Genomic DNA, 57,671 nt, shown 5'->3' with positions numbered 1-57,671 from the left:
ACGACTGATCGCCGCGCCTGCCGTGCGCCGCGTGAACTTTACCGGCTCGACCAACGTGGGCCGCATCATTGCCCAGCATTGCGCCAGGCACCTGAAACCGGTGCTGCTCGAACTGGGCGGCAAGAACCCGCTGCTGGTGCTGGACGACGCCGACCTCGATGAAGCGGTGGAAGCTGCAGCATTCAGCGCCTTCTTCAACCAGGGCCAGATCTGCATGTCCGCCGACCGCATCCTGGTCGACAACAAGGTCGCCAGCGCGTTCCTCGACAAGCTGGCTACCAAGACCGCGACACTCAAGGCGGCCCACGCCGATGCACCGCTGACCGGCATGATCGACGCCGCCGCGGCTACCCGCGTGGCCGCCATGCTCGATGATGCGCGCCAGCGCGGCGCTACCGTGACCCAGTCGTCCAGCGCGGTGGCAGGCAACCTGCTGCAACCGGCCATCGTCGATGGCGTCACGCCCGAAATGCGCGTGTACCAGGAAGAGTCGTTCGGCCCGATCGTCTCGATCCTGCGCTTCGACTCCGACGAGGAAGCCATCCGGCTGGCCAACGACAGCGAGTACGGCCTGTCATCGGCCGTGTTCAGCCGCGACATCGGCCGCGCCATGGCCGTGGCGCGCCAGATCGAATCGGGCATCTGCCACATCAACGGCCCCACCGTGCACGACGAGGCGCAGATGCCGTTCGGTGGCGTCAAAGGCAGCGGCTACGGGCGCTTTGGCGGCAAGGCGGCCATCGCCGAGTTCACGGAGCTGCGCTGGATCACCATCCAGACCACGCCCCGCCACTACCCGATCTGACAGGAGCTCCGCATGAATCAGTCTATCAATGCGGAGATGACCAGCGGAACAGTGAAACGGCGCCCGGTCAAACTGGGCAATCCCGAGATCGCAACCTGGCAGGACGACGGGTTGTGGCACGTGGACGCCGTCACGCCGCTGGACGCCTATCCGCCGCGCGTTACCGACCGCCTGGAATCGGGCGCCGCGCTGCATCCGGACCGCACCCTGGTTGCCCGCCGTGGGCTTGACGGCGAATGGATCCGTATCAGCTACGCGCAAATGCTGGACCGCGCGCGCCGCATCGGCCAGGCGCTGCTGGACCTGGGCCTGTCAGCCGAGCGGCCGCTGGTCATCCTGTCCGGTAACGACCTCGAACACTACCAGCTGGCGCTGGGCGCCATGTATGCCGGCGTGCCGTTCGCGCCGGTGTCGCCGTCGTATTCGCTGGTGGCCACCGACTTTAACAAGCTGGCAGACATGCTGGAGCGCCTGACGCCGGGCGCCATCTATGCCAGCGACGGCGCTGCGTTCAGCCGCGCCATCAACGCCGTACTGCCAGCGTTGCCGGACGACGTGCGGCTGGTGGCGGCGCAGGGCGAGGTGGCAGGACAGGCTGCGCTGAGTTTCGCCGCGCTGCTCGAGACCACGCCTGCTTCGGTGGCAGCGGCCCATGCGCAAGTGGGCGAACACACCATCGCCAAGTTCCTGTTCACGTCCGGCTCCACCAAGAAGCCGAAAGCAGTGATCACCACCCACGGCATGTTGTGCAGCAACCAGCAAATGCTGCTGCAAAGCTTCCCGTTCATGGGCGAGGACCCTCCGGTGCTGGTGGACTGGCTGCCGTGGAACCACACCTTCGGGGGCAGCCACAACGTCGGCATGGCGCTCTACAACGGCGGCACCTTGTACCTGGACGACGGCAAGCCGACGCCGCGCGACTTTGGCGCCACGCTGCGCAACCTGGCCGAGATTGCGCCCACCATGTACTTCAACATCCCCAAGGGCTTCGAGATGCTGACCGACGCCATGGAAACCGACGCCAGGCTGTCCGCCAACTTCTTCTCGCGCGTGAAGCTGTTCCTGTGCGCGGGCGCCGGCCTGTCGCAGGCGGCGTGGGACCGACTCGACCAGGCGGGGATTCGCCAGACCGGCGAATCGATCCGTATCATCACTGGCCTGGGCATGACCGAAACTTCGCCATCGTGCACGTTTGGCACCGGCGCCATCATCAAGGCCGGCTACGTCGGTGTGCCGGTGCCCGGCTGCAAAGTGAAGCTGGTGCCGGTGGGCGGCAAGCTGGAAGCGCGCTTCAAGGGTCCGCACGTGATGCCCGGCTACTGGCGCGCACCGGACCTGACGGCCGACGCCTTTGACGAGGAAGGCTATTACCGCACCGGCGACGCGCTGCGGTTCGCCGACCCGGAACGCCCGGAACTGGGATTCATGTTCGACGGCCGCATTGCCGAGGACTTCAAACTCGACACGGGCACGTTCGTCAGCGTAGGACCGCTGCGCGCGCGCGTGATCAGCGCAGCCACGCCGTACGTGCTCGACGCAGTGGTTACCGGCATCGACCGCAGCGCCATTGGCCTGCTGGTGTTCCCGCGCCTGGAGCACTGCCAGAACCTGGCCTGCCTGGGCGAAGGCGCTACTGCGGCCGAAGTGCTGGCCAGCGCGCCGGTACGCGAGTGGTTCCGGCAACTACTGCAAAAGCTGAACCAGGACGCCAGCGGCTCGTCGATGCGCATCGACCGCCTCCTGCTGCAAGCGGAGCCTCCCTCGATCGATCACCGCGAGCTCACCGACAAGGGCTCGATCAACCAGGCGGCGGTGCTCACCCGCCGCGCCGCCATCGTCAACGCCTTGTATGAAGGGTCGGATCCACAAGTTATCACCGCTGCATAAACCAACTAAAACGACGGAGACAATATGAAAATCATCAAACTGGCCACCATCAGCATGACGGTAGGCGTGGCAATGCTGACCATGAATGCGGCAAGCGCGCAGGACACCATCAAGGTCGGCGTGATCGCCGCGCTGACCGGCCCGTTCGCCAACATCGGCAAGCCGTTCGAAGATGGCATCAAGACCTATATGCAGCAGTACGGCAGTACCGTGGCCGGTAAAAAAATCGAGATCATCTACCGCGACGACGGCGGCAGCAACGCCGACCTGTCCAAGCGCGCGGCGCAGGAACTGATTTCGCGCGACAAGGTGCAGTTCCTGGTCGGCTTCTCGCTCACGCCAAGTGCGCTGGCGGTGGCGCCCATCGCCACCAAGGCCAAGATCCCGATGATCGTCATGAACGCGGTCACCACCGGCATCACGTCGAAGTCGCCGTACATGCTGCGCACCAGCATGACCATGCACCAGATGACCGAACCGTTCGGCACCTGGTCGGGCCAGAACAAGGTGGGCAAAGTGTATACGCTGGTGAGCGACTACAGCACCGGCCACGACGCCGAGGCCAAGTTCGTCAAGGGCTTTACCGCTGCCGGCGGCAAGGTGGTGGGCTCGGCCCGTTCCCCGCTCGCCAATCCCGACTACTCGCCGTTCATCCAGCGCATCAAGGATGAGAAGCCGGACGCGCTGTTCTTCTTCGCGCCCGGCTCCGAGGACGGCACTGCGCTGCTGAAAGCCTTCAGCGACAAGGGGCTGGACAAGGCCGGCATCAAGTTCCTGGGCGTGGGCGACATGACCAGCGACTCGCCAACGCTGGAAGCGCTGGGTGACCGCGCGCTGGGCGCCATCACGGTACTGAACTACTCGACCGCGCTGGACAACCCGGCCAACAAGGCCTTCCTGGCCGCCTACGCCGCCGCCCTGCCCAACCGCCCGCCGCCGACCTTTGTGACCGTGGCCGCCTACGACACCATGGCCATGATTTACGAGACTGCGCGCAAGCTCAAGGGCGACGTCAACGGTGACGCAGCGGTCAAGGTCATGAGCGGCATGAAGCTCGACAGCCCGCGCGGCCCCATCAGCATCGACCCAGCCACCCGCGACATCGTGCAGAATATGTACATCCGCGAAGTGCGCAAGGTGAACGGCAAGCTGCAAAACCAGCCTATCGGCACCTTGAAAGACGTACCGCCGCAGTAAATCCCCAGCAGTCGTCCACGCCAGGTCCGACGCAGCCACAGACGCTGCGCGGACCTGCTCGTCCCATTGTTTGACAAGAACCGAGGAGACACCATGCAACCCACGCTCAAACTATCCATTATCGCTCCCGGCCTGCTGCTGGCCGCCTGCTCCGGCAGCGGCTCCGGCCTGGGCGCAAGCACGCCCGCCGGGCCGGTCCTGCCGCAACTGGCCGCTGCCAGCGGCGCCACGCTGGCGTCGTGCACCGACCTGGCGACAAAAATCCGGCTGGCCAACACCACCATCACCGCCGCCAACGCCGTCGCCGCCGGTACGCTCGCCATCGCCGGCAAGCCGGTGCCGGCGCACTGCCAGGTCACCGGCCGCATGTTCGACCGCGTGAGCACCGTCGATGGTCAGCGCTACGCGATCGGTTTCGAGATGCGCCTGCCCACCAACTGGAACGGCCGCTTCTTCTACCAGGCCAACGGCGGCCTCGATGGTTCGGTGGGCACCGCCACCGGCCCGGTGGGCGGCGGCGGGCCGCTCGACAGCGCGCTCAACCAGGGCTTCGCCGTGATCAGCTCCGACGCCGGTCACAGTGCGCCCACGCCGTTCTTCGGCGCCGACCCGCAGGCACGGCTCGATTACGGCTACCAGGCCGTGGGCAAGCTCACACCGATGGCCAAGAGCCTGATCGAAACCGCCTACGGCAAAAAGCCGGACCGCTCTTACATCGGCGGCTGCTCCAACGGCGGGCGCCACGCGATGGTGGCTGCAGCGCGCTACGCCGACCAGTACGACGGCGTGTTGGTCGGCAATCCCGGCTACCGGCTGCCGCTGGCGGCAGTGGCCAATATCGCGGGCGGCAAGGCCTATGCAGGTCTGGCGACCACCGCCGGCGATCCGTCCACCGGTTTCACGGTCGCCGAACGCACGCTGGTGTCCAACGCGGTGCTGGCCAGGTGCGACGCGCTTGACGGCGCCACCGACGGTTTGGTGCAAAACACCCAGGCCTGCCAGGCCGCGTTCGACCTCAATCGCGACGTGGCCACCTGCACCGGCGCGCGCGACGGCAGCTGCCTGAACGCGGCGCAAAAGACCACCATCGGCGGCCTGTTCGCCGGCGCCACCACCGCCAGCGGCACCAGGATCTATGCCAGCTTCCCGTACGACGCGGGCCTGGCCACGAGCGACTGGGCCGGCTGGAAGTTCGGCAGCCCCGCCACGCGCGACGCCGGCGCCGTGGGCCTGGTATTCCAGGCGCCGCCGGAGAACGGCGCCACCTTCGACGGCGCCGCATTCGTGCGTGACGGCGACCTGGCCTCCATGCTGGCCAAGGTGGGCGCTACCAGCGGACTGTTTACGGAAAGCGCGCTGTCGTTCATGGTGCCGCCCAACCCGACCGACCTGTCCACGCTGAAAAATCGCGGCGCCAAGATGATGGTGTATCACGGCACCAGCGATCCTATCTTCTCCAGCGACGACAGCGCCGCCTGGTACGACGGCCTGCGTACCGCCAACGGCGGCGACGCATCCAACTTTGCGCGCTACTACCAGGTGGCAGGCATGAATCACTGCTCGGGCGGGCCTAGCATCGACCAGTTCGACATGCTCACGCCGCTGGTGAACTGGGTGGAAAAAGGCGTGGCGCCCGACAGCGTGACCGCCAGCGCGCGCGGCGCCGGCAATGCCGGCGGGGTGAACGCCAGCGTGCCGGCGGCATGGGCGCCAACCCGCACCCGGCCATTGTGCCCGTACCCGAAAACCGCCAAGTACAAGGGCAGCGGCAGCATCGAGGATGCGGCAAACTTCAGTTGCGCTTGACGGCTCGGTTAGCTGGCTAACAGATTGCCCCGGTGACTACGGTCTATGCTGGATGCTCCACTTTCGGTAAAGGAAACATCATGACCAAGCGTATCGGCAACAAGCACATCGCCCAGCACCGGGGCAAGGACGAACGGCGCCTGATCAAGGCCAGCAACATCGCGGCGGAAGCGGTCAAAAAGGAAGCGGCACGGCTCAAGTACCGCAACTCGGTGAAAAACCAGCCGCCGGTTTGAGCCGCAAGTTTGAGCCGCAACGCTGAGATTCGTCATTCCCGCGCAGGCGGGAATCCAGTTTTGCGCGAACATTGTTGGCCACCGCGATAGCCAGCAGTGCTCAACGACATTGGATTCCCGCCTTCGCAGGAATGAAGGTGGCAGTCGTTAACTCCCAGGCATACGCCTCAAATATGGCGCCGTTCTGCTTTGCTGGTTCTTCGCCAGCTCCCCCGGCAACCCCGCAAACACGATCGCCCCGCCCTCCTCGCCCGCACCCGGTCCCACGTCGATTACCCAGTCACTGGCCGCCAGCACCTGCATATTGTGCTCGACCAGCACTACCGTGTTCCCCGCATCGACCAGACCATGCAACTGCGTGAGCAGCAAATCGATATCGGACGGATGCAGCCCGGTGGTCGGTTCGTCGAGCACGTACAACGTATCGCCCCGGCTGGCGCGCTGCAATTCGGTCGCCAGCTTGATGCGCTGCGCCTCGCCGCCCGATAATTCGGTGGCCGGCTGGCCCAGTCGCAGGTAACCGAGTCCCACCGCGCGCAGCACGTCGAGCGCATGGCGCAACGGCGGCTGGTCGGCAAAGAAGTCCGCTGCCGCATCGACGGTGAGTTTCAATACCTCGGCGATATTGCGGTCGTTGTAGCGCACCGCCAGCGTTTCCGGGTTGTAGCGCGCTCCTCCGCATTCGGGGCACGGCGCATACACGCTCGGCAGGAACAGCAGTTCAACCATCACGAAACCTTCGCCGGCACAGTTGGGGCAACGGCCCTTGGCGACGTTGAACGAGAAGCGACCGGCATCGAACTTGCGTGCACGCGCCGCGCGGGTGGCCGCAAACAGCTTGCGCACATGGTCGAACAGGCCGGTGTAGGTGGCCAGGTTGGAGCGCGGGGTGCGGCCGATCGGCTTCTGATCGACCTGCACCAGGCGCCGCACGCCTTGCATGCCCTTCACGATACGACCCTTGAGTGGGCTTGCATCGGTGGCGTCGAGCATGGTATCGCCGCCTTCCGGCTCGGTATCGACAGTGTCCTGGCCCAGCTGCGCACGCACCAGCTGCACCAGCGCCTGGCTCACCAGGCTCGATTTGCCGGAGCCGGACACACCGCTCACGCACGTCATCACCCCTAGCGGAATATCGACATCGACGCCGCGCAGGTTGTTGCGCTCGATGCCGCGCAATTGCAGGGCGCCGGTTGCCGTGCGCGGCGCCCGGGGATCGCGTGCCATGCGCTCGAACAGGTAGCCGGCCGTACGCGATTCGGCCACGCCGCGCAGGCCTTCCGGCACGCCGCTGTAGAGCACCTTGCCGCCCTGCTCGCCCGCCTGCGGTCCCACGTCGACGATCCAGTCGGCGTGGCGGATCACGTCCAGCGCATGTTCCACCACGAACAGCGAATTACCGGCAGCCTTCAGCCGGTCGAGCGCGCGCAATAGCGCTTCGGTGTCGGCCGGGTGCAGGCCAGCGGACGGTTCGTCGAGCACATACACCACCCCGAACAGCGACGAACGGACGGCAGTGGCCAGCCGCAAACGCTGCAGTTCTCCCGGCGACAAGGTGGGCGTGCCACGCTCCATGCTCAGGTAGCCGAGGCCCAGGTCCAGCAACACGCCAAGGCGCGCCAGCAGGTCCTCGGCAATACGCTGGGTGACGATGGCTTTCTCCGGGTGCTTTGCCGCGTCCTTTGCCTTGACCGCGCGGCCTTCCGCGTACGGCAGCAGCAGTTCGGCCAGGCGTTTTAACGGCAGCCGGCCGATCTCGGTGATGTCGTGTCCGCAGAACGTTACCGAAAGCGACTCGGTCCGCAGCCGCTTGCCATGGCAGGTCGGGCAGTCCATGCCCACCAGGTACTGCGCCACGCGCCTTTTCATGATCGGGCTCTCGGTGCCGGCAAAGGTTTGCAGCACGTACTTGCGCGCGCCGGTAAACGTACCCTGGTAGCTCGGGGTGTCCTTGCGCTTCAAGGCGCGCTTCGTTTCTGCCGGCGTCAGGCCGCCGTACACGGGCACCGTGGGCTGCTCATCGGTAAACAGTATCCAGTCGCGCGCTTTTTTCGGCAGGTCGCGCCACGGCGTATCGACGTCGTACCCGAGCGTGACCAGGATATCGCGCAAGTTCTGGCCGTGCCAGGCCGTGGGCCAGGCAGCGACAGCACGCTCGCGGATGGTGAGGCTGTCGTCGGGCACCATCGACTGCTCGGTCGCTTCGTACACCCGGCCCAGGCCGTGGCACTGCGGGCACGCGCCCTGCGGCGTATTGGGCGAGAACGATTCGGCGTACAGCAGCTCCTGCCCCGCCGGGTAATCGCCAGCACGCGAGTACAACATGCGCATCGAATTCGACAACGTGGTCACGCTGCCCACCGACGAACGCGTGGTGGGCGCGCCGCGCTGCTGTTGCAGGGCCACGGCGGGTGGGAGGCCGTCGATGCTGTCCACCTCGGGCACGGCCATCTGGTGGAACAGCCGGCGCGCATACGGCGACACCGACTCCAGGTAGCGGCGCTGCGCTTCGGCGTACAGCGTGCCGAATGCGAGCGACGACTTGCCGGAGCCGGATACGCCGGTAAATACCACCAGCGCGTTACGCGGAATATCGACATCGACGTTTTTCAGATTATGTTCGCGCGCACCGCGCACGCGCACGTGACCGTTGTCGACGGCAGTGATACTTGGTTTGGACTTGGACATGGCAACACTTCAAGGAAGATATGCCTGACATTATCGGCCAGTGACCGGGCCGCTCTGGTTGGGCAGTGGGTCCCGGCGTACGGCAGCGAACATACGAGGTGGCATAAAGGCAAAAAGCACGCCCGTCCCGGATTCGCTTCACTTTTCGGGATGGCGTGCTAACCTGAAGTTTCTAGAGCGCTTATCATGGCCTCCAGAGCAAGGCGCAGCGACGAAGACGGTACGGCTGTACGGCGAGGCGCTGCAACGCAGCTATGGAGGCTTTGTCAAGCGCTCCTACCAAGGGAGGAGATATGCCAGCTTCACACGACACTTATGTTCGCCGGCAGGGCTTGAAGAAGACTTACGATATCGAGTACACGGCGCTGCGCTACAAGATTTCACTGGGCGGTAAAGTCCTCAAGGACTACCGCCTGCCGCTGCAAGTGGGAGTGATCACCGATGCCGACGCCGTCTGGCACAAGGCGGTCACCGATGTCGAGCACTTGCGCGGCATGAGGGAGAGCTAGTCAGCTCAGGCGGCAAGTCCCAGCCATACACCGGCCAGCGAAATGGCTGCGCCAGCGGCGCGCAGCCAGTTGCCACGCGCCTGTACCGCGCGTGCCAGTCCCAGGCCCGACGCGTGCAAAGCTGCGCTGGCCGCCACGAAACCGAGGCCGTACAGCAGGCCGCTGCCCATGGCGGGCATTTCCACGCCGTGCGCGTAACCGTGGCACAGCGCGAACACGCCTACCGCCAGCGCCGCCGGCGCCGTCTTGAGTTTCACGGCAAAGCCGACCAGGAGACCGAGCAGCAGCACCGATGTGACGATGCCCGCTTCGGCCATCGGCAAGACGAAGCCACTGGCGCCAAGCACACCGCCCATGGCCAGGAAGCCGACAAAACTGGCCGGCAGCAGCCACTGCGCGCGACCGCCGAGTTGCGCTGCCCACAGGCCCACGGCTACCATGGCCAGGATGTGATCGAGGCCGGTCAGCGGGTGCATCAGGCCGGCGACGGCGCCTTCGGCATGGCCCGGATGCGCCATGGCGCTGCCGCTGGCGGCCAGCGCCATGATGAAGAACAGTTTGCGTTTCGAATTCATGGTTTCCCCTTTTGATTGAATAAATTGTTCAGTTCCACTTGGTCCCGGTACGTTCCGACAGCAGCGCGGCGATCTTGCCGCGATTGATGTGGTAACCGATAAAGACCAGTTGCGAGCGCGATGTCGTGGCGCGTTCGCGGTCGCGATGAATCGAGACGCGCGTGCGTACGCCCTGCACCAGCATGGCGCCATCCCCGTCGCTGCTTTGCACGTAACCCTTGCTGCGCAGGATGGGTTCAATTCTTGCAGCCTCCGACACCGCCTGCGACAGCTGGTCGGCATCCTGCGGCGCATCGCTGCGCAGCACGAACGACAGCCAGCCCGGATCCTGCTCGTGGAAATGCTTGTGGGTGGCCAGGCCATGGCTGTGCGCACCGAGGCCCGAATGGGCGTGGCCATTGAGCCGCGTTTGCACGGCCAGCGGCGTGGCATCCTGCGCTGGCATGGTGGCGACTGGCGCATACACGTGCGCGTGTTCGATGCGGGTGGGCTGGTGCAGGCGCAAGCCCAGCGCCAGGCGGATATCGAGCTGCGCGTTATAGGCCAGCTCGAGGAAGCGCACCTTGGGCGCACGCTGGCGCACCCGGGTTTCGGCCCCCAGCAGCGCGTCTTCATCGATGCCGTCGATCTTGTTGAGCACTACCACGTCGGCGTATTCAAGCTGCTGGTCGAACATGGTGGCGGCCGGCGCGTGGGCGGCATCGTGTTCGAAGCGGTCCGAGAGCAGCAGCGGCGTATCGACCACGGCCAGCGTGGCGTCGAGAATGAAATGCTCGGCCAGTTCCGGACTTTGCAACTGTTCCATCACGGCCGTGGGCAGCGCCAGGCCGGACGTTTCGATCAGCACGTGGTCGATCTGGGCGCGGCGTGCGGCCAGTGCCAGCATGGCCGGCACGAACAGCTCGTCGTCACCGTAGGCGATCAGGCCGTGGGCGAAGTCCTGCACGTGCACCTGCGTGTCGGTGCCCACCGTGTCTCGCACCATGGCGCCGTCCACCGAGATTTCGCCGAACTCGTTGATCAGCAAGGCCAGCCGACGCGTCTGGCGACGCTCGACCAGGCTGCGCAGCAGCGTGGTCTTGCCGGCGCCGAGAAAACCGGTGACGATGGTGACAGGGATCAGCTGCTTCATGCCGTGGTTGGCCCAGGCGTGAGTTCGCGCAGCACGTCGGCTGCATTGGCAACCAGCGCCGGATAGTCGAGCTGAGGGCGCGCCACCACCAGCAGCGGTATGCCCAGCGCCTTCGCTGCCTGCACCTTGGCCCGGTAGCCGCCGGCGCCGCCCGAATCCTTGGTGACCACGCAGTCGATACCCCAGTCGCGCCACAGCGCCGTATTGAATTCGGCCGAGAACGGGCCCTGCATGGCGCAGATGCGCTCGCGCGGAATGCCCAGCGCCAGCGCGCGTTCGATCAGCTCCGGTTCGGCAGTCTGGCGCACGAACCATTGCTTGTCAGCCGCGCCCGGGGTTTGCATGAAGGTCGCCAGGTCTTTCGATCCCGTCGCCAGGAAGATGCGCTGGCCCTGCGCGACTGCGCGCGCTGCCGCCTCCTCGATCGACGCGCACGATAGCCCATCGTGCGGCGCGTATTCGCTCGGGCGCTCGAAGCGCAGGTAAGGTATGCCCAGCTCCTGCGACAACGACATCAGTTGTTCCGACATATTGCGCGCATACGGATGGGTGGCGTCGAGCAGTACGCGCGCGCCCTTGGCGTTCAATACGCGCCGGCGCGCTTCCACGCCCTGGCGGCCAGACCAGATGGCCACGCCCGGGCAATCCTGGCGCGCGATCTCGCCGCCATGGTCGCTGGCGGCGGACACCACCACCGGGCCGATGCTGGCCGCTGCCAGGTCGGCCGCCAGCGCATTGCCGTCGCTGGTGCCAGAGAACACCCACACGGCGTTGTCCGGCAACTGGTCTTCCTGCTGGGTCTTTGCTCCTTCCGGTTGCGCCCAGTCGTTATAGCCGCGCGGCGTAAAAATCTGGCCGCGCTTCCTGGCGGTGAACCGGTTGCCGACCACGATGGTGGTCAGCATGTCGAATTTCAGGCCCGGCAGTTCGTCGAGGCGATAGATGTCCACCTGCTGGCCCGGACGGTACGCATTGCGCACCACGCCGCACAGGGTGCCCGGCGCCTTCGACTCGAGCATCAGTTGCAGTACGCGGTACACGCCTTCCTGGCGGCTGGCGCTCTGCACGTTGTACATCACGCAGGCCAGGTCCGCCTGGGCGATGTGGCGAGCACGGTGCTCGATCCACTCCCAGGGACACAGCAGATCGGACAGGCTCAGCGTGGCAAAGTCGTGCGACAGCGGAGAGCCGAGCAGCGAGGCGCAGGCATTGGCCGACGTCACGCCCGGCACCAGGTTCACCGCATAGGTATCGTCCTCGCGCATTTCCTCGTACGCCAGCGCGGCCATGGCATAGATGCCGATGTCGCCACTGGAAATCAGCGCGACTCTGGCGCCATTGCGCGCATGTTCGATCGCCAGCTGTGCGCGCTCGCGCTCCTGCGTGAGCGGCGGACTGAAAATCTGCTTGCCCTCGATATGGGGCGCGATCCAGCGCAAGTACAACTCGTAGGCGACGATCACGTCGCTGTCACGCAGCGCGGCAATCGCGCGCGGAACGATCAGGTCCTCGTAACCGGGGCCCACCGAAACCAGGTTCAACACACCACTCATCAAATTTCCATCCATTTATCCAATACCACTGCGACGGCGACGCCGTCGAGGCTCATCTTCGGCACCAGCAGCGCGCCACGCGGGCTGGCTACCAGGGCGCAGGGTTCGCACACCCCGTTCAGTCCCACGTTCTGTTGTACCCAGTCCGACGGCGTGGTCACCCACGGCCGCGCCGCCAGCGTGGCGCGCGCGAACACCCGCAGCGGCAGATCGTGCTGCAGGCAGAACGCCAGCAAGCCCGGCTCCTGCGCCTTCAGGTCCACCGTCGCCACTTCGCGCACGTCGCGCATGCCATAGTCGCCGGCGGCCAACAACGCCTTGACGACGGCAGCTTCAATCCGTTCGGCCGGCACACCCTTGCGGCAGCCGATACCGACCGTCAGCGGCTTGAGCGCTTCGGTGGCGGTGGTGACCACCGGCGTCGCACCGACCACGTTGGCCACCCGGTAGGCCAGGATATTGCCGCCGCCTTCGTGGCCGGACAACAGCGCCACCGCGTGGCGCGCCGCTTCGTCGATCACCACCACGGCGGGATCGGTATGTTTATCGACCGGCAGGCCGTCGAGAAAGCGCACCGCGATGCCGCTGGCGGCCACCATGATCCACTGCGCATGGCGGCGGTAGCTTGCCGCGAACTGGGTTTTCTGTGCTACTTCCGGCTGCAGCCACGGCCGGTAGATGTCGCCGCCCAGGCGCGCCTGCAAGGCAGCCGCCAGCGCATCCCCTTCGGGACGCACCAGCCAGATGCCGAGCGGCGCTGCAGCCGACTGCGCTGTCATGCGGCTTCCTCGTCCTTTTTCACCACCCGGAACAGGTGCGTAAAATCTTTCGAGTACAGGCTCGATTCAGCCGCCATACCCTTATCGAGCGCCGCGCCGACCAGCATCATCGTGGTCAGGTTCCAGGCGCCGCGCTTGGTCTCTTCCAGGATCGTGCCCAGCGTGCCGGTGTAGCTGCGCTCTTCGGGCCAGGTGGCGCGGTGTACCAGGCTGACCGGCGTTTCAGGCGGATAGTGGAGCAGCAGGTCGGTGACGATTTTTTTCAGGTGCGGGCCGGACAGGAAGATGCACATGGTGGCGCGGTGCTCGGCCAGGCGTGCGATCGATTCGAGTTCCGGCACGGCCGAGGCGCGGCCCGACACGCGCGTGAGGATCACGCTTTGCGACACTTCCGGCTTGGTCAGCTCGGTGCCGATGGCCGCCGCGGCTGCCGTGAACGACGACACACCCGGCACGATCTCGTACGCGATGCCCAGCGCTTCGAGGCGGCGCATCTGCTCGGCGGTGGCGCCGTAAATGGCCGGATCGCCCGAGTGCAGGCGCACTACATCGATATCCTGTTCTTTCGCGCGCACGTAGCAGGCCTGCTGCTGTTCCAGGTCCATCTGTGCGGTGTCGAGCAGTTCGGTACCGGGCGCGCAGTGGGTGAGCAACTCCACCGGCACCAGCGAGCCGGCGTACAGCACCATGCGCACGCTGCCCAGCAGGCGCGCGCCGCGCAGCGTGATCAAATCGGCAGCGCCAGGGCCGGCGCCTACAAAATATACCTTCATCTTATCTGTCCTTTCGCGGGTTGCGGCGCACCAGCATGGTGGCCAGGTAACCCATCGCTTCATCGGCCACCAGGTCGGCCACGCCCGACGCCAGCAGTTCACCCGGCAATCCGATCCGGCGCGCGAACGCGCAGTGATCGGCAATCTTCATCTCGCGCAGCAGGTCGAGCACCCACGGCAGGCGCGTGCCCACCTTCATCAGCACCACGATATCGTGGGTCTCGATTTCGTGGCGCAGCTCTTGCGGCGTTTCCGGGCACGGCAGGATCAGCACGCGCTCCTTGCCCTCGCCCAGCGGCCACGCCAGCGCCGACGCGGCCGCCGCATAGCTGGTAATGCCGGGGAACGTCTGCTGCGGCAGGTCGGGGATGCGCTCGCGCAGGCCGGCCAGCAGGTAGCCGTAGGTCGAATAGGTGAGCGAGTCGCCGATGGTCAGGTACGCGACGTTGCGCCCTGCCCGCAGCTCGACCGCCAGCGTATCGGCCAGCTGGGCGTAATGCTCGCTCAGCACCGACCGGTCCGGGTCCATATTGAACTCGATCTCGCGCAGCTTGTCGGCATCGGGTATGAAGCCTGCGCTGGCCAGGCATTGCAGCGCGACCGAATCGGCAGCCCCACGGGCGCGTGGCGCGTAGATCAGGTCCGCGTGGCGCAACGCGTCGAGCGCCGCTACCGGCACGAAGCCTGCGGGGCCGGGGCCGACGCCGATGCCGTACAGTGTACCGAGCGTCATTGGTGCTCTCCCAGCAGATTGCCGGCCAGGTCGAACAGGCGCACCTCGATGCGGCGCGCCGACGGCACGCGACCGCGCGCCAGCGCCGCGATGCGCTGTTCGATTTCGCGCCAGAAAGCTGGCGCGCCCGGTTCCTGCCTTAATATATCCATTGCTGCTTCCACTGTATTGGCGTTTTCAATTTGCTGCACCATCGCTGGCGCGTATCCCATTTCTGCGGCCACGCGGGCCACGCCGCCCATGGCCATCTTGCTCTTGCTCGAATGCGTGTCCCACCAGCCGTCGAGCACCTTGGCCAGCTTGCCCGGATGGCCGGCCAGCCACAACACGTCGAGCGTGCGCCGTTCTTCCACCAGCACCTGCTCGGTGAAGTCGAGCGCGTCGCCGAGAAAATTCGCGATCTGCACCGTGCGCTTTTCCGGCAACTGCAACACGTCGGCCGCGAATTCACGGCCGATCTTGCCCGGCAGGTAAGCCACGCACTGCTGGCCCCCGGCCAGCGCCACCCGGATGTACACCTCTACCGACGCGATCCAGGTTGCCAGCGACATCGGTTCGACGATGCCGGACGTGCCCAGGATCGAAATGCCGCCGACGATGCCCAAGCGGGGATTGAAGGTCCTGGTGGCGATGACCTCGCCGCCTTCGCAACCGATGGTCAGGTCGAACCCCTGGCCGGACTCCCCCGCCACATCCTGCACCGCCTGGCGCATCATCTTGCGCGGCACCGGGTTAATCGCCGGTTCGCCCACCGCCACCCGCAAACCGGGCAAGGTGGCGGTACCCACGCCACGGCCGGCAAAGAACCGCACTTCTCCGGCATCGTTGCGCCGCACTTCCGCAAAGATGGTGGCGCCATGCGTGTTGTCGGGATCGTCGCCGCCATCCTTGATCACTTCGGCGCGTACAGTCTGCCCGGGTTCCATCCACTCGACCGCCTGGACCGGCACCGACAGGTAATGGGCGCCGTCAGGCAGGCCGATATCGACCTTCGACAAGTGCACGCCTTGCAGCAGCAACCGCAGCGCCGCCTTGACGGCGGCCGTGGCGCAACTGCCCGTGGTGCGTCCGCGCCGCAGGCCGTTCAGGGCCAGGACGTTCAGGTCGAACGGCTGGCGTTCAGCCAGCGACATCGTCCCTCGGCACTGCCGCCTGTTCAGCCGCCAGGCCATTCAACGCATCGATCATCAGGCCATTGACCACGCTGGCTGCCCACGGCGAACCGCCACGCGTGCCGCGATTGGTAATGCGCGGCACTTGCAAACAGCGGCGCAAGTCTTCCTTGGTCTCGCGCGTGCCGACAAAACCGACCGGCAGGCCAATCACCAGTTGCGGGCGCCAGCCATGGTCGCGGATCAGGCGCGTGGCTTCGGCAATCGCCGTGGGCGCGTCGCCGATCGACACCACCACGTCGTTGCCGAACTTTTCCCAGCCGCGGCGGATGCCGGCCGCCGAGCGCGTGATGCCATACTGCTCGGACATCAAATGGGTTTCGCGGTCATGCACGCCGCACCACGTATCGATGCCCAGTTCTTCGAGCAGTGCACGCTTGAGGCCCGTCTGCACCATGGTCACATCGGTGAGGATGCGCTTGCAGCGCAGCAGCGCGCGAATGCCGCTGTCCACGGCGCCCGGCGAAAAATACATATCGTTGACGGCGTCGAAGTCGCCGCTGGTGTGCACCAGCCGTTGCAGGATGGTCAGCTGCTCTGGCGGGAATGGCGCCCAGTCGCGGCCTTCGGCGATGATGCGGAAGCTTTCCGCCTCGATCGGGTGCGGCACGTAGGTCTTGTATTGTGGCTCTGCCACCACCGGCTGGTCCGGCTTGGCGGACAGTGCCCGCACCGCCAGGTGGTGCGCCTGCTGCGGCTCGCCCACCTGCTGTTCGAAGCCGACGATCTGCACGCGGTATTTGCACAGTGAGCAGTTCATCGCGGCGCGGCCGGCCACGGCTTCACGCGCGCGTTCGATCATTACGTCCGCCATCAATGGATGCACGCCCAGGTAGCCGGCTTTCAGCACTTCCACGCCCGGCTCGCGTTCGGCCAGGTCCTCGGCCGCAGCATAAATGCGCTTGACCAGCACGCCGTCGAACAGGAAGAACGGCAGCACCACCACCCGGGCGTAGCCCAGCCGCGCAGCGCTGCGCAAGCCATCGGCCACCAGCGGGCTGGCGGTGCCGGAATAGCACACGTAGGCGGCGCCGAAACCAAGGCCTTCTTCGAGCATGCGCGCCAGCTTGGCCACTTCGCCGTTGGCGTCGGGGTCGGTGGTGCCGCGCCCCACCACCACCAGGCAGGTGTCGGAGCGGCGCACGGTGTTCGGTGACTGCGCTTCGGCCGCAACGATGCGTTCCTGCGCCAGTTGCAGCAGCTTGGGGTCGAGGCTCATCGGCGCGCCGAAATGGAAATCGATCTCGGGATAATCGCGCGCGGCGGCCTGCATTTCGGCTGGCATGTCGTTCTTGGCGTGGCGCGCGGCCAGCAGTACGCCGGGCACCATCGCTACCTGCTTCGCGCCAGCGGCCAGGTTGGCGGTCACCGCCTCGCCGATGGTCGGGGTGGCGAATTCCAGGTAGCCGTGGGTGACCACGTCGTGCGGTGCACGCTGTTTGATCAGCTCCACCAGCGCTTCGAACTCGCGCACGGCGTCCGGATCGCGGCTGCCATGGCCGGCGATCACGATGCCGAACTTGTCGCCACCGGTCATGCGGGTAGTAATCTCAATCACGGCGCGGGCTCGATCTGGCTCGCCATCGGCGCCATGGTGCGAATCAGCATGATGCTCATGTCCGATACTTCGCGCTCGGCGCATTCGGCCAACGTGCCATGCCATTCAGCTTCGGCCCGGGTGAGGTTCTCCCAGACTTCGGTGGGCTGGCTCGGCGGGATGCCCTGCTCGATCAGGTACTTGGCGATATGCCACGGCATGAACGAGCGCGCCGCGTCCCACGGGCACGGAATCACGATGGCGTTGCGCTGGTCTTGCAGCACGTGCACCAGGTGGCGCTTGAACGGCTCCAGGTCGCCACGGCGGTGGAAAGTGATGAACGTGGTCTCGTCGAAGCACACCTTGGCGCGCGACGCGAGGATCTGCGCCGACGAAATGCCGGGCAGCGATTCGACCGGGTGGCCACACGCGCGCTCCACGCGTTCCAGGTACTGGAAGCCGCTGAAGTGGATGTCGCCCATGAACACGACGACGCATTTTTTGCCGGCGTGGTGGTCCACCGCCACCTTGTCGAGCTGCTCGACCTGGTCGCGGTAACCCATGCTGATCACGCGCGCGGTCTCGGGGATCAGGCTGCGCACCACATTGAGCACAGCCTCGAAGCCGGCCACCACGTCGGCGTCACGGATCAACTCCGCACCGCGCTGGGTGAGGTAACCGATGTCGCCGGGACCGGCGCCTATACAAATAATCATTGCTACTCCTGATAACTTTACGAGACCAGCTTCAAGCCAGTCGTGCCCGGACCGTCAGCGCCAGGCTGTCGGCCGATAATTCTTCCAGTGTCAAACACTCGGCGCCCAGCGCCTGCGCCAGTTGCGCGGCGCGCCCCAGGCGCAGGTAGCCGTTCTCGGTATCGATCACCAGCGCCGGTGTACGGCGCCCGGCCAGCAGTTCCGCCATTGCCAGCGACTCGCGCCACGGATCGGCGCCCTCATTGATCGGCACGTTGCCCTTGCCGTCCGTGAGCAGCACCAGCAGCGGCGGATTGCCGTTGCCATTTGCTCCGGCGCGCTGCAAGGTTTCCAGCGCCAGTTGCAGCGCGTGCGGCAACGGCGTGCGGCCGCCCGTGGGCAGTTCGCGCAGGCCCTGCTCGGCCAGGTCCACGCTGCGCGTGGGCGCCAGCAGCAACTCGGCGCGCTGGCCGCGAAACGCCACCACGGCCACTTCGTCGCGCTGCTGGTAGGCGTCGGTGAGCAAATTCAGGACCGCGCCCTTGAGCGCTTCCATGCGCCGCTGCGCCGCCATCGAGCCCGAGGCATCGACCACGAATAGTATCAGGCTGGCACTGGTGCCGACGCGTACCTGCTGGTGCAAGTCGGCGCGCGTGACCTGCACGCCGCCGTCCGTTGCGCGCAGCGCGGCGCTGCGCAACGTGGCGCCGATGGCGATGCTGGTCGGCTGCTCGTTGGGTACCGCGCGCAGCACGTGGCCGCGCGGTGACTGCTGCGCCATGCTGCGGCGGCCGGCGTCGCCAGGCGCAGATTGTGCCTCCACCGAAATGCGCGCGGTTTGACCGCCTGCGGCGGCGGCAAACACCTGCTCATCCTGTTCGACATTCGACTGCTCGCTGTCCTGCGACTGCTGCTCTGCGCCGGACTGCCCGCCGTCTTGCGGTTGCTGGTCGCTGCCTTCGCCATCGGCAGGTGCTTGCTGCGGCGGGGAATCCTGCTCCGCCTGCCGCATCAACTCATCGAGCTTCTCCTGGTCCAGGCCCGGCTGCTCGAACGGCTTGCGGCGACGCCGGTGCGGCAGCACCAGTTCGGCCGCGCCACGCACGTCCTGCGGCGTGACCTGGATGCGGCCAGCCAGCGCGGCGATGGCGCGCGCGGTCTTGTACATCACGATATCGGCGCGCAGACTGGCCACTTCAAGCTCGCAGCACAAATGGCTGATCAGGTCGAGCAGCGCGTCGTCGAGCTTTACTTGCGGCAGCAGCGCCTGCGCGGTGGCCAGCGTGGACTGCAGTGCATCCTGCTGCGCGCGCCAGGTGGCGACATATGATGCGGGATCGGCCTCGAAGCCGATACGGCGGCGGACCACCTCGGCCCGCACCGCCTTTTCGCGCGGCGCCGTCACTTCCACCATCAGGCCGAAGCGGTCCAGAAGTTGCGGGCGCAAATCGCCCTCTTCCAGGTTCATGGTCCCAACCAGCGTAAAGCGCGCCGGATGGCTGACCGACAGACCCTCGCGCTGCACGCGGTTGACGCCCATGGCCGCCACGTCCAGCAGCACGTCCACCAGGTGGTCGGCCAGCAGGTTGACTTCGTCGATGTACAGCAGGCCGCGATGGGCCGATGCCAGCAGGCCAGGCTGGAATGCCTTGTGGCCGCCGTTCAACGCACGCGACAGATCGAGGCTGCCCAGCACGCGGTCTTCGGTGGCGCCCAGCGGCAGCGTGACGAACGGCACCGGCGACAGCGTGGTGACCCGGTCGGACTGGCGGCAGACCTCACAGTGCTCGCACGGCGCTTGCAAGGTGCAGTTGAAGGCGCAACCGGCAACCAGTTCGATCGGCGGCAGCACTTCGGCCAGCGCACGCGCGGCCGTACTCTTGGCCGTGCCCTTGTCGCCGCGTATCAGCACGCCGCCGATGCCGGGATCGACCGCGCACAGCATCAAGGCCTGGCGCAACTGCTCCTGGCCGACGATGGCGCTAAAAGGAAAATTCAATGAAAAATTCATCGGCTACCCTTGACCATTGCGCGGCGTCTCGCCGCGTTCTTCGAGCAGTGCTTCGCTGCGCAGGTACAGCTCGCGCAGGCGCTCCAGGGTTTCCGGCTTCGGCGCCGCCCACATACCGCGCGTGGCCGCTTCCAGCAGGCGTTCGGCAATTGCGTTCTGCGCCCACGGATTGGCCTCCTGCAGGAACTGCTGCATGGCCGGGTCGAAGCCGTACGACTGCGCCACGTCCTCGTACATCCAGTCGTCCATCACTTGCGCCGTGGCGTCGTAGCCGAACAGGTAATCGACGGTGGCCGTCAGTTCCAGCCCGCCCTTGTAGCCGTGGCGCTGGATGCTGGCCAGCCACTTGGGATTGACCACGCGCGAGCGGAACACGCGCAGGGTCTCTTCCTTCAGGTCGCGCACCTGGGCGCGCGACGGGTCGTGGCTGTCGCCGAAGTAATGGCGCGGCTGCTGGCCGCTGAGCGCGCGGATGGTGGCGATCATGCCGCCGTGGAACTGCAAATAATCGTCGCTGTCGAAGATATCGTGTTCGCGGTTGTCCTGGTTGTGCAGCGCGATCTGCACGCCATTGAGGCGGGTGCGGAAGGCGTCGCGCTGGTCCGAGCCCTGGGTGCCGCGCGCGTACGCGTAACCGCCCCAGTTGACGTAAGCCTCGGCGAAGTCGCCATCGGCTTCCCAGTTGCGGTGCTGGATCAGCGGCAGCACGCCGGCGCCGTACGCCCCCGGCTTGGCGCCGAAGATGCGGTAGGCGGCGCGGGTTTCCGCCTCGGCTTGCGCCACGCCCTCGGTCATCAGCCCAGCCAGTTCGGCCAGGTAGTGCTTGCGCACGAAGTTGTGCGTAAGGGGTTCATCGCGCTGGATCACCTGGTTGACCGCGTCGTCCACCAGGTCGATCAGTTGCGGGAAGGCGTCGCGGAAGAAGCCGCTGATGCGGGTGGTGACGTCGATGCGCGGGCGTTTCAGTTCGTCGAGCGGGATCACTTCCACCCCGCTCACCTGGCGGCTCTCGGCGCGCCATACCGGGCGCACGCCCAGCAACGCCAGGATTTGCGCGACGTCGTCGCCGTGGGTGCGCATGGCGCTGGTGCCCCAAATGCTGATCGCCACGCTTTCCGGGTACTCTCCCGACTCGCGCTGGTAACGCTCCAGCACTTCGCGCGCCAGTTGCTGGCCCACGCGCCAGGCCGATTGCGACGGCACGCTGCGTGGATCGACCGAATAGAAATTGCGGCCGGTCGGCAGGATGTGCGCCATGCCGCGCGTGGGCGAGCCGCTAGGCCCCGCGGGTACGTAGCCGCCGGACAGGCCGTGCAGCAGGTTGTCGATTTCGTCGGTGGCGCGGGTGAGGTTCGGCACCAGGTCGGTGCAGGCGAACCGCAAGATCTTGCGCAGGCCGTCGAAGCGCGCCGGACCGGCCGGCTTGGCCAGCGCCGGGGCCAACGCTGATGCAGCAGGCTTCAAGGCCGCCAGCTTCGGACGCGGCTTGCCCATCTGCGACAGCACATTGGCGCTCGCCTTCAAGGCCGGTTGCAACAACGGTTGCAAAAGCGACGCGGCAGGTGTGGCCGCATCGAGGTCGGCAAACACATCTGCCAGCACGCTGTCGATCTGCGTTGCGTCGTAAGCGACTTCGCCCAGCGCCGTGAACAGGCGCAGGCACAGCAAATCCACGGCTTCGAGCGCATTGGCGCGCGAGACCACGGCGCGGCCGGCGATGCGCGCCAGCGCCGGATCGACGTTCAGTCGGCGGCCTTGCTGGTCGAGCAGCATCTCCATGTTCAAGCCGAACAGCTGGGCAATTTCCGCTTGCAGGCCTGGGACGTCGAGGTTCGGCAGGCGCGTGAGCGAGACCAGCATGTCAGGCATTTGCGTGTCGTCCGGGCGGCGGCCCAGGATGTGCAGGCCGTCCCGGATCTGGGCCGAACCGAGTTCACACAGGTAGCCGTCCAAGTCTTCGATCAGGTGGGCGACGTCGGAGCCGCCCATGGCCGACAAGGCGGCCGGCAGTTCGCCGTCGTGCGCGTGATCGTGGTCATGGCCGTGATCGTGGCTGTGATCGTGGCCATGATGATGGTCATGATCGTGGTGATGATGCCCATGCCCGTGGTCGTGGTCGTGACTGAGCAACCGCATCTGCAAATCCGCATCGAGATTGGTCTGCTTGACCAGTTCCCAGATCTGCTGCTGCAACAGCGGCAGCTTGGCCGGATCGAGTACCTCGACCTGGTAGTACTCGTCCACCAGCTGCGTCAGCTGCGCCAGCGCACCGTAGGTGTCGGCCGTGGTCATAGGCGGCGTCAGGTGATCGACCACCACCGCGTGGCCGCGGCGCTTGGCCTGCGACCCTTCACCCGGGTCGTTGATGATGAACGGGTAGAACAGCGGCAGGTCGCCCAGCAGCACATCGGGGAAGCACTCTTCCGACAGGCCCACGCCCTTGCCCGGCAACCACTCCATGGTGCCGTGCTTGCCGACGTGGACGATGGCGTCGGCCTGCCACACATCGCGCAGCCAGCGGTACAGCGCATAGTAGTGGTGGGTGGGCGGCAGGTCGGGTTGGTGGTAGATCGCGTCCGGGTCCATGCCGTAGCCGCGCGGCGGCTGCAGCGCCACGAAGGCGTTACCGAGTTCGATGCCGGCCAGCGCCACGTAGCCTTCGTGCACATAGGCTTCGCCGGGGGCGGCCCCCCACTGCTTGATCATCTTGTCCTGTAGCGCCTGCGGCATCTCGTCGAACCACTGCTGGTATTGCGCTGCCGGCACCCGGCCGGTGGCGCCGCGCATCTGTTCGGCCGTCAGGTAGATATTGTCGTACGAACAGCGGGCGACCAGGTCGTGGATCAGTGCCGTACCGCTCTCTGGCAGCTCGCCTATCGCGTAGCCGGCCTGTTTCATTGATTCGAGGATGCGCATCAGCGATGCAGGCGCGTCGAGCCCCACGGCGTTGCCGATCTGCGAAGCCTTGCTGCTGGAGTTGGTGAACATGAAGGCCACGCGCTTGTCGGCATTCGGTACGCGTTTGAGGCGCGCCGCGCGCCAGGCGATGCCGGCGATGCGCGCCACGCGGTCGGGCAGCGGATCATATTCGACCGCGTCGCCCGGCATGCCGGCAGCACGCGCCTTGAACGACAGCGGCACAGTGATGATGCGGCCGTCGAACTCCGGCAGCACCACGTTCATCGCAGCATCGAGCGGATTGAGGCCGCGCGCGGACTGTTCCCACTGCGGCAGGGTCATGCCGCTGGTGATCGCCTGCAGCACCGGCACGTCGAGTTGTTCCAGTACGCCCACCGACCAGCCCGCCGGCGTGGGGCCGCCGGGCGTGATCTCGCCCATGGCGAACGACGTGGTGTTGATCAGCACATCAACATGGGCCTGCGTGATACCGTGGTCCACGGTGCCGAAGTAACGCAAGGCGTCAGGCAGCTTGCCATCCCCCGATCCAGACCGCAGCGAGGCGGTAAACACCGGCAGCACATTCATGCCGCGCGCTTCGAGTGCGGTCAGCAGCGCGTCGATGAAGCGGGTATTCCCGCTCATCCAGTGGGCGCGGTAGAAGACGATGCCGACGCTGGGGCGCTGCGGATCGGCCAGCGCCTGCCAGTCAGCCAGGCCGGCGCCTGGCGCCAGGTCCGGGTGGTAGATGCCGTGGTCCGGCAGCGCAAGCGCCGGCTCGAAGCCGAAGCCGGTCAACAGCAAATGGTCGGACAGGAAGCGCAGCAGCTGCGCCAGGTTGGCGCTGCCGCCGGCGCGGAAGTACTGCAAGGTCATGTCCAGCACGTCGGAACGCACGGTGGACACTGCCGCCAGTTCGGGATCGGGTTCGCCGGTGCCGCTGACGACGACCAGGTGCCGCCCCTGGCGGCGCGCGTGCTCGACCAGGTCGGAAAATCCGGGCACGCCGCCCAGGCGGCCCAGCACCCGCACCACGATCACGCGCGCCGCGCGCAGTTCGCCGTACAGCAGTTGCGCCAGCGTGGACTCTTCCCCGAGCGCTTGCAGGTTCACACCCATGACCGGGCCGAAGCCTTCGGGCATTTGCGCCTGCGCCTGGTGCAGCACGGTCAGGTCGTTGGAGGCGTGGGTCAGCAGCGCAAGCTGTGAAAAATTCGGATGGTCGGTCATTTCGGTCCAGGTTCGCAGGTGTCGCCCACGCCCAGGCGGTGGAACACCAGGTCGGCGACTTCGCGCCCGTTCAGCAGATGCTCGTGGACGATGCGCTCGGCGTTGGCTTCGTTTACGCGCTGATACCACACGCCTTCCGGGTACACCGCCACCACCGGCCCCTCGAAGCGGCACGCCACCATGCAATGGGTGCGGGTACGCTTGACGGCCAGCTCGGGATGTTCGTCGATCACCTTGCCCATGTGTTCGAACACGGCCTGTGCGCGGCCTTCTTGCGGCTCGCAGCGCGGACCGACGCACATGAAGATGTGGCGGTGGTGGGTTCTCATGAATCAGGCGAACTTTTTGTAGAAGTAGCCGGTCAGGCCCCCGAGGGCCAGCCAGAACACCGCATTGGCCAGCGCGGTGGCGATGATGAACGAGCCCACCAGGCTTTCCGGCGCTGCCATCGAATGCATGGGCGGTTGCGGCGCGCCCACCAGGTGCGGCACCAACAACAGCGCCACGGCACCCACCTTGAACCAGACGTTGCGGCTCCACGCCAGTGCGCCGATGGCGACGGCGGTGGAGAACGCGGTGCAGATCCACCAGGCCTGGCGCGCCGAGACCGGCGCCGCCAGGGTGCCCGGCAGCTCGGGCGGCAGTCCGAGCGACGGCGCGATGAAGAACACCGCGTACGCGGCCGCGCCCCACAGCATGCCGCTGCGCCAGGTCACCGGGCGGCCGCGCAGGCAGATCACGGCCGCCAGCAGCAGCGCGTAACCGACACCCATGCTGACATCGGCCAGCGCCGTGTAGGCGGTGCGCTCGATACCGTCTTCGGGCTCCCAGCCGCCGTGGCTGTGGGCCTCTGCCGCCGCGCCGTGGCCGCCATGGCCATGCTCGTGCGGCGCAGTGCCGGCGGCATGCGCATGTTCGGCAGCGACAGGAGCGGCAGGAACCACGACAGCAGCAGAGTCCTGGGCCTTTTCATACACCTCGGCCTGCTGAATGATCGGGATTACCTGCAGGTGCTGCACACCGGTCAGCAGCAAGCCGGCGATGATGCCGGCGGCAGCAGCGGTGCGCACGATGCCGTTGAAGATGCCGGCCGGCGCCGCAGCGCCTGGCCCGGTGCGGCTTAGTGACACGGGAAGCCCGCCGAGTGGCGGCTGTCGTGGGCAGCATTGTGCAGCGCTTCCATCGAGGCGAAACCGGCGCCGAACAGCAGCACGGCGCCAAGACCGGCGGCGCACAGCGCCGGGATCATTTTTTCGCGCAGCGTGGATGTGGCGGGACGGCTGGCAACTTCGGCGTGGACGGTAGTAACTGGGGTGACGGGCATGATCTTCCTTCCAGGTGCGTGGAGACGGTACGCGGGGAAGGAAAGCGGGGAAGCGGCCGGGATGCATCGACAACGGATGGACAGCACGGCGCAGCACTCACCCGTATCGCCCTCCGCAATACAAACGTGTTGACAGCTACTGGCTGGTTTCCGGGCTGACGAGTGGATCGCTCCTGGCAGTGCGCCTTCCCATGCTTGCGCACAGTGGCTGATTGCACTTCCTTGACCTCGACTACCGTTGCGGGGGCAGCGCCGGCATGGCCCTGGTCGGGCGCACCGGCTTCCCATTTAAATATGCGGAACCGGGATCACACCCGACGTCCGCGCATACCAGAAGCTTTGACTACCGGCGAAGTATAGGGGCGGCAAAGGGGAATTGCAAGGCGTTAGCCGTCTACCGGAGCGCCGGGCGTGGGCAAGATCAGCTGGTAAAACGCCAGGTCCAGCCAGCGCCCGAACTTGAACGCCGCATGGCGCACGGTGCCGGCATGGACGAAGCCCAACTGCTCGTGCAGGGCGATGCTGGCGCGGTTGTCGGCGTCGATGCCGCCGACGATGGTGTGCAGGTCGGCCTGCCCGGCCGCCGCGATCACCTGTTCCAGCAGTGCGCGGCCCAGGCCCTTGCCGCGCTGGTCGGCGCGCACGTATACCGAATGCTCGACCGCGTACTTGTTGGCCGGGTAGCCGCGAAAGGCGCCATAGCTGGCAAAGCCCAGCAGCACGCCACCGGCGTCTTCGTACCCGAGCACCGGATAGCCGCCGGCGCACTTGGCGGCAAACCACTTGTTCATGGTCTCGAGCGTGCGCGGATGGTATTCGTACAGGGCCGTCGAATTGGCGATGGCGTCGTTGAAAATGTCGAGGATGGCTTGCGCGTGGCGCTCTTCGGTACAGCTGACAAGGTGCATGGTGACTCCGTGAAAGACAACCGTCATGATAGTCGAAAATATCGCCGCTACAACGGGCGATGGGACGCCATCCACGTCGCTTCACTTATTATCTTGCTTTCCAGACACAGATTTGATGCGGTGATGTAACATTGAGGGCAGCCAGATGGACCGTCAGCAGCCACCGTAGACACCGATGCCATTCAAAACCATAACAACCATGCGTGCACCCTCGATCCGATCCCGCCTGCTGTACCTCGTAGTGGCGTGCATCGTGCCCGCTGCACTGATGGCGATTTTGTTGATCGGCTACGACTACACCCAGGCGCGGGCGGCCTTCATCACCGGCGCCATGGCCACGGCGCGCGCCAACGCCATGGACGTGGACAAGGAGTTCGCCACCGTGGAGGCGGCGCTGCGCGCGCTGGCCACCTCGCCCGACCTGGCGCGCAGCGACCGGCAGGCATTCTACGCGCAGGCGCGCGGCCTGGCCGCCTCGCAGCACATGCTCAACATCGTGCTCGAAGACGCCAGCGGCCAGCAGTTGATCAATACCTTCATCCCTTACGGCGCCGCGTTGCCCCCGCCAAGCATGGGGAACGTGCTGCAGTTCGTCCAGAAAAACGACGCCACCGCGATTTCCGACCTGTTTATCGGTGCGGTCTCGAACCGCAATATCGCGTCGGTCAGTATCCCGGTGCGATACCTGCCCGGGCGCCCGGACCTCATCGGCGCGCTGAATGCGACCGTCCCGGTAGAACGCTTCAACGCCCTGCTGGCCCAGCAAAGCTATCCCGAGCACTGGATTGCCAGCATCCTCGATCGCGGCGGCAAAGTGGTCGCGCGTAGCCAGGACACGCAGCGCTACGTCGGCCACAAGGCGCTGCCAGAAGTCATCGACCATATGCGTGCAGGTTTTGAAGGGGTGATCGAAACCAACACCCTCGACGGCAAGCCGATACTGGCGGTGATGACGCATGCGGGCGACTCGCAATGGACGGTCGGTATCGGCATTCCGATCGAGGTGCTCAACGCCGAACTCAATCGCAAGCTGCTGGTGCTGGTATTGGCGACCGCCACCCTGCTCGCCGCCAGCCTGGTACTGGCGTGGAGCATCAGCAACCGCATCACGCGCGCCATCGGCGCGCTGGTGGCGCCGGCCATGGCGCTGGGGCGCGGCGAAGCGGTGGCAGCAGCCAGCTACGGCTTGCGCGAGGCCGACGAGGTGGGCGTGGCGCTGGTCGATGCGGCGCGCATGCATGCGCAGGCGCGCCACCAGGCCACCCACGATCCGCTCACCGGCCTGGCCAACCGCGCCATGTTTTGCGAGTTCCTGGAGCGGCAGGTAGAACTGTGCGCGCGCACGGGGGAGCCGCTCTCGCTGCTGTACCTTGACCTGGACTCCTTCAAGCAGATCAACGACACCTACGGCCACGCCGCCGGCGACCAGTTGCTGACCGGCGCCGCGCTACGCCTGCGCGAGGAGTTGCGCAAGTCCGACCTGGCGGCGCGGCTCGGTGGCGACGAGTTTGCCGTGATCCTGGTGGGCTGCGACGCCGCAGCCACGGCCACCGTGGTGGCCAAGCTGGAAACCCGCCTGGCCCAGGCGCATCACATCGAAGGTTACGAGCTGGTGGCAGGCGCCAGCATCGGCGTGGCAATGCTGGCGCCCCAAGGCAGCGCCCAGCAGCAGCCGGTCAGCGCCACCGACCTGGTGGCCGATGCCGACGACGCCATGTACCGGCGCAAGGCCGAACGCAAGCTGGCCGCAAAAGCTCAATCCTTGCCGGCTGCTTCGATGTAGATCTCGTCGGCACAACCCTGCACCCGCGCCGGCGCCGGCTGGGCATTGCCCACCATGGCCGCCAGGTCGCGGTCGGTGCCGAATTGCAGCGGCAGCGACACCCGGATCTCCTGCAAGTATTTGCGCTGGCTGCACACGAGCGTGAGGCTATCGGCCACCTTCTCGCCATGGCGCGCTTTGACGCGCGCGAAGAAGTCGTCCACGCGGATGCTCTTGCCGGTGCTGCCGAGGATGATCTTGCCCACTTCCGAATCGTTCACCACCCGCACCGCTGATACCGCCTTGATGAAGTAATCGTCCGGCGCCAGTTCCTGGCACTTGCCATGCTTGTTCCACTCGTAGGCGCCGAAGGTGCGCTCGTAATAGAAGTTGGGCATCCACGGCGCTATTTTTGCGATGGTGTCCTTCGACAGCGAGAACTGCTGGCCTTCGCAACTGCCGTAACGGGTGCCGCACTCCTTCTTGTTGGGCCACAGGCCATGCAGGCTCAGGGTCTTTGCCTCCAGTTTGCCGCCGTTCATGGCATCGCATTCGGGCTTGCTGCCCTTGAACGGGAAGTGCTCGCAAAAGCCGGGCTGCCAGGTTACGGCCAGCACGTAGCTGTCCTGGCGGTTGGCGATGCTGCACGAGCCGCCATCGGCGGCCGGATCGCTGCCGCGCGGCGGCCGTGCCGAGCGCGCTTCCATCGGTTCCAGCACCGCTGCGCCGCAGTCGCGCTGCACCCAGCGCAGCTTCGGCTCCGCACCCGGCACTTCCACCCGCACCCAGTCGTAGTCGGCCTTGTTAATCTCGCGCACCGTATAGCCCTTGCCGGCCGCCAGCTGCGCAGCGCCGGGATTGGTGCGCTTGGCGAACGACGCATAGGCTTCGCAGCTTTTGCTGGCGGTGAACGTGCCGCTGGCCGCTTCGCTGGCAGCGGCGCCGCCAGCCAGGCAGGCCAGCACAAAGGTGACAGTAATTCGCAACATGGAGAGCTCCGCAAGAAAGGTTGGCGGCATTGTAGCCGAGCCTGCGCGGGCCAAGGCCGGCGTTGTCGATTAGCCACGCGATCAACAAAATGGTAGCGCATGACATTTTGCGGAATCTTTCTGTTGACAATATCTTGGCAACGCTTCTACACTCAAATGGTCGCGGTACCATAAAAAACACAAGACCGTGGCAGCTAACAAAAAGCAGTCAAAAAAACCATTAGGAGACAGCAATGCCCAGCACCTTCACCCCTACCGGCGGTGGCCGCCGCACGCCTGCCCGCCTGGCCTGCGGCCTGACCATGATGGCCGGCCTGGTGGCCCAGGCCTATGCCCAGCAAACGCCTCCCGCCACTGCTCCCATCGACGAAGCGACGATCCAGAAGGTGGAGGTCAGCGGCTACCGCAACAGCCTGATCTCGTCGGCCAAGGACAAGAAAGAAGCGGTCGGCTTCCAGGACTCGATCAACGCCGAAGACTTCGGCAAATTCCCGGACAAGAATATCGCCGAGTCGCTCAGCCGCATTCCCGGCGTGGGCGTCTCGCGCGATGTCACCGGCGAAGGCATGAACATCCAGATTCGCGGCCTCGGCTCGAGCTTCACCAAGATTCTGCTCAATAATGCGCAGATCGCGGTGGCCTCGTCCGGCCCGGTCGATGGCCAGAACAGCAACCGCGAAGTCGATCTCGACCTGCTGCCCACCGACCTGTTTACCAAGCTCACGGTGAGCAAGAGTCCAACGGCGAGCATGCTCGAAGGCGGCGCCGCCGGCGTGGTGAACCTGCGCAGCGCGCGCCCGTTCGACAAGGAAGGCCGCACCGTGGCCATGAGCGTGACCGGCACGCGTAACCAGATCGCCGACAAGACCGGCGGCCGTGGTTCGCTGCTGGCCAGCCAGACCTGGGGCAAGACCTTCGGCATCCTGGGCGGCATTTCGGTGTCGCGCCAGGAAATCCGCACTACCGGTTTCGAGTCGGTGGGCTGGACCAATCCCAACCTGAGCGCCACCCAGAACACCTCCCCCACCCGCAACAACACGGGCGGCGGCAACTGGAATATCCCGGCCGTGGTGCCGGCCAACGCCGGCAATGGCCTGGTACCGGGCACGGTGATCGACCAGGCCTTCCTGCTGCAGCACAATCCGGGACTGACCATCCAGCAGATCGACAACGCCATCCTGCCGCGCCTGGGCCGCACCATGGACTACTTCGGCACCAAGGACAAGCTCTCGGCCATCTTCAGCAGCGAATACCGCCCCACCGACGACCTGCACTTCTATGTCGACACGATGTACAGCAAGCGTGACGACAAGGCCCAGCGCGTGGCCTACAACTGGGCCGTGCGCAACAACGGCGTGATCCCGCTCAACATGACCGTGGACCGCAGCGATTGCAGCGCCGGCTGCACCGTCACCGGCGGCACGTTTGCCAACTCGCTCAACTTCATCGAATACGGTCCGCGCCATGACAAGGTGGACCTGCTGGGCATCAATCCGGGCATGGAGTGGACCATCACGCCCAAGCTCAAGCTCGATGCCCAGGTGAACTACACGCGCAGCCGCTTCTCGCACGAGGCGCCGACCGTGATGCCCATCACGCCGGCCAACAGCGGCAATACGACCACCTATGACAACAACGGCGGCGGCATCCCGAACATCACGTCCAGCCTGGACCTGAACAACCCGGCCAACTACGCCTGGGCCGGCGGCCGCGTCAACATCGCCAACGAATTGCGCGAAACCCGCACCAAGGGCGCCCACGCCGACCTGACCTGGGGCGACCGCGCCTTCAACATCAAGGCCGGTATCGCGTACGACGACATCAATCGCCGCATCCGCGCCCAGGAAAATTCGGCCGCATGGCAGGCCGCCGTCTGTGGCAACAACCCGAGCGTGCTGCTGGCCGGCCCCAATGGCGGCCCTGCCTGCGACGGCGCCAATACGCCGGGCGCCAGCGCCGCCGCGCTGTACCCGGGCTTCGGCACCGGCTACACGGCCGGCCGTACCGACGCCCTCACCTACGGCGGCTCGCTGATCCCGCAAAGCGCGCTGGCCAGCTACATCGTGCCGGGCCCTTACGGCCGCCCGATCATCGACTGGGACCGCTTCCGCAAGGACTCCAACTACGACACGTACAACAAGAACGCGCCATTCGCCATGTCGTCTTCCACCGGCGCCAACGCCGGCTTCATCGCCGAAAAGAGCACCGGCATCTACACCGAACTCAATGGCGAAGCCAAGCCGTGGGGCCTGGACCTGCGCTACAACGCCGGCATCCGCTACGTGCGCACCCGCCAGCAGGTCGGTTCGTACAACTCGTTCTCCGATCCGCGCAACGCCAACCTGCCGCTCAACGGCAGCAAGTACCCGAACGTGGACCAGTGGGTATACCAGGACACCACTTACAACAACACGCTGCCATCGGCCACCGCCGCCCTCAACCTGCGCAGCGACATCGTGGCCCGCGCCGCCGTCTCGCGCAGCATGACGCGCGCCGACCCGAACGCGCTGCGCCCGGGCATCAACTTTTCGTCGCCGTCAGCGGACATCGGCACCATCGGCAACCCTACCCTGAAACCCTACCTGTCCGATAATATTGACCTGGGGCTGGACTGGTACACCGGCCGCGAAGGCTATATCAGCGCCACCGTGTTCCAGAAAAAAGTGGACGGCTTTACCGCCAACGAAAACCTGACGCTGCCGTTTTCCGACCTGGCCGCCTACGGCATCACTTACAACAACCTGTCCCAGAATCAGCAAAGCGCGCTCAACGACCGGGGCGGTCCAAACGCCGCCACCGTCGTCATGACACGCACCCGCAACGCCAGCGGCAAGCTGCGCATCCGTGGCCTGGAGCTGGGCTGGGTGCAGCCGCTGGACAAGCTGCTGCCGTTCAAGGGCCTGGGCTTCAACGAGACCGTCACCTTCATCACCCAGCGCGCCAGCGGCGAAGGCAGCGAAGGCTTCGTGGCGCTCGGTGTACCGAAACGCACCAATAACTTCTCGGTCTTCTACGAGAACTATGGCTACTCGGCGCGCCTGTCGCACACCTTCTCCAAGGGCAGCCAGGTCTCCACCGGCAACCAGAACGGCATCACGCTGGCCAACCTGTATGTGAACGACTACAAGCAGATGGACTTCTCGTCGAGCATCGACCTGGAACAGGTGATGGACCGCGACGGCTGGCCGACGCTGACCTTCGATATCGTCAACCTCAACCGCGACGCCAAAAAGACGTACTTCCAGTTTTCCAACGCCCGCTTCACCGAGTACGCCCCCGGCCGCACCTACTCCTTCGGCCTGCGCAAAAAGTTCTGATGTGTCGCTCCCTGCTCCTCCAAGAGCAGTTTATGGGCACCGTCGCCGGGTGGCGGCGGTGCTTCTTTTTTGACCGATTCCAAGGATCCCCACGATGACATTGCGTGCATCGCCCCGCCATACGCTTGCTGCGCTGTGCGCCCTCGCCGTATTCGGCATTGCAACCGCCCCTGCCAGCGCTGCCGCGCCGGTGCCGCACCTGCGCCAGCAGGGCACGGCCTCCCTGCTCATCGTCGACGACCAGCCGTTCCTGGTGCTGGGCGGCGAGCTGCACAACTCTTCCGCTTCTCACCTGCCCTACCTGCAACGGCTGTGGCCTGCCCTGAAAAACGCCCAGCTCAATACCGTGCTGGCGCCGGTGCAGTGGGACCAGATGGAGCCGGAGGAAGGCCGTTACGACTTCACGGTCCTCGACGGCATGCTCAAGCAAGCCCGCGCCAATGACATGCGACTGATCCTGCTGTGGTTCGGCGCCTGGAAAAACTCCATGTCCACTTACGTGCCGCCATACGTCAAGCGCGACGCCAGGCGCTTCCCACGTGCGTTCAACCGCGCTGGCGCGGCGCAGGAAATCCTCAGTCCGTTTGGCGAGCAGACCTTGCAGCGCGATACCGCCGCCTTCCGCGCGCTGCTGGCGCACCTCAAGCAAACCGACACCGAGCGCACCGTGCTCATGGTACAGGTGGAAAACGAGATCGGCATGCTGCCGGACGTACGCGACTTCGGCCCGCTGGCCAACGCGGCGCTGGCTGGCCAGGTGCCCCGGCGCCTGCTCGATTACCTGCAAGCCAACCGCGCTACCCTGCACCCGTCGCTGCTGGCCTTGTGGACCGCGCAGGGCCAGCGTACCCAGGGCACTTGGGCCGAAGTGTTCGGAACTTCCATCGGCGCCGAAGAGGTATTCCAGGCATGGGCCTACGCCGCTTTCGTGGAGACCATGAGCGCGGCCGGCAAGGCGGCGTACCCGATTCCGCTGTACGTGAATGCGGCGCTCAACCGGCCCGGAAAACAGCCGGGCGAGTACCCGAGTGCGGGCCCGCTGCCGCACCTGTTCGATGTGTGGAAGGCGGCGGCGCCGTCGGTCGACCTGCTGGCGATCGATACCTATTTCCCCAACTTTACCGACTGGGCGCCGCAGTTCAAGCGCCACGACAATCCGCTGTTTGTGCCGGAAGCCGACAACGCCGGCCGCCACGACGCCGCCGCCAAGGCCTTTTACGCCATAGGCGAACACGACGCCTTCGGCTTTTCGCCGTTCGGCATCGAGGACAGCACCGGCACGGGTGACGACACCCTGCCCGCCGCCTACCGCCTGCTGCGCCAGCTGGCGCCCGTGATCAACCGCCACCAGGGCGCGGGCCACACGCGCGGTTTCAAGGCCCGCGTGTCGTACGACGGCGTGGTTGATGCAGCGCCGCAGCAGGCCACGATGGGCGGCTACCTGCTCACCGTATCGTTCGGCAATCCGTGGGCAAAGGCCACCAGCCGCGATGTGGAAGCGTTCGGCGGCCTGGTGATACGACTGGCCGACGACGAATTCCTCGTCGCCGGCAAGGGACTGACCGTCACGTTCAAGGACGCCACCGGCGCCGGCGACAGCATCGGCCTGGAGCTGGTCACGGAAGGCACGTACGAGAAGGGCAAGTGGGCGCCTGCGCGCTGGCTCAATGGCGACGAGATCCACCAGGGCCGCCAGGTGATGCTGGTGACCGGCGGCTTTACCGCGCAAAAGGTGAAGCTGTATCGCTACAGATGAAGTTGTACGACGACTCCAGGCAGAAGGTGGAAATATGCTAAAGTGTTACCGCAACCATCTGTAGATGGTTGCGCCTTACATCACTCCACCGAAGGTAGTCCCGCAATGAATAAATTGGCGCCAGAAGAGCGCAGCCAGCCGACGATGCACGACGTGGCGCGGCTGGCTGGCGTGTCGCCGATGACCGTATCGCGCGTCATGAACGGCAAGGACACGGTCCATGCCAAAACCCGCAAGAAGGTCGCCGATGCGGCGGCCGCGCTCAACTACATGCCCAACCAGGAAGCGCGCAAGCTGGCCGGCGCGCGGCCGATGCGCATCGGTTTCTTGTACAGCAATCCCAGCGCCGGCTACCTGAGCGCCTTGCTGGTCGGCCTGCTCAACCAGTCCAGCATCCACAATATGCAGCTGTTCGTGGAAAAAGGCGATGGCCAGGCGCACCAGCTCGAACAGATCGAACGCCTGATCGACAACAACCTCGATGGCATCATCCTGCCGCCGCCGCTCGGCGACGACCCGGCCATCCTGGCGCGCCTGAAAAACGCTGGCGCACCGGTGGTGACGGTGGCCTGCGGCCAGCCCGCTGCCGACATGAATACGGTCAGCTCGGTCAGCATCGACGACTACCTGGCCGCGTACCAGATGACGCGCCAGTTGATCGACCTGGGCCACCACCGCATCGGCTTCATCGCCGGCGACGGCAACCAGGTCGCCAGCGCACGGCGCCAGGCCGGCCACCAGGCAGCGCTTCAGGAAGCCGGCGCCGACATGGCGCCGGAGCTGACCGTGCCGGGCTTGTACACCTATCGTTCGGGACTGGAAGCGGCGGAAGCGCTGATGGCGCTGGCCGAACGCCCCACCGCCATTTTCGCCAGCAACGACGACATGGCCGCAGCCACCGTGGCGGTGGCGCACCGGCTGGGCCTGGACGTACCGGGCGATTTGACCGTGGTGGGCTTCGACGATACCGCGCTGGCCACCACCATCTGGCCGGCGCTGACCACCGTGCACCAGCCGATCACCGACATGGCCGGCGAGGCGGCGCGCCTGCTGCAACGGCAGATCCGCCGCCAGCGCGACGGCGAACCCTCGAAGCCCGAACACCTGTTGATGAATTTTTCGCTGATCCGGCGCCAGTCCGACGCCGCCCCGCGCGTGCGTCCGCCGGCGCATTTCATGCCGTCGCAGACGCCGCGCCCGGCGGACGCGGAGTCAGCGATGACTAGCCCACCATCAGCTTGACCGATTTGAGCTGGACCGAATCCGGGCCAGCGTGAATGGTGAAGCTGCCCGGCTCCACCACGCGCTCCATCCGCATATTGTAGAACCACAGGTCCGACGGCTTGATGTCGAACGACAGCGTGCGCCGTTCGCCCGGCTGCAAGGTCACACGCTTGAAGGCCTTCAGTTCCAGCACCGGCCGCGTGGCCGAGCTGATGTCGTCGCGGATGTAAATCTGCACTACTTCGTCGCCTGCGACCTTGCCGGTATTGGACACGTCCACTTCCACCTTGGTGCTCTCGCCCACGCCGATGCGCGCCTTGGTCAAGCGCGGCTCCGAGATCGAGAACGTGGTGTAACTGAGACCGAAACCGAACGGATATAAAGGCTTGGTGGAGCCGTCGATATAGCCGCGCCGCGCCGACGGCTTGTGGTTGTAGAAGATCGGCAGCTGACCCACGCTGCGCGCGATCGACACCGGCAGCTTGCCGCCCGGGTTGGCGCGGCCGAACAGGATGTCGGCCACCGCGTTGCCGGTTTCCTGGCCCATGTACCAGCCCTCCACCAGCGCGTCGGCCTTCTCGGCCAGCAGGTTGGCCGACAACGGACGGCCGTTGAGCAGGAATACCACGGTCGGTTTGCCCAGCGCGAAGATGGCGCGCGCCAGGTCGTTCTGCTGGCCCATCAGGTCCAGCGTCTCGCGGTCGCCCAGGTGGTTGTCGGCCCAGGCTTCGCGACTGGTCTGCTCGTTGTCGCCCAGTACCATGATGATGGTGTCGGCATTTTTCGCCGCCGCCACCGCCTCGGCGATCAGCCTGGCATTGACTTCCGGCGCGACGAACTTGATCTCGTCCTGGCCCCAGATGCGGCTCTCGGTGATGCGCACGCCTTCGGCGTAGGCCAGTTCGAAACCCTGGGCGCGGCTCTCGGCCTGCAGTCCCTCGTACACCGACACCACGTGGCGCGGAATGTCGGAGTAACCGCCGATCGGCGTGTCTTTCGCGTGGGCGCCCAGCAGCAGCACCTTGCCCACTTTTTTGCCGTCGAGCGGCAGCAGCCCCTTGTCGTTCTTGAGCAGCACCGGGGTGCGGGTGGCGACCAGGCGCGCCAGCGCCACCGCATCGGCGGTTGCGGTCAGGCTGTCGGCGCGGTTGGCGTCCACGTATGGCTGCTCGAACAGCCCGGCCTGGAATTTCAGCTTCAGGATGCGACGCACCACGGTGTCGATTTCCTTGACCGAGACGCGCTTTTCCTTGACCAGGTCGGCCAGCGACAGGTACGACAGCGGATCGGGCGTTTCGATATCGACGCCGGCCTTGATCGCGTAGTAGCCCGCCTCTTTCGCGTCGGGGGCGAGCTTGTGGCGCGAGGCCATCTCGTTGATGCCGAAATAATCGGACACCGTCACGCCCTGGAAACCCCATTCCTCGCGCAGCACCTTGTGCAGCAGCCAGTGGCTGGCGTGCGACGGGATGCCGCCGATCTCGTTATACGATGGCATCACTGCCGCCACATTGGTCTCGCGGATCAGGCGCTCGAACGGCGGGAAGAAGTCTTCGCGCAGGGTGCGCTCGCTCACTTCGGCCGGGCCGATATTGGTGCCGTTTTCCGGCTGGCCGTGGCCGGTCATGTGCTTGAGCGTGACGAAGACCTTGTCCTTGGCCAGCACCGGGTTGTCGCCGGCGAAGCCGATCACTGCCGCCTTGCCGATTTCCGCAGAGAGATGGGCATCTTCGCCATAGGTTTCCTCGATGCGGCCCCAGCGCGGTTCACGCGCCACGTCCACCACCGGCGCCAGCGCCAGGTTGGCGCCGCGCGCGCGCATTTCGCGCGCGGCCACGCTGAATGCCTGCTGCACCAGCGCCGGATCGAACGACGAGGCCAGGCCGATCGCCTGCGGGAAGCTGGTGGCGTCGCGCGCGACGTAACCGTGCAGCGCCTCTTCGTGCATGAACAGCGGAATGCCCAGGCGGGTTTCTTCCACCGCCCATTTTTGTGCGGCGTTGGTGTAGATGGCGGTTTCGAGGGCATTGCGGTTCTTGACGCCACCGGTGTCGCCGGCGCCGGCCGCCTGGCCCAGCTGGCGGTCGGACGGACGCCCGATCATGCCGATACCGTGCGGATAAACCTGTTTGGCCTTGGCTGCGTTGAACTCGCCGCTGGCGTCCTGGATCTCGGTCTTCTTCTGCCACACGCACAGCATCTGGGCGATCTTTTCTTCCAGCGTCATGCGGCCCAGCAGGTCGCTTACCCGGCGATCCACCGGCAAGCTGGCGTTTTTATACGGTGCGCTGGCGGCGGCAGTAGCGGTGGCAGCGAAGGCCATCGGCGCCGACACCATGGACAGGCCGGCCACGCCGGTCATCGAGGTCAGAAAATCCCTGCGGTTACTGGTCATACTTGTCTCCATATTTTTTATGTGGGTACTGCAAAAACGCTCAGCGTCCAAGGCTGGGCTTGTTCGGTGCATAGGTCCAGCCGGGCACCAGGTAGCGCATCGCCAGTGCGTCGTCGCGCGCGGTCGTGGCCACTTTCTTGTACAGCGCATGGGCCGCCTCGATGCGGTCCATGTCGGGTTCCACGCCCAGGCCGGGACGGTCCGGCACCTGCACGGCGCCGCCGACGATCTGCAACGGCTCCCGCGTGAGGCGCTCCTGGCCCTCTTGCCAGATCCAGTGGGTGTCGATCGCCGTGATCTGGCCCGGCGCGGCCGCTGCCGCGTGGGTAAACATCGCCAGCGATATGTCGAAGTGGTTGTTCGAGTGCGAACCCCAGGTCAGGCCCCATTCAGCGCACAGCTGCGCCAGCCGCACGGAGCCCTGCATGGTCCAGAAATGCGGGTCGGCCAGCGGAATGTCGACGGCGCCCAGCAGGTGCGCGTGCGCCATCTGGCGCCAGTCGGTGGCGATCATGTTGGTGGCGGTGGGGATGCCGGTAGCGCGGCGGAATTCGGCCATGGTCTCGCGGCCCGAGTAGCCGTTTTCGGGGCCGCACGGGTCTTCCGCATAGGCCAGCAAGTGGCCCTGGCCGCGACACAGGTCGATCGCCTCGCGCAGCGACCAGGCGCCGTTGGGGTCGAGCGTGGCGCGCGCGTCGGGAAAGCGCGCCTTGATGGCGGCAATCGCTTCCATCTCGTCGGCACCGTGCATCACGCCGCCCTTCAGTTTGAAGTCGCGGAAGCCGTAGCGCGCCACCGTGGCCTCGGCCTGGTCGGCGATGGCTTGCGGCGACAGCGCCTGCTGGTGGCGCATCTTGTACCAGTCGTCTCCGGAACCAGCCAGGTAAGGCAGGTCGGTGCGGCCACGGTCGCCGATGTAGAACAGGTAGGCCAGCATCGGCACGCTGTCGCGCTGCTGACCGGCGCCGAGCAGTTCGCACACCGGCACGCCCAGGTGCTGGCCCAGCAAATCAAGCAGCGCCGCTTCGACGGCCGTGATCACGTTCTCGAGGCGCAGATTGATTTCGTGCGGCTGCTTGAGCACCTCCGCTTCGGCCGCCGACGTGACCTGGTACTGCTGGCCGCTGACGTCGCGGTTGGCGATGGCGGTGCGGAGTCCGTTCAAGGTGCGGTTGTAGCGCCCGATCGGCGTGCCCACCACCAGCGGCACGGCGTTCTCCAGCGCGCGCAGGATGCCCGCGCCGCCCGGCACTTCGCCAACGCCGGTATGGCCGGCGCTGTCTTGCAGCAGCACCAGGTTGCGGGTGAAGTAAGGCGCGTGCGCGCCGCACAGGTTAAGCAGCATGCTGTCATGGCCTGCCACCGGGATCACGCGCATGGCCGTAATCACCGGCGTCACCGGTGTGGTGGACCCTGCCGCGGAATGCGGTAAATGTGTTGCCTGTACCATGCCTTTATCCTAAAATGATTAGCGCTACCATTACTCAGTGTGAAGGATTTATGCGATCACGTCAACAAGGCAAGTGCAGCAAAATCGCTGCGGCACTGACTATCATCTTCACCGCGGGTGTACTGGCAGGTTGCGCCACCGCGCCCGACTCCGCACACGACCGCGCCAGCCCGACAGGCCAGCACTGGGTCGCATCGTGGGGCACGGCGCAACTGGTGCCGGAAGCCGCCAACGAACTGCCCGCCGCGAGCTGGCGCGATGCGAGCATGCGCCAGATCGTCCACCTGTCGCTTGGCGGCCGCCAGGTGCGGGTGCGCCTGACCAATGTGTTCGGCACGGCGCCGCTGCTGGTCAATGCGGCCAGCGTGGCGCGCGCACCTGGTCCGGGCCGCGCCGATATCGACGTTGCCACGCTGCAGGCCCTGACCTTCGATGGCCGCCGCGCCGTCACCATCCCCGCCGGTGCCGAATATTACAGCGATCCCGTCGCAATCGAACTGCCGGCCGGCGCCGACCTGGCGATCTCGCTGCACTTCCCGGCCGAACCGGCGCGCCAGACCAGTCATAGCGGTGCACGCACCAACAGCTTCCTGATTGCCGGCAACCGCACGGCCGACGCCACCTGGCCCGGTGCCGCCAAGGTCGCGCGCTGGTTTTCGATTGCCGACGTCGATGTGCTGGCACCGCACACAGCGGGCGCGCTGGTGGCCATCGGCGACTCGATCACCGACGGCTATGGCGTGACCACCGATGGCAACAACCGCTGGACCGACGTGCTGGCCGCGCGCCTCCGCCAGGACGGCATGGCCCTCGGCGTGGTCAATGCCGGCATCGGCGGCGGCCGCATGTTGAAGGATGGACTGGGACCGAACCTGGTCTCGCGCTTCGAGCGCGATGTGCTGGCCCGCGCCGGCGTGACCCACGCGCTGGTGCTCATCGGCGTCAACGACCTGGGTGGCCTGCACCGCAACACACCCGACCTGCCGGGTGACCGCCAGCAACTGCTGGCCGACCTGCGCCTGGCGCACCGGCAGCTGGCCATCCGCGCCAGGGAGCGCGGCATCTGCCTGATCGGCGCCACCGTCACGCCGTATGTGGGCAGCGACTATTATCACCCGGAGCCGGCCAACGAGGCCGACCGCCAGGAACTGAACGCCTGGATCCGCACGTCCGGTGTGTTCGATGCAGTGGTCGATTTCGACGCCGCGCTGCGCGACCCGGCGCAGCCGCAGCGCATGGCGCCGCAATACGACTCGGGCGACCACCTGCATCCTTCGCTGGCCGGCTACCGCGCCATGGCCGAAGCAGTGCCCTTGACGCTGCTGCGGCAGTCGTGTCGAAGCCGGCCCTGACTGCCATCCGTACCACACAATATAAAAGCGGATAACGACAATAATGAGACAAAAACTGATAAGCGTGGCGGGAGCCTTCCTGGCCGCCGCCCTGTTCTGCTGCACCCTGCCCGCCCACGCACTGGGCCAGCAGCGCCTGGTGCGGTTCGACTCTCCTCCCGCCAACGCGGTCGTGATGGCGCAAGCCGGCAAGGCCGCCACGCTGTACGTGGACGCCGCCGACCACGCCGGCGTGTTGCGCGCCGCGCGCGACCTGCAGGCCGATATCGGCCGCGTCACCGGCGTTACGCCGGCGCTGCAAACCGGCGCTCCGGCCGGCGCCGACGTGATCATCATCGGCACCGTGGGCCACAGCCCGCTGATTGACCGCATGGTTGCGGCCGGCACGCTCGATGTCGCAGCCATCCGCGGCAAGTGGGAGGGCTGGCAGGTGCAGACCGTGCTGCGGCCGCTGCCCGGCGTGGAACGGGCGCTGGTGATTGCCGGCAGCGACAAGCGTGGCGCCATCTACGGCATCTACGAGTTGTCCGAGCAGATCGGCGTCTCGCCATGGTACTGGTGGGCGGACGTGCCGCCGCCGAAAAGGGCCGCACTCTACGCGTATGCGCCAAGCGCCGCGCACGATGCACCGGTGGTGAAATATCGCGGCATCTTCCTCAACGACGAGCAGCCGGCGCTCACCGGCTGGGTACAGCAGACCTACGGGGGCTACAACCACCGCTTCTACGAAAAGGTGTTCGAACTGCTGCTGCGCCTGCGCGCCAACTACCTGTGGCCGGCGATGTGGAACTCGGCCTTTTACGATGACGACAAGCTCAATGGCAAGCTGGCCGACGACTACGGCATCGTCATGGGTACCTCGCACCACGAGCCGATGATGCGTGCGCAAAAGGAGTGGACGCGCCAGGGCAAAGGCCCGTGGGACTACCAGAAAAACGGGAAGGTGCTGCACAAGTTCTGGACCGGCGGCATCGAGAACACCCGCAACTTCGAGAAGATGATCACCATTGGCATGCGCGGCGACGGCGACGAGCCGATGTCGGAAGAATCGAACGTGGCCCTGCTCGAGCGCATCGTCGACGACCAGCGCGCCATCATCGGGCAGGAACTGGGACGCGACGCCGCCACCGTGCCGCAGATGTGGGCGCTGTACAAGGAGGTGCAGGACTACTACGAAAAAGGCATGCGCGTGCCGGACGACGTCACCCTGCTGTGGTGCGACGACAACTGGGGCAATATCCGCCGGCTGCCCACGTTTGAAGAACGCAAGCGTGCCGGCGGCGCCGGCGTGTACTACCACTTCGATTACGTCGGCGGTCCGCGCTCGTACAAGTGGCTCAATGTCACGCCACTCCCGAAAATCTGGGAGCAGATGCACCTGGCGTGGCGCCACCAGGCCGACCGCATCTGGATCGTCAACGTGGGCGACCTCAAACCGATGGAAGTGCCCATCGAATTCTTCCTCACCTACGCCTGGAATCCGGCCGCCTGGCCAGCCGAACGCCTGCCCGACTACCTCAAACTGTGGGCCACGCGCGAGTTCGGCCCGCAGCACGCGGACGATATCGCCGACATCGTCGCCAGCTACACGCGCTACAACGGCCGCCGCAAGCCAGAGCAGCTCGAGCCGAACACTTACCACGTGGTCAACTACGACGAAGCCGAACGCGTGACGGCCGAATTCCAGGCGATTGCCGCGCGCGCCGAGAAGATCGCCGCACAACTGCCGGCGGGGCAACGCGACGCCTTCTTCCAGCTGGTGCAGTATCCGGCGCAGGCCAGCGCCGTGGTCAACCAGCTGTATGCCGTGGCCGGCCGCAACCGGCTGTACGCGGTGCAGGGGCGCACCTCGACCAACGACCTGGCCAACCAGGCGCGCAGCCTGTTCGCGCAGGATGCGGAACTGACGCGGCGCTATCACCAGGACATCAGCGGCGGCAAGTGGAACCACATGATGTCGCAAACCCACCTGGGCTACACGTACTGGAACCAGCCGCCGCGCAACGTGATGCCGGCAGTGAGCGAAGTGCAGGCGCCACTGGCGGCCGACATGGGCGTGGCCGTGCAAGGCAATGCACAGGTGTGGCCCGGCCCCGAGGGCGACAAGCTGACCCTGCCCGCGCTCGATGAAATGACCGATGCGCCGGCATACCTGGAAGTGTTCAATCGCGGCAGACAGCCGTTCGACTACCGCATCACCACCAGCGCGCCGTGGCTGAAAATCGACCAGCCGGCCGGTAAAGTGGAACGCGACCGCCGCGTGCACGTCAAGGTGCGCTGGGCCGACGTGCCGCGCGAAGTTGATCACGCCACGCTGACGGTGCAAGGCCCGAACGGGGCCAGGGTGACGATCAAGGCGCCGCTGCGCCGCGTGGTCAAAGGCGCCGTGGCAGGCGACTACATCGAGACCGGCGGCGTGGTGTCGATAGAAGCGGCCAGCTTTGCCAAGGCTGTCGCACCGGCAGGCCGGCAATGGCTCACCATTCCCGGCCATGGCCGCACGCAGTCCGCCGTGACCGCGCTGCCGGTGGACGCGGCGGCCGATGCTGCCCCGCAGATGCGGCTCGACTATGCGCTGCACCTGCAAAGCGCAGGCCAGGTCGTGGTGCACGCGACGCTGGCGCCCACCCAGAAATTCCAGCCGGGCGCCGGGCTGCGCTACGCGGTCTCGTTTGACGACGAGCCGCCGCAGCTGGTGAATATGCACGCCGACGGCTCCGAAAAAGCCTGGGAAAAGAGCGTGTCCGATGGCGCTGTCGTCATCACCTCGCGCCACACCATCGCCAAGGCCGGCCACCATACGCTCAAGTTCTGGGCGGTGGATGCGGGCGTGGTGCTGCAGAAAATCGTGGTCGATGCGGGCGGGTTGAAAGACAGTTACCTCGGCCCGCCCGAGAGTCCGCGCGCACGGTAATTCAAAAATATAACGGAGACAAAATGCATAAACTGTTTCATAAACTGTTTCCCCCCGTGCTGGCGGCGCTGCTGCTGGCCGCGGGCTTGACGTCGGCCAACGCAGCGACCAGCACAGCCTCCAAGCCCGTCCCCGACGAAGACGGCTACAACCTGTGGCTGCGCTACCAGCCCCTGGCGCCGGCAGCACAGGCGAGGCTCAAGGCGCAGGCGCGCAGCATCGTCCTCACCACGCCAATCACGGCCACCACCACGGCCGCCGTCGCCGAACTGCAGCGCGGGGTGGCTGGCATGGCAGGCATCGACGCCCCCGCGCAAACTGCCACCATCGCCGACGGCGCGCTGGTGCTGGGAACGGCGGCAACCTTGCCGGGCCTCGACAGCACTTTGAAGACCGAGCTGGCAAAGCTCGGCAACGAAGGCTACCTGCTGCGCGCCGCACGCCTGCAGGGTCGCCCGGTCACGCTGATCGCCGCCAACACCGACATCGGCCTGCTGTATGGCGCTTTTGCGTGGCTGCGCGCCACTGCCGGCGGCACGGCGCCCGAGGCGAGTTCCGCACCGAAGCTGCAACTGCGCCTGCTCAACCACTGGGACAACCTCGATCGCCACGTGGAGCGCGGCTACGCGGGCGCGTCGATCTGGGACTGGTGGGCGCTGCCCGAGATCACCGACAGCCGCTACACCGATTATGCGCGCGCCAACGCGTCGCTTGGCATCAACGGCACGGTGCTCAACAATGTCAACTCCAAGCCGGAAGTGCTCACGCCTGCTTACATCGCCAAGGCGGCTGCGGTGGCCGACGTGCTGCGGCCCTACGGGATCAAGGTGTTTCTATCGGCGCGCTTTTCCACGCCGCTGGAACTGAAGCAGACCGACACCGCCGATCCGCTGTCACCTGCCGTGCAAACCTGGTGGAAGAACAAGGCCGACGAGATCTATCGCGCCATTCCCGACTTTGGCGGCTTCCTGGTCAAAGCCAATTCCGAGGGCCAGCCCGGCCCGCAGGATTACCACCGCAGCCATGCCGATGGCGCCAACATGCTGGCCGCCGCGCTGGCGCCGCACCATGGCATCGTCATGTGGCGGGCCTTTGTCTATGCGCCGCAGGCAGGAAAGGAAACCGACCGCGCGCGCCAGGCGTTCGAGGAATTCAAGCCGCTCGACGGCAAGTTCGCATCCAACGTGCTGGTACAGGTGAAAAACGGCGCTATCGACTTCCAGCCGCGCGAACCGTTCCACCCGCTGTTTGGCGCCATGCCCAACACGCCGCTGATGATGGAATTCCAGATCACCAAGGAGTACCTGGGCTTTTCCACCGACATCGCCTACCTGGGCACAATGTTCGAGGAAGTGCTCGAGAGCGACACCATGCAGCAGGGCCAGGGTAAAGGACCAACAGTGGCGCAGGTCATCGAAGGTTCGCACACGCTCGATGGCAAGCCGCCTTTGACCGGCATGGCCGGCGTGGCCAATATCGGCGTCGATCGCAACTGGACCGGCCACCATTTCGATCAGGCCAACTGGTACGCATTCGGCCGCCTGGCGTGGAATCCGCAGGCGTCGGCGCGCGCCATCGCCGTCGAATGGGCGGCGCAAAGCTTCGGCAACGATGCACGGGTGATCGGCCCGGTAGTCGATATGCTGATGCGTTCGCGCGAAACCGTGGTCGATTACATGTCGCCGCTGGGACTGCACCACATCATGGGCACCGCCCACCATCACGGCCCGGCGCCGTGGGTGAACGACCTGGAACGCCCGGACTGGAATCCCGTGTATTACCACCGCGCCGCACGCGACGGCATCGGTTTCGACCGCACCGCCAGCGGCACCAACGCGCTGGAACAATATGCGCCGGCGCTGGCGCGCCTGTACGCCGATCCGCGCACCACGCCGGAAAAATACCTGCTGTGGTTCCACCACCTGCCGTGGACCTACGCCATGCCATCGGGCCGAACGCTCTGGGCCGAGATCATCGACCACTACGACCGTGGCGTGGCGGGCGCGCGCGACCTGCAAAGCCGCTGGGACGCGCTGCGCGGCGTGGTCGACGCGCGCCGCCACGCGGAAGTGGCGCAACGGCTGCGGCGCCAGGTGCAGAACGCCGAGTTGTGGCGCAATGCCTGTATCGCCTACTTCCAGTCGGTGTCCGGCCTGCCGCTGCCGAACGGCGTGACGCCGCCACCGCAGCCGCTCGAGTACTACAAGGCGATCCACTTCCCGTATGCCCCGGGCCGTGGCTGACCCCTAGGCGACTAACATGAGCAACCTGACCAACAAGGCCAACCCCACCATGAGCGACGTCGCCCGCAAGGCCGGCGTCTCGCCGATGACCGTCTCGCGCGTGCTCAATGGCGACACCCGCGTGCGCGAGGCCACGCGCAAACTAGTGGCCGACGCCATCGCGTCGTTGAATTACGTGCCCAACCAGGCCGCCCAGCGGCTGGCGGGCGCCAGGGCGATCCGCATCGGCTTTTTGTACGCTAACCCCAGCGCGGGCTACCTGAGCGAATGCCTGGTCGGCCTGCTCAACCAGGCCAGCCCGCACAATGTGCAACTGGTGGTGGAAAAGTGCGAGGCCGACGAGCATGGCCTGGAGCAGGCGCGGCGCCTGATCGACAATGGCGTCGATGGCATCATCCTGCCGCCGCCGCTGTGCGACAGCGCGGAACTGGTGGACCTGCTGGCGCAATCGGGCACGCCCGCCGTCACGGTCGCCTGCGGCAGGCCCGACGACCGCCTGAGCGGCGTACGTATCGACGACTACCAAGCCGCCCACGACATGGCGTGCCACCTGGTGGCGCTGGGCCACCAGCGTATCGGCTTCGTTGCCGGGCACCCCAACCAGACCGCCAGCGCGCGCCGCCTGCAAGGGTTCCAGGATGCGCTGGCCGAACACCACCTGCCGCAGGCGCCGGAGCTGATCGTGCAGGGACTGTTTACGTACCGCTCAGGCCTGGACGCCGCCGAACGGTTGCTGAGCCACGACCCGCGCCCCACCGCCATCTTTGCCAGCAACGACGACATGGCCGCCGCCGTGGTGGCCATCGCCCACCGGCTGGCGCTCGATGTGCCAGGCGATTTGACGGTGGCCGGTTTCGACGATACGGCGCTGGCCACCACGATCTGGCCCGAGCTCACGACCGTGCGCCAGCCGATCGCCGAGATGGCGGAAATGGCGGTGCGCGCGCTGGTACGGCAAATCCGCGACCGTCGCGACGGCGCGCCGGCAGCGCCGCAGCAGGTGGTGATGGACCACGCGCTGATACGACGCCAGTCCGACGCCGCGCCGCGCGTGCGGCCGCCAGCCAGGGTGGGGAAGCCGCTCAGAATGTAGCAAAGGCAATAAAGCTGCTGATGAGTGTGCAAGCGAACATACAGCAGAGTTCTACAAAGAGATGATGCCAGGACGATATTTTCTTATTGACTGACATCATGCCTCTCACTGCTCAATCACGCGCCGAATTCGCGGTCGCTCCGGCCAGGGTGCCGCCCATGCTGGTCCAGTACGTGGCCGGTGTACCGGATGGCGACGCGGCATCGGCGCTGGCGGGTGCGGTGGCGGCGGGACTGGACCGGTTGCCGCTGCCCGGCAGCGGCGCCACGCTGGCGCGCTGGCAGGCGCTATCGATCGCCGGCGGCCACGATCTTTCTTTTGCCAAGCTGTACGAGGGCCATACCGACGCCCTGGCGATCCTGGCGGAATTGCATGGACCTGACATTGCCGGCGCCACCTGGGGCGTGTGGTGCGCGGAGCCGCCCGGTCCCGGCGTGGCGCTGCGCGTGGCCGGCAACGGCCGTTACACGCTGTCCGGCCGCAAACAGTGGTGCTCGGGCGCGGCGGCGCTGAGCCATGCGCTGGTGAGCTGCCGCGATGCCGCAGGCCGGCGCATGCTGGCTGCCGTCAGCCTGCGCCAGCCGGGCGTGGAAGTGACCAATCAGGGCTGGCACGCCGTGGGCATGGCCGGCAGCGCCAGCGTGGACGTGGTGTTTACCGATGCGCAGGCGGTGCCGGTGGGCGAACACGAATCGTATGTCACGCGGCACGGCTTCTGGATGGGCGGCGCAGGCGTGGCGGCCTGCTGGTACGGCGCCGCGCGCGCCATCGGCGAACGCCTGCTGGCCGCCACCCACGCCCAGACTTCCGACAGAAATCACCAGCCCGACCCGCATCGGCTGGCGCACCTGGGTAATGTCGATATCGCGCTGTCGGGCGCCGCCGCGCTGCTGCTTTCGAGTGCGGCCAACATCGACGCGCATCCGCGCGCTGACCACTGCGCACTGGCGCTGCGCGTGCGCCTCACGGTAGAAGCGGCAGCGACCACCGTACTGGCCCACGCCAACCGCGCGCTGGGCGCCGGTCCGTTGTGCCGCGACGCCCATTTTGCCCGCCTGGCGGCCGACCTGCCCGTGTTCCTGCGCCAGAGCCACGCCGAACGCGACCTTGCCACGCTGGGTTCGCAACTGGCAAGCACCGGAGCATCGCCATGGGCTTTATGACCGAACAACTGGCGCCACCCTGCCCTGTTCGTGGTGCTGAACACCCGCGCCAGATCGCCGGCGCGGGCACCCCGGACGCCGCCTGGCAGGCGTGGGCAGGACTGCACGACCTGCCGCCGATCGCGCCCCGCGACCTGGTGACGCCCGGCCAGCGCGCCGTCATCGTCGCACCGCATCCCGACGACGAGGTACTCGCCTGTGGCGGCTTGCTGCAAATGCTGGCCGTGCAAGGCACACGCACCGTAGTGGTAGCCGCCACCGACGGCGACGCCAGCCACCCCGGCTCCAGCATTTATCCGCCGGCGCAGCTGGCGCGGCTGCGCTCCCGTGAAACCGCAGCCGCATTGCACGCCCTGCTGCCAGCGGGCCGGCCGGCGCCGCAAGTGATCCGCGCACGCCTGCCCGACGGCGGCGTGAGCAGCCAGGTCGGCGCGCTGCAAACCCTGCTCGAACAACTGCTGCGCCCCGGCGACGTGGTCTTTACCACCTGGCGCCATGACGGCCATCCAGACCACGAAGCCTGCGGCCACGCCGCCGCGATGGCTGTGCGGCTGTGCGGCGCCGCCATGGTGGAGCTGCCGGTATGGACGTGGCACTGGGCAGAGCCCGGCGACCAGCGCGTGCCATGGCAGCGCGCGCGGCGGCTGGTGCTCGACGCCGAGACGCTGCAACGCAAGCGCGATGCGATCGCCTGCTACACCACCCAGCTCCACCCCGATCCGTCGACCGGCCAGCCGGCCATCCTGCCGCCGCATGTGCTGGCGCGCCTCACGCATCCTTACGAAGTCTGCTTCCTATGACCATCACCAACCGCCACACCCATTTCCAGCAGCTCTATACCCAGGACGCCGATCCGTGGAAGGTGCGTCAGCGCTGGTACGAGCAACGCAAGCGCAGCCTGTTGTTGGCGTGCCTGCCGCTGCAGCGCTATCGCCGCGCCTTCGAGCCGGCGTGCGGCAACGGCGAGCTGACCGCTGCACTCGCCCACCGCGCCGAATACGTGCTCGCCACCGACCTCTCGCCCGAGGCGGTGCGCCTGACGCAGCAGCGCATGCAGAAGGAGCATCCGAGCGATGCCTCGCGCGTGACGGTACGCCAGCAGGTGGTGCCACAGGAATGGCCCGACGAGAACCCGTTCGACCTGATCGTCATCAGCGAAATGGCCTATTACCTGCCCGAGCACGAAGTGGCGAATTTGCGCCAGCGCTGCCTGGAGTCCCTGGCCGACAACGGCACCCTGGTGCTGTGCCACTGGCGCTGGCCCTTTGCCGACCGCCAGCTCGATAGTGCCGACATCCACGCCGGCTTCGACGGCGCGCCGGGCATGCACCGCCTGATGCAGCACAGCGAGGCCGACCTCCTGCTCGACATCTGGTCGCGCAATCCGTCTTCGGTCGCGCAACTGGAAGGACTGGCGCCATGATCGGCATCGTCATCCCGGCCCACGACGAGGAACGCTATCTCGATGGCTGCCTCAACGCCATCCGTCTGGCCGGGGGCCATGCCGACCTGCGCGGCGAGTCGGTGTGCGTGGTGGTGGTACTCGACCATTGCCGCGACAACTCGCGCGCCATCGCCCACGCTCACACCAATGCCCTGCAGAGTGCCGGCTACCGGGTGGAAGCGATCGAACTCGATGCCCGTAACGTTGGCGCTGCGCGCGCCGCCGGGGCCGAACGATTGCTGGCCCACGGCGCACGCTGGCTGGCCTTTACCGACGCCGACACCCGCGTGGCGCCCGACTGGCTGGTGGCGCAGCTGAGCCTGGGCGTGGACGTGGTATGCGGCACGGTGTCGGTGGACGACTGGTCGGCGCACCACGACCAGGCGGCTGTGTTGCGCCACCACTTCGACAGCTGCTACGCCGACCGCGATGGCCACCGCCACATCCACGGGGCCAACCTGGGCGTGTGCGCCACGGCATATTGCTGCGTCGGCGGCTTCCTTCCGCTGGCATGCAGCGAAGACGTCGCGCTGGTGGAAGCACTGGAAAATTGCGGCGCGACTGTCGCCTGGAGCGCCGCGCCCCGCGTGGTAACCAGCGCGCGCCGCGATGCCCGGGCGCGGGGCGGATTCGGTGATACGCTGATCCGCCTTGCCACCGCCGCCAGCCAGGCAGCGCTGCCATTGCTCCCGCTGAAACCGGTGATCCCATGACGCTCCTGCACAACTGGCAGACTGCCCCCACCGACGACCATCCGCTGGTACGCCTGGGCCGCCTGTTGCAGAACGCTGGCTACCAGTTCACCACCATCTCGCCTCCGAGTCACCGGCGGGTAAACGCCCGCGAACACCATGCGACAGCCGGCGATTTGCGCGGTGTATTCGGCTGGAACCGCCCTTTCGAGGCGGCATTGGTGGGAACGGAAATGCTGCAATTGATGGACAGCGCCGGCATCCTGCGGGTCGATGGCACGCTGTACCGCAGTGGGCTGCGGGTTTCGACACTTGGCGGCGAACTGTATTTTCACTCGGCGTATCCCACGCACGATGTCGATTCAGTCTTCTTCGGACCCGACACATACCGCTACGAGCAGGTGATCGATTCCGCGCTGGCGGCCGGATTGCCGGTCGCCCGGGCGGTCGATATCGGCAGCGGCGCAGGTCCCGGCGCGATCAAGGTGGCGCGGGCCCACCCGCTGGCCGACGTGTGGGCGGTCGATGTGAATCCCGCAGCGCTCGCGCTCACCGCGCTCAATGCGCAGCTGGCACGGCTGGACAATATACAACTGGCGCACAGCGATTTGCTCACAGCAGTGGCGGGACAGTTCGATCTGATCGTCGCCAATCCGCCATTCATGGTCGATGACGATCAGCGCACGTATTGCCACGGGGGCGGCGCGTTGGGCGAAGGCCTGTCGCACGCTATCGTCGACAGCGCCATCGAACGGTTGGCGCCCGGCGGACGGTTGGTGCTCTACACCTGCGTAGCGATCATCGATGGCGCCGATCCGTTTTGCCAGCAGGCTGGCGCTCGACTGGACGCGGCAGGGATGCAGTGGCAGTACCGAGAGCTTGACCCCGACGTCTTCGGCGGCGAACTCGGTGACGACATCCACCGCAACACCGACCGCATCGCCGCCATTGCGCTGGTGGCGACGCGGTCGAAATTCTAGGCGTCCTTGCGGCGCGGTGCCACGCGCTGCTGCGCTTGCGGCGCGCGCAGCACCTTGTAGGCGATAAAACGCGGAATGCCCCGGCTCATCGCGTATTCGGCGGCAGGATCGAGTCCCATCACGGGCAGCAGTTGCTTGGCTTCGTCGATAATGGCGGCGGTGGCGGTCGGTTTGCGGCGGTCTGACAGTGGCATGGTGAACTCGCTGGAACGTAAAGTCCCAATTTACGCCCGCCGGGCGCTCCGGACTGTACGCCGCCTCACCCACACTTCCATGCAGAACTATTTTCGATGGTGCAGCGCCCGAAAAGCCCCCGGCAACATGGCCGCCTCGCGCCGGAAAAACTTGGTGAAATTGGTCGGCTCGTCGAAACCGACATGGTTGCCAACCACCGCCACCGGCAGCGCGGTGTGGGCGAGCAGGCGCTTGGCCTCGAGCATGATGCGTTCGACGATCAGGGCCTTAGCGGTGCGGTCGGCTGCCGCCAGCACGGCGCGGTTGAGGGTCTTGTCGGAGCAGCCCAGCGCCGCTGCGTACTCCTGCACCTGGTGCCACTGGCCGAAGCGCTGTTCGACCAGGTGGCGAAAGCGCCGGTGGCGCTGCCGCTCGCCGGCGCTCACCGGGTGGTCGGCGCTGGCCGCCTCGCGTTCGCCCCAGGCCATACCCAGCCGTATCAGCAAGGCATGCAACTGGTGACGCAGCAGCGAGTGCAGCTCGCCGCGCGGTGCCGGCAGCTGCGTATCGTGGTGGAGCTGGGTCACGGCATCGGCCACCAGCCGCTGCAACGGCGCGTCGAGGTGCATGGGCTGACCGGGCCAGGCCAGGTCCGGTTCCAGTCTGCGGTTGCCTTGCGCTGTGCCGGATGGCAGCAAAAAGTCGGACTGGAACAGCAGCAGCCAGCCGTCCCAGGCACTGTCCACGTCGAACTGCTGAGCCTGCCCCGGCGTGACCATCAGCACCGTGCCCGCCTCGCACGCCACCTGATCGAAGTCGATGGTGTGGGTGCAGCGCCCCTCGGTGACGACCATCAGCTGGTGGAATTCGATGCGGTGCGCGTGGCGAAAATGCTCCTTCGTTTTGCGGGGCCACAGCTCTGCCAAACGGAATACCTCGATGTCCAGATTATATTTTTCGGGCGGCTCGTAATCGAGCCTTGCTATCGCATTCCCAGGAAGTGGCACTGCCATCGCTTGTCCCATATTTACCATCACTGGTACGGATTCTACCGTGAGTTGCCGAGGCCGGTGGCCTATAGTCGGGAGGCAGCTATTATTCACCCACAAGGAACCATCATGAGCAAAGTTGTTATTGTCTTCCATTCCGGCTACGGCCACACCCAACGCGTTGCCGAGTACGTTGCCCAGGGCGCTGGCGAAGGCGCCGAACTGCTGCAAATCACCGCCGAGGGCGAACTGCCAGCAGGCGGCTGGGACAAGCTCAACGCAGCCGACGCCATCATCTTCGGCACCCCGACCTACATGGGCAGCCCGAGCTGGCAGTTCAAGAAGTTCTCCGAAGCGACCTCGAAAGCCTGGTTCACCCAAGCGTGGAAAGACAAGGTCTTCGGCGGCTTCTCCAACAGCGCCAGCTTCAACGGCGACAAGGCCGTCTCGCTGATCGCCCTGCAAACCCTGGCTGCGCAACACGGCGGCATCTGGGTCAGCCTGGGCATCCTGCCATCGAACACCAAGGCCGCACAGCGCACCGACCTGAACAACCTGGGCGGCTCGGCCGGCGTGCTGGTGCAGTCGCCGTCGGATGCGAGCGTGGACGAGATTCCACAGGGTGACCTCGATACGGCCAAAGCTTACGGCAAGCGTGTGGCGGAGATTGCTGGTCGTCTGGCATAAGAGCGAAAACCACCGGCGTCGACCGAAACGGCGCCGGTCATACCTCCATCTGAAAATTATTGCATCAAACCGCTGCACCCCGCAACGCCCACCGCCGCGACGTATTGCCCACCCTCGGCCCCACCTCGCGGTCCCCTGCCCGCACCGCGCCCTCGAACAGCACCCGCTCGATCAGCTCGCTGTCGGCGCCCACGGTTTTCAGATATTCGATGGCGGCGATGACGCCTACCTGCTGGCGCAGCGCCACGGCCTTGCGTACGTCGTTTTCCAGGCTGTGCTCCGCTGGCGGCAACACGCCAGCCGCCTGGCGGCGGTCAATGGGAAATTCAGCTATCGTGTCAGTCATCTCGTCTCCTGGGGAATTCTTGATTTAGTCTGCCATGCGCACGCAGTTGCGGCCGCTGCGTTTGGCGCGGTACAGCGCCTGGTCGGCGCGGATGTACGCCTGTTCGAACGTGCTGCCGCGCGCGCTCCAGCTCACGCCCACGCTGGCGGTGACGGGCGCGGTGATCGGCGCCGGCCATTCGGTGTCGGCAATCGCCTGGCGCAGGCGTTCGCCCAGCGCCAGGCCCTGCACCGGGGTCAGGCCCGGCCACACCACCGAAAATTCCTCGCCGCCCACGCGGCCGATGAAGGCCTGGCCCTCGACCATCTCGGTCAGGCACACCACCACGGCCTGGATGACAGCGTCGCCGGCCGGGTGGCCGTAGGTGTCGTTGACCTGCTTGAAAAAATCGATATCGAGCACTACCAGCACGATGTCGTGCAGCAGCAGGCAACTGCGCGCGTGCTCGATGACGGCGCCGCGATTGAGCGCGCCGGTCAGCGGGTCGTGGCTGGCGCGGTATTCGAGCTGGGTGGCCATTTCCTGCAGACGCGCGTTGAGCTGGTTCATCTGGCGTTCGGCGCGGTCGCTGCGCTGGACCAGGCGCCGGCTCTCGCGCAGCAGCCGTTCGTAATGCGCCACCAGGTCGCGCAGCGCGCCCTGGTGGTTGTCGTCGTGCGCAGCGGCGCGGCGGGCCTGGTCCAGCGCCTGCTGTTCCGCGGCGAACAGGTCGGGTTCGAGGTCGGCCGCCGTGCCGAAGAGGGGCACCGGCGCGCTCATATCGGCCGGTCGGTAAACTGCAGCGCGGCGAAATCGTCGCGCAGTTCTTCGCCAAATTCCATGATGGTGTCGTCCTCTTCGTCGCGGTACCAGTTGAGCAGCACTTCGTTGCCAGCCAGGGCGGCGTCGTTCAGTGCTTCGAACAACGCGAACAGCATCTTGGTCGAGGAGCTGTTGAAGTACGCCAGCGAGACGTGGACCGTGATGGTTTGCTCGCGGCAGTTCTCCAGGTAGCGGCGCAGCCGTTCGATCACCGGCCCATAAAAGGCGGCCGCGTTTTCCGGGTACGACTCGCCCTTGAGCGAAAGCGTATGCTCGGGGAAGCGGAAGTCCACTTCGGGCGAGGTGGGGGTTGCTGCTATAAGTAAGGCGTCCATGGCGGTCAGATGATGGCTTTGATGCAGAAGATGGTGGTGTCCGGCTCGTTCGGTGACGGCGCAAACTCGAATTCCAGCGGCTCGCTCGCTTCGCGGGCCATGGTGAGAAAACCCAGGCCTGCGCCTTTGCTGTCGGCCGGCACTTCGGCGCGCAGGGCCTGCTTGTAGGCAGCCTTGATTTCGTCGACAGTCATGGTGCGCAAGGCGTCCAGGCGGCTGCGCAGGCCTGGTACGCGGTCGGTCGCCACCGGGTTGGCGCACAGCAGGAAGAAATGCTCGCCGCTGGTGCCAATGCAAAACGAGCCGCGCCGCATTTGCGCGTCGCGCTGGTCGCCGGGCGTGAGCGCTTCGGACGAATAGTGCATGATGTTTTGCGACATCTCGACAAAGGCCGAGAAGATGCGGCGCCGGGTGGGACCGGCCGCGCCGGCGCTGTCGAGGCGCGCGCGGATGGTCTCCGAGATGGCAGCCACCACCGGCTGCGAAAAATAGCCGGCATAAAAAAAGATGACCTGGCGCTTTTGCGCCACTTGCCATAGTTCGTCGAATTCCTGGTACAGCACGGTGCTACTCCTTAGGGACGGCAACAAAAGAAAGTCAGGTCATCGCGGCGGGGCTGGCCGTCCTGCCAGCCGGCCAGCGCTGCCAGCAGAACCCTTGACAAAGCGGGGGCGCCAGCGTCGGCATGCCCGGACAGCAGCTCGCGCACGCGGCGCTTGCCGAAGGCAATCGCCTTCGGTCCGCCGATCTGGTCGATCAGGCCGTCGGTGGTGACAAACACCAGCGCCCCGGGCGCCAGGTCCACCACGTGGGTCGGCCAATCCTGCGCGGGGTCGGTATCGACATATCCGAGGCCGGCGCGCTCGCCCTCCACCACCAGCAGCGGCTCGCCCGGCGCCAGCAGGTGCAGCGCAATCCGGGCGCCGGCAAAATACAGGCGCCGGGTACGGTGCTCGAACCACAGGAAGGCGGCGTCCAGCCCATCGTCCGATTCGGCCACGGCGCGCTGTTCGGTGGTCTGGCCGAGCAGCGCCTTGACGCCGCCGCTGACCTCCTGCAGCAGCCGGCCCGGGGTGCGCGGCCCCACCCGCAGCAGCGCGCCGCCCAGCACTTGCGAGGCGATCAGGGTCATGAAGGCGCCCGGCACGCCGTGGCCGGTGCAGTCGCCGAGCGCCACGAACCAGCCGTCTTCGTGCTGCTCGACCAGGTAAAAGTCGCCGCCGACCAGGTCGCGCGGCTGCCATTCGAGGTGGGCGTCGCCCAGTTTGGCCAGCGCGTCGCGCGAGGGTTTCAGTACCGCGCGCTGGATCACGCTGGCGTATTCGATGCTGTGCATGATCTGGCGGTTGCGCTCGGCCTGCATATTGGCCACCACGTTCATCAGTTGCAGGCCGAAGCCCACGCCGGCCAGCTCGCCCTGGTTGGTGATGATGAAGCCGTCGGCCAGCGCCTTTTCGCCGGAGGCCACCGCGCGGAACGTCAGGTCTTCGATGCTGACGTCGCACTCGACGATCAGCGGTTCCTTGTCCATGAAGGCGATGCAGCTCTTCTTGCCGTACAGCTCCTGGTAAAACGGTTTCGACATCTGCGACATGAAGATGTTTCGGCTGATCAGGCCGATCGGGCGGCCGCCATCGAGCACGGGCAAACTCATCAGGTCGCGCCGCTCGGTGAACAGCGCATGCACGTCGGCGTTGCACGCTTCCGCCGCGATGGAGACGCTCTCGCGGCACAGGTCGGCAGCTGTCGACTGGCGGTAGCGTGGCAGATGCTGGCGGGATGCGTCGAATTCCACAGTTCACCCAATCAAATAAAAATGCATACTAGCAATTCAATATGACCTCATTATGACAAGCGTGTTACCGGACCAGAGTCAGCGCGGTCCGCTGGCCCAGTTCGCCCAGCGTGGCGGCCATGGCTGCCGCCGGTACCGGTCGTCCCAGCAAATAGCCCTGGGCCTGGTGGCAGCCCAGCTCGCGCAGCAGGGCCAGCTGGGCCGAGGTTTCCACGCCTTCGGCCACCACCGTCATGCCCAGCGCGCGCGCCATCGAGACGATGGCCTGGAAAAACACCCGGCCCTCGTGCGAGCGGTCCAGTTCGCGCGTAAAAGCCTGGTCCACTTTCAGGCCGTCGAGCCGCAGCCGCTGCAATTGCGACAGCGACGAGTAGCCGGTGCCGAAGTCGTCGACGAACACGCGCACGCCCAGCGCGCGGATCGCGGTCAGTTCGGCCTGCACATCGACCTGGTCGGCCACCATGGCCGACTCGGTGATTTCCACCTCCAGCAAATCAGCGTCGATGTCGTAATGCGCCAGGTGGCGCGCCAGCTGGGTGGCCACGCTGCCATAACTGAACTGGCGCGGCGACACGTTGATCGACACCGGCAGCAGCGGCAGGCCCTGGTCGCGCCAGGCGGCCAGTTGGGCGCAGGCCTGGCGCATCACCAGCTCGCCCAGGCGGTTGATCAGACCACTGGCTTCGGCCAGCGGAATGAACTGCCCCGGCGGCACCATGCCCAGCGTGGGGTGCTGCCAGCGCAGCAGCGCTTCCATACTGACCGGCCGGCCGCTGCCCACATCCACCCGGGCCTGGTAGTGCAAGCTCAATTGGCCCGCATCGATGGCCTTGGCCAGGCTGTGTTTCAGGTGGGCGCGGGCACTGAGCAGCACGTATTGCGACGCGTCGAAGAAGCGGTAATGGCCCTTCTGCTCGCTCTTGGCGGAAAACAGCGCGATGTCGGCGTGGCGCAACAGGGCTTCGTGGTCGGCGCTCTCGCCCGCATAGCGCGGGTAGCAGCTGATGCCGATCGACGCCTCGATACGATGCGTTTCCACGCCCAGGGCCACCGGCTCGGCCAGCACCGCCAGCACGCGTTCGGCCAGCAGCGCCAGCCCGGCGTGGTCGTGGCCCTCGTCGGCAGGGTCCACCAGCAGCAGGAACTCGTCGCCACCCATGCGCACCACGCAGTCGCTGGCACGCATCAGGCCGGTCAGGCGCTGCGCCGCTACTTGCAGCAACTGGTCGCCCACGCCGTGGCCCAGGGTGTCGTTGACGTGCTTGAAGTCGTCCAGGTCCACCAGCAGCACGGCCAGTCCGCCCTGGCGCTCCAGGCTGGTC

47 protein-coding genes and 1 riboswitch (1 of these 48 running past the window's edge) are annotated in these 57,671 nt (G+C 66.2%); of the genes, 20 read left to right on the top strand and 27 right to left on the bottom strand.

The genetic code is table 11. The features are described from left to right. From DUPY_RS05885 to DUPY_RS28330, 5 genes are all read left to right on the top strand, one after another. A protein-coding gene (locus tag DUPY_RS05885) for an aldehyde dehydrogenase (protein ID WP_070246899.1) crosses the window boundary here: on the top strand, positions 1-805 show its 3' portion. It extends 641 nt beyond the left edge of the window; only the last 805 of its 1,446 coding nucleotides appear in the window; its start codon lies beyond the left edge, outside the window; it ends in the stop codon at positions 803-805. Between the two features lie 12 nt (positions 806-817). Next, the gene (locus DUPY_RS05880) at positions 818-2,692 is read left to right on the top strand and encodes a feruloyl-CoA synthase (RefSeq protein WP_070246898.1); all 1,875 of its coding nucleotides are present in this window, start codon (positions 818-820) and stop codon (positions 2,690-2,692) included. Between the two features lie 24 nt (positions 2,693-2,716). After that, a complete protein-coding gene (locus DUPY_RS05875) occupies positions 2,717-3,889 on the top strand; it encodes an ABC transporter substrate-binding protein (protein ID WP_070246897.1) in 1,173 nt (390 codons plus the stop codon). A gap of 93 nt (positions 3,890-3,982) precedes the next feature. Beyond that, on the top strand, positions 3,983-5,695 hold the full coding sequence (locus DUPY_RS05870) for a tannase/feruloyl esterase family alpha/beta hydrolase (RefSeq protein WP_070246896.1): 1,713 nt from the start codon (positions 3,983-3,985) through the stop codon (positions 5,693-5,695). An 80-nt stretch (positions 5,696-5,775) separates the two neighbouring features. Further along, positions 5,776-5,931, top strand: a complete 156-nt coding sequence (locus tag DUPY_RS28330) for a hypothetical protein (RefSeq protein ID WP_167359037.1) — start codon at positions 5,776-5,778, stop codon at positions 5,929-5,931. A 147-nt stretch (positions 5,932-6,078) separates the two neighbouring features. On the opposite strand, the gene DUPY_RS05865 is transcribed toward DUPY_RS28330, so the two are convergent. After that, on the bottom strand, positions 6,079-8,619 hold the full coding sequence (locus DUPY_RS05865; protein ID WP_070246895.1) for an excinuclease ABC subunit UvrA: 2,541 nt from the start codon (positions 8,617-8,619) through the stop codon (positions 6,079-6,081). 293 nt (positions 8,620-8,912) lie between these two features. On the opposite strand from DUPY_RS05865, the gene DUPY_RS27750 reads away from it, so the two are divergent. Continuing rightward, complete coding sequence (locus DUPY_RS27750; RefSeq protein ID WP_141749434.1) at positions 8,913-9,128, top strand: hypothetical protein; 216 nt, start codon at positions 8,913-8,915, stop codon at positions 9,126-9,128. A 5-nt stretch (positions 9,129-9,133) separates the two neighbouring features. Here DUPY_RS27750 and DUPY_RS05860 read toward each other — a convergent pair whose 3' ends face one another. The 15 genes from DUPY_RS05860 to DUPY_RS05790 all read right to left on the bottom strand — a co-directional run bounded on the left by DUPY_RS05860 (position 9,134) and on the right by DUPY_RS05790 (position 26,448). Beyond that, positions 9,134-9,703 carry a HupE/UreJ family protein gene (locus DUPY_RS05860; protein ID WP_070246894.1) on the bottom strand — a complete coding sequence of 190 codons (570 nt, stop codon included), beginning with the start codon at positions 9,701-9,703 and terminating at the stop codon, positions 9,134-9,136. A 28-nt stretch (positions 9,704-9,731) separates the two neighbouring features. After that, positions 9,732-10,835 carry a CobW family GTP-binding protein gene (locus DUPY_RS05855; protein WP_070246893.1) on the bottom strand — a complete coding sequence of 368 codons (1,104 nt, stop codon included), beginning with the start codon at positions 10,833-10,835 and terminating at the stop codon, positions 9,732-9,734. After that, positions 10,832-12,388, bottom strand: a complete 1,557-nt coding sequence (cobJ, locus tag DUPY_RS05850) for a precorrin-3B C(17)-methyltransferase (RefSeq protein ID WP_141749433.1) — start codon at positions 12,386-12,388, stop codon at positions 10,832-10,834. Before cobJ ends, DUPY_RS05855 begins: the two co-directional genes overlap by 4 nt. Further along, positions 12,388-13,167, bottom strand: a complete 780-nt coding sequence (locus tag DUPY_RS05845) for a cobalamin biosynthesis protein (protein ID WP_070246891.1) — start codon at positions 13,165-13,167, stop codon at positions 12,388-12,390. The genes cobJ and DUPY_RS05845 overlap by 1 nt, the downstream gene beginning before the upstream one ends. Next, the gene (gene cobM, locus DUPY_RS05840) at positions 13,164-13,940 is read right to left on the bottom strand and encodes a precorrin-4 C(11)-methyltransferase (RefSeq protein WP_070246890.1); all 777 of its coding nucleotides are present in this window, start codon (positions 13,938-13,940) and stop codon (positions 13,164-13,166) included. Before cobM ends, DUPY_RS05845 begins: the two co-directional genes overlap by 4 nt. A gap of 1 nt (position 13,941) precedes the next feature. Then, positions 13,942-14,673 carry a precorrin-2 C(20)-methyltransferase gene (gene cobI / locus DUPY_RS05835; protein ID WP_070246889.1) on the bottom strand — a complete coding sequence of 244 codons (732 nt, stop codon included), beginning with the start codon at positions 14,671-14,673 and terminating at the stop codon, positions 13,942-13,944. Continuing rightward, positions 14,670-15,806, bottom strand: coding sequence for a cobalt-precorrin-5B (C(1))-methyltransferase CbiD (cbiD, locus tag DUPY_RS05830; protein WP_070246888.1), 1,137 nt, complete (start codon positions 15,804-15,806; stop codon positions 14,670-14,672). The genes cobI and cbiD overlap by 4 nt, the downstream gene beginning before the upstream one ends. Continuing rightward, a complete protein-coding gene (locus DUPY_RS05825) occupies positions 15,793-17,382 on the bottom strand; it encodes a precorrin-8X methylmutase (RefSeq protein ID WP_070246887.1) in 1,590 nt (529 codons plus the stop codon). The genes cbiD and DUPY_RS05825 overlap by 14 nt, the downstream gene beginning before the upstream one ends. Positions 17,383-17,399: 17 nt before the next feature. Next, positions 17,400-18,098, bottom strand: coding sequence for a cobalt-precorrin-7 (C(5))-methyltransferase (locus DUPY_RS05820; protein WP_070246886.1), 699 nt, complete (start codon positions 18,096-18,098; stop codon positions 17,400-17,402). A 31-nt stretch (positions 18,099-18,129) separates the two neighbouring features. Further along, a complete protein-coding gene (locus DUPY_RS05815) occupies positions 18,130-20,088 on the bottom strand; it encodes a putative cobaltochelatase (protein WP_070246885.1) in 1,959 nt (652 codons plus the stop codon). Between the two features lie 3 nt (positions 20,089-20,091). Next, positions 20,092-24,216, bottom strand: coding sequence for a cobaltochelatase subunit CobN (locus tag DUPY_RS05810; protein ID WP_070246884.1), 4,125 nt, complete (start codon positions 24,214-24,216; stop codon positions 20,092-20,094). Then, positions 24,213-24,545, bottom strand: a complete 333-nt coding sequence (locus DUPY_RS05805) for a (2Fe-2S) ferredoxin domain-containing protein (RefSeq protein ID WP_070246883.1) — start codon at positions 24,543-24,545, stop codon at positions 24,213-24,215. The genes DUPY_RS05810 and DUPY_RS05805 overlap by 4 nt, the downstream gene beginning before the upstream one ends. Positions 24,546-24,548: 3 nt before the next feature. Next, a complete protein-coding gene (locus DUPY_RS05800) occupies positions 24,549-25,346 on the bottom strand; it encodes a CbtA family protein (protein WP_084640560.1) in 798 nt (265 codons plus the stop codon). Continuing rightward, entirely contained in the window at positions 25,337-25,540 is a 204-nt protein-coding gene (locus tag DUPY_RS05795; protein ID WP_070246882.1) for a CbtB domain-containing protein, read from the bottom strand. The genes DUPY_RS05800 and DUPY_RS05795 overlap by 10 nt, the downstream gene beginning before the upstream one ends. A gap of 124 nt (positions 25,541-25,664) precedes the next feature. Then, a riboswitch (cobalamin riboswitch) is annotated at positions 25,665-25,873 on the bottom strand. 53 nt (positions 25,874-25,926) lie between these two features. Continuing rightward, positions 25,927-26,448, bottom strand: a complete 522-nt coding sequence (locus tag DUPY_RS05790) for a GNAT family N-acetyltransferase (RefSeq protein ID WP_070246881.1) — start codon at positions 26,446-26,448, stop codon at positions 25,927-25,929. A 175-nt stretch (positions 26,449-26,623) separates the two neighbouring features. Between DUPY_RS05790 and DUPY_RS05785 the strand changes: the two genes are divergently transcribed. After that, a complete protein-coding gene (locus DUPY_RS05785) occupies positions 26,624-28,231 on the top strand; it encodes a sensor domain-containing diguanylate cyclase (RefSeq protein WP_084640559.1) in 1,608 nt (535 codons plus the stop codon). Here the strand turns inward: DUPY_RS05785 and DUPY_RS05780 are convergent. Then, entirely contained in the window at positions 28,204-29,199 is a 996-nt protein-coding gene (locus DUPY_RS05780; protein ID WP_070246879.1) for a ribonuclease T2 family protein, read from the bottom strand. The two genes, DUPY_RS05785 and DUPY_RS05780, sit on opposite strands and share 28 nt — an antisense overlap. 233 nt (positions 29,200-29,432) lie before the next feature. Between DUPY_RS05780 and DUPY_RS05775 the strand changes: the two genes are divergently transcribed. From DUPY_RS05775 to DUPY_RS05765, 3 genes are all read left to right on the top strand, one after another. Further along, a complete protein-coding gene (locus DUPY_RS05775; protein WP_084640558.1) occupies positions 29,433-32,516 on the top strand; it encodes a TonB-dependent receptor in 3,084 nt (1,027 codons plus the stop codon). Positions 32,517-32,610: 94 nt separating this feature from the next. Then, positions 32,611-34,272 (top strand): GH35 family beta-galactosidase, encoded by a 1,662-nt coding sequence (locus DUPY_RS05770; RefSeq protein WP_070246878.1) that lies wholly within the window; start codon positions 32,611-32,613, stop codon positions 34,270-34,272. A gap of 105 nt (positions 34,273-34,377) precedes the next feature. Further along, positions 34,378-35,514: a LacI family DNA-binding transcriptional regulator gene (locus DUPY_RS05765; RefSeq protein WP_070246877.1), complete on the top strand. Its 1,137-nt coding sequence runs from the start codon at positions 34,378-34,380 to the stop codon at positions 35,512-35,514. On the opposite strand, the gene DUPY_RS05760 is transcribed toward DUPY_RS05765, so the two are convergent. Further along, on the bottom strand, positions 35,495-37,891 hold the full coding sequence (locus DUPY_RS05760; RefSeq protein ID WP_208600005.1) for a glycoside hydrolase family 3 N-terminal domain-containing protein: 2,397 nt from the start codon (positions 37,889-37,891) through the stop codon (positions 35,495-35,497). The two genes, DUPY_RS05765 and DUPY_RS05760, sit on opposite strands and share 20 nt — an antisense overlap. Positions 37,892-37,931: 40 nt before the next feature. Then, a complete protein-coding gene (locus tag DUPY_RS05755; protein ID WP_070246875.1) occupies positions 37,932-39,341 on the bottom strand; it encodes an enolase C-terminal domain-like protein in 1,410 nt (469 codons plus the stop codon). A gap of 50 nt (positions 39,342-39,391) precedes the next feature. Between DUPY_RS05755 and DUPY_RS05750 the strand changes: the two genes are divergently transcribed. The 9 genes from DUPY_RS05750 to DUPY_RS05710 all read left to right on the top strand — a co-directional run bounded on the left by DUPY_RS05750 (position 39,392) and on the right by DUPY_RS05710 (position 51,222). After that, a complete protein-coding gene (locus DUPY_RS05750; protein ID WP_229255252.1) occupies positions 39,392-40,693 on the top strand; it encodes an SGNH/GDSL hydrolase family protein in 1,302 nt (433 codons plus the stop codon). A gap of 43 nt (positions 40,694-40,736) precedes the next feature. Then, entirely contained in the window at positions 40,737-43,607 is a 2,871-nt protein-coding gene (locus DUPY_RS05745) for a glycosyl hydrolase 115 family protein (RefSeq protein WP_070246874.1), read from the top strand. Positions 43,608-43,630: 23 nt separating this feature from the next. Further along, positions 43,631-45,850: an alpha-glucuronidase family glycosyl hydrolase gene (locus DUPY_RS05740; RefSeq protein WP_084640557.1), complete on the top strand. Its 2,220-nt coding sequence runs from the start codon at positions 43,631-43,633 to the stop codon at positions 45,848-45,850. A 16-nt stretch (positions 45,851-45,866) separates the two neighbouring features. Further along, positions 45,867-46,943 carry a LacI family DNA-binding transcriptional regulator gene (locus tag DUPY_RS05735; RefSeq protein WP_070246873.1) on the top strand — a complete coding sequence of 359 codons (1,077 nt, stop codon included), beginning with the start codon at positions 45,867-45,869 and terminating at the stop codon, positions 46,941-46,943. Between the two features lie 158 nt (positions 46,944-47,101). Then, positions 47,102-48,106, top strand: coding sequence for an acyl-CoA dehydrogenase family protein (locus tag DUPY_RS05730; protein ID WP_070246872.1), 1,005 nt, complete (start codon positions 47,102-47,104; stop codon positions 48,104-48,106). Continuing rightward, on the top strand, positions 48,103-48,906 hold the full coding sequence (locus DUPY_RS05725; protein ID WP_070246871.1) for a PIG-L deacetylase family protein: 804 nt from the start codon (positions 48,103-48,105) through the stop codon (positions 48,904-48,906). Before DUPY_RS05730 ends, DUPY_RS05725 begins: the two co-directional genes overlap by 4 nt. Then, positions 48,903-49,529 carry an SAM-dependent methyltransferase gene (locus tag DUPY_RS05720; protein ID WP_070246870.1) on the top strand — a complete coding sequence of 209 codons (627 nt, stop codon included), beginning with the start codon at positions 48,903-48,905 and terminating at the stop codon, positions 49,527-49,529. The genes DUPY_RS05725 and DUPY_RS05720 overlap by 4 nt, the downstream gene beginning before the upstream one ends. Further along, positions 49,526-50,263, top strand: a complete 738-nt coding sequence (locus tag DUPY_RS05715) for a glycosyltransferase family 2 protein (protein WP_070246869.1) — start codon at positions 49,526-49,528, stop codon at positions 50,261-50,263. The genes DUPY_RS05720 and DUPY_RS05715 overlap by 4 nt, the downstream gene beginning before the upstream one ends. Next, positions 50,260-51,222, top strand: coding sequence for a methyltransferase (locus tag DUPY_RS05710; RefSeq protein ID WP_070246868.1), 963 nt, complete (start codon positions 50,260-50,262; stop codon positions 51,220-51,222). The genes DUPY_RS05715 and DUPY_RS05710 overlap by 4 nt, the downstream gene beginning before the upstream one ends. On the opposite strand, the gene DUPY_RS05705 is transcribed toward DUPY_RS05710, so the two are convergent. Both DUPY_RS05705 and DUPY_RS05700 read right to left on the bottom strand, forming a co-directional pair. Then, on the bottom strand, positions 51,219-51,416 hold the full coding sequence (locus DUPY_RS05705; protein WP_070246867.1) for a hypothetical protein: 198 nt from the start codon (positions 51,414-51,416) through the stop codon (positions 51,219-51,221). The two genes, DUPY_RS05710 and DUPY_RS05705, sit on opposite strands and share 4 nt — an antisense overlap. A gap of 87 nt (positions 51,417-51,503) precedes the next feature. Further along, complete coding sequence (locus DUPY_RS05700) at positions 51,504-52,409, bottom strand: AraC family transcriptional regulator (RefSeq protein WP_167359036.1); 906 nt, start codon at positions 52,407-52,409, stop codon at positions 51,504-51,506. 105 nt (positions 52,410-52,514) lie between these two features. On the opposite strand from DUPY_RS05700, the gene DUPY_RS05695 reads away from it, so the two are divergent. Continuing rightward, positions 52,515-53,072, top strand: coding sequence for a flavodoxin family protein (locus DUPY_RS05695; protein ID WP_070246865.1), 558 nt, complete (start codon positions 52,515-52,517; stop codon positions 53,070-53,072). Positions 53,073-53,136: 64 nt separating this feature from the next. Here DUPY_RS05695 and DUPY_RS05690 read toward each other — a convergent pair whose 3' ends face one another. The 6 genes from DUPY_RS05690 to DUPY_RS05665 all read right to left on the bottom strand — a co-directional run. After that, positions 53,137-53,418, bottom strand: coding sequence for a hypothetical protein (locus tag DUPY_RS05690; RefSeq protein WP_070246864.1), 282 nt, complete (start codon positions 53,416-53,418; stop codon positions 53,137-53,139). Positions 53,419-53,442: 24 nt separating this feature from the next. Further along, positions 53,443-54,177 carry a GGDEF domain-containing protein gene (locus DUPY_RS05685; RefSeq protein ID WP_070246863.1) on the bottom strand — a complete coding sequence of 245 codons (735 nt, stop codon included), beginning with the start codon at positions 54,175-54,177 and terminating at the stop codon, positions 53,443-53,445. Next, positions 54,174-54,554 (bottom strand): DUF1987 domain-containing protein, encoded by a 381-nt coding sequence (locus DUPY_RS05680; protein WP_070246862.1) that lies wholly within the window; start codon positions 54,552-54,554, stop codon positions 54,174-54,176. Before DUPY_RS05680 ends, DUPY_RS05685 begins: the two co-directional genes overlap by 4 nt. Before the next feature lie 5 nt (positions 54,555-54,559). Next, complete coding sequence (locus DUPY_RS05675; RefSeq protein WP_070246861.1) at positions 54,560-55,117, bottom strand: SiaB family protein kinase; 558 nt, start codon at positions 55,115-55,117, stop codon at positions 54,560-54,562. 11 nt (positions 55,118-55,128) lie between these two features. Continuing rightward, positions 55,129-56,349, bottom strand: coding sequence for a SpoIIE family protein phosphatase (locus DUPY_RS05670; protein ID WP_070246860.1), 1,221 nt, complete (start codon positions 56,347-56,349; stop codon positions 55,129-55,131). Positions 56,350-56,413: 64 nt separating this feature from the next. Then, positions 56,414-57,671, bottom strand: a 1,258-nt coding sequence (locus DUPY_RS05665; RefSeq protein ID WP_141749431.1) for a putative bifunctional diguanylate cyclase/phosphodiesterase, incomplete at its 5' end; no start/stop codon positions are given.

Source organism: Duganella phyllosphaerae (genome assembly GCF_001758785.1).
In the GTDB taxonomy this organism is placed as follows: Bacteria; Pseudomonadota; Gammaproteobacteria; order Burkholderiales; family Burkholderiaceae_D; genus Rugamonas; species Rugamonas phyllosphaerae.
The sequence above is the reverse complement of the archived record's forward strand: the minus strand, read 5'-3'. Positions and strand labels throughout refer to the sequence as shown.

What these genes read in the sequence shown, in the direction of transcription:
- DUPY_RS05880 (WP_070246898.1), top strand. Translation starts at nt 818, where the DNA reads ATGAATCAGTCTATCAATGCGGAGATGACCAGCGGAACAGTGAAACGG.
- DUPY_RS05875 (WP_070246897.1), top strand. Translation starts at nt 2,717, where the DNA reads ATGAAAATCATCAAACTGGCCACCATCAGCATGACGGTAGGCGTGGCA.
- DUPY_RS05870 (WP_070246896.1), top strand. Translation starts at nt 3,983, where the DNA reads ATGCAACCCACGCTCAAACTATCCATTATCGCTCCCGGCCTGCTGCTG.
- DUPY_RS28330 (WP_167359037.1), top strand. Translation starts at nt 5,776, where the DNA reads ATGACCAAGCGTATCGGCAACAAGCACATCGCCCAGCACCGGGGCAAG.
- DUPY_RS05865 (WP_070246895.1), bottom strand. Translation starts at nt 8,619, where the DNA reads ATGTCCAAGTCCAAACCAAGTATCACTGCCGTCGACAACGGTCACGTG.
- DUPY_RS27750 (WP_141749434.1), top strand. Translation starts at nt 8,913, where the DNA reads ATGCCAGCTTCACACGACACTTATGTTCGCCGGCAGGGCTTGAAGAAG.
- DUPY_RS05860 (WP_070246894.1), bottom strand. Translation starts at nt 9,703, where the DNA reads ATGAATTCGAAACGCAAACTGTTCTTCATCATGGCGCTGGCCGCCAGC.
- DUPY_RS05855 (WP_070246893.1), bottom strand. Translation starts at nt 10,835, where the DNA reads ATGAAGCAGCTGATCCCTGTCACCATCGTCACCGGTTTTCTCGGCGCC.
- cobJ (WP_141749433.1), bottom strand. Translation starts at nt 12,388, where the DNA reads ATGAGTGGTGTGTTGAACCTGGTTTCGGTGGGCCCCGGTTACGAGGAC.
- DUPY_RS05845 (WP_070246891.1), bottom strand. Translation starts at nt 13,167, where the DNA reads ATGACAGCGCAGTCGGCTGCAGCGCCGCTCGGCATCTGGCTGGTGCGT.
- cobM (WP_070246890.1), bottom strand. Translation starts at nt 13,940, where the DNA reads ATGAAGGTATATTTTGTAGGCGCCGGCCCTGGCGCTGCCGATTTGATC.
- cobI (WP_070246889.1), bottom strand. Translation starts at nt 14,673, where the DNA reads ATGACGCTCGGTACACTGTACGGCATCGGCGTCGGCCCCGGCCCCGCA.
- cbiD (WP_070246888.1), bottom strand. Translation starts at nt 15,806, where the DNA reads ATGTCGCTGGCTGAACGCCAGCCGTTCGACCTGAACGTCCTGGCCCTG.
- DUPY_RS05825 (WP_070246887.1), bottom strand. Translation starts at nt 17,382, where the DNA reads ATGACCGGTGGCGACAAGTTCGGCATCGTGATCGCCGGCCATGGCAGC.
- DUPY_RS05820 (WP_070246886.1), bottom strand. Translation starts at nt 18,098, where the DNA reads ATGATTATTTGTATAGGCGCCGGTCCCGGCGACATCGGTTACCTCACC.
- DUPY_RS05815 (WP_070246885.1), bottom strand. Translation starts at nt 20,088, where the DNA reads ATGAATTTTTCATTGAATTTTCCTTTTAGCGCCATCGTCGGCCAGGAG.
- DUPY_RS05810 (WP_070246884.1), bottom strand. Translation starts at nt 24,216, where the DNA reads ATGACCGACCATCCGAATTTTTCACAGCTTGCGCTGCTGACCCACGCC.
- DUPY_RS05805 (WP_070246883.1), bottom strand. Translation starts at nt 24,545, where the DNA reads ATGAGAACCCACCACCGCCACATCTTCATGTGCGTCGGTCCGCGCTGC.
- DUPY_RS05795 (WP_070246882.1), bottom strand. Translation starts at nt 25,540, where the DNA reads ATGCCCGTCACCCCAGTTACTACCGTCCACGCCGAAGTTGCCAGCCGT.
- DUPY_RS05790 (WP_070246881.1), bottom strand. Translation starts at nt 26,448, where the DNA reads ATGCACCTTGTCAGCTGTACCGAAGAGCGCCACGCGCAAGCCATCCTC.
- DUPY_RS05785 (WP_084640559.1), top strand. Translation starts at nt 26,624, where the DNA reads ATGCCATTCAAAACCATAACAACCATGCGTGCACCCTCGATCCGATCC.
- DUPY_RS05780 (WP_070246879.1), bottom strand. Translation starts at nt 29,199, where the DNA reads ATGTTGCGAATTACTGTCACCTTTGTGCTGGCCTGCCTGGCTGGCGGC.
- DUPY_RS05775 (WP_084640558.1), top strand. Translation starts at nt 29,433, where the DNA reads ATGCCCAGCACCTTCACCCCTACCGGCGGTGGCCGCCGCACGCCTGCC.
- DUPY_RS05770 (WP_070246878.1), top strand. Translation starts at nt 32,611, where the DNA reads ATGACATTGCGTGCATCGCCCCGCCATACGCTTGCTGCGCTGTGCGCC.
- DUPY_RS05765 (WP_070246877.1), top strand. Translation starts at nt 34,378, where the DNA reads ATGAATAAATTGGCGCCAGAAGAGCGCAGCCAGCCGACGATGCACGAC.
- DUPY_RS05760 (WP_208600005.1), bottom strand. Translation starts at nt 37,891, where the DNA reads ATGACCAGTAACCGCAGGGATTTTCTGACCTCGATGACCGGCGTGGCC.
- DUPY_RS05755 (WP_070246875.1), bottom strand. Translation starts at nt 39,341, where the DNA reads ATGGTACAGGCAACACATTTACCGCATTCCGCGGCAGGGTCCACCACA.
- DUPY_RS05750 (WP_229255252.1), top strand. Translation starts at nt 39,392, where the DNA reads ATGCGATCACGTCAACAAGGCAAGTGCAGCAAAATCGCTGCGGCACTG.
- DUPY_RS05745 (WP_070246874.1), top strand. Translation starts at nt 40,737, where the DNA reads ATGAGACAAAAACTGATAAGCGTGGCGGGAGCCTTCCTGGCCGCCGCC.
- DUPY_RS05740 (WP_084640557.1), top strand. Translation starts at nt 43,631, where the DNA reads ATGCATAAACTGTTTCATAAACTGTTTCCCCCCGTGCTGGCGGCGCTG.
- DUPY_RS05735 (WP_070246873.1), top strand. Translation starts at nt 45,867, where the DNA reads ATGAGCAACCTGACCAACAAGGCCAACCCCACCATGAGCGACGTCGCC.
- DUPY_RS05730 (WP_070246872.1), top strand. Translation starts at nt 47,102, where the DNA reads ATGCTGGTCCAGTACGTGGCCGGTGTACCGGATGGCGACGCGGCATCG.
- DUPY_RS05725 (WP_070246871.1), top strand. Translation starts at nt 48,103, where the DNA reads ATGACCGAACAACTGGCGCCACCCTGCCCTGTTCGTGGTGCTGAACAC.
- DUPY_RS05720 (WP_070246870.1), top strand. Translation starts at nt 48,903, where the DNA reads ATGACCATCACCAACCGCCACACCCATTTCCAGCAGCTCTATACCCAG.
- DUPY_RS05715 (WP_070246869.1), top strand. Translation starts at nt 49,526, where the DNA reads ATGATCGGCATCGTCATCCCGGCCCACGACGAGGAACGCTATCTCGAT.
- DUPY_RS05710 (WP_070246868.1), top strand. Translation starts at nt 50,260, where the DNA reads ATGACGCTCCTGCACAACTGGCAGACTGCCCCCACCGACGACCATCCG.
- DUPY_RS05705 (WP_070246867.1), bottom strand. Translation starts at nt 51,416, where the DNA reads ATGCCACTGTCAGACCGCCGCAAACCGACCGCCACCGCCGCCATTATC.
- DUPY_RS05700 (WP_167359036.1), bottom strand. Translation starts at nt 52,409, where the DNA reads ATGGCAGTGCCACTTCCTGGGAATGCGATAGCAAGGCTCGATTACGAG.
- DUPY_RS05695 (WP_070246865.1), top strand. Translation starts at nt 52,515, where the DNA reads ATGAGCAAAGTTGTTATTGTCTTCCATTCCGGCTACGGCCACACCCAA.
- DUPY_RS05690 (WP_070246864.1), bottom strand. Translation starts at nt 53,418, where the DNA reads ATGACTGACACGATAGCTGAATTTCCCATTGACCGCCGCCAGGCGGCT.
- DUPY_RS05685 (WP_070246863.1), bottom strand. Translation starts at nt 54,177, where the DNA reads ATGAGCGCGCCGGTGCCCCTCTTCGGCACGGCGGCCGACCTCGAACCC.
- DUPY_RS05680 (WP_070246862.1), bottom strand. Translation starts at nt 54,554, where the DNA reads ATGGACGCCTTACTTATAGCAGCAACCCCCACCTCGCCCGAAGTGGAC.